The 40,900-nt window shown below is 73.4% G+C and carries 33 protein-coding genes (1 of these 33 running past the window's edge); 15 read left to right on the forward strand and 18 right to left on the reverse strand.

Features of this window, described 5'->3' with window-relative positions:
* Nucleotides 1-812 carry the start of an MMPL family transporter gene (locus tag ACFVN3_RS02125; RefSeq protein ID WP_378230070.1) on the reverse strand. The gene continues 1,474 nt to the left of window position 1, outside the view, so 812 of the gene's 2,286 nt are visible here — the first part of the coding sequence; it begins with the start codon at nucleotides 810-812; the stop codon falls past the left edge of the window.
* Between the two features lie 279 nt (nucleotides 813-1,091).
* A complete protein-coding gene (locus tag ACFVN3_RS02130; RefSeq protein ID WP_378230072.1) occupies nucleotides 1,092-4,415 on the reverse strand; it encodes a family 16 glycoside hydrolase in 3,324 nt (1,107 codons plus the stop codon).
* Between the two features lie 167 nt (nucleotides 4,416-4,582).
* Between ACFVN3_RS02130 and ACFVN3_RS02135 the strand changes: the two genes are divergently transcribed.
* The 3 genes from ACFVN3_RS02135 (at nucleotide 4,583) to ACFVN3_RS02145 (ending at nucleotide 7,825) form a co-directional block, all read left to right on the forward strand.
* Nucleotides 4,583-5,536, forward strand: coding sequence for a PhzF family phenazine biosynthesis protein (locus ACFVN3_RS02135; RefSeq protein ID WP_378230074.1), 954 nt, complete (start codon nucleotides 4,583-4,585; stop codon nucleotides 5,534-5,536).
* A 119-nt stretch (nucleotides 5,537-5,655) separates the two neighbouring features.
* Complete coding sequence (locus ACFVN3_RS02140) at nucleotides 5,656-6,981, forward strand: MFS transporter (protein WP_378230076.1); 1,326 nt, start codon at nucleotides 5,656-5,658, stop codon at nucleotides 6,979-6,981.
* Between the two features lie 46 nt (nucleotides 6,982-7,027).
* Nucleotides 7,028-7,825 (forward strand): alpha/beta hydrolase fold domain-containing protein, encoded by a 798-nt coding sequence (locus ACFVN3_RS02145; RefSeq protein ID WP_378230078.1) that lies wholly within the window; start codon nucleotides 7,028-7,030, stop codon nucleotides 7,823-7,825.
* Nucleotides 7,826-7,886: 61 nt separating this feature from the next.
* On the opposite strand, the gene ACFVN3_RS02150 is transcribed toward ACFVN3_RS02145, so the two are convergent.
* From ACFVN3_RS02150 to ACFVN3_RS02170, 5 genes are all read right to left on the reverse strand, one after another.
* Nucleotides 7,887-8,873: a sugar phosphate isomerase/epimerase family protein gene (locus ACFVN3_RS02150; protein ID WP_378230080.1), complete on the reverse strand. Its 987-nt coding sequence runs from the start codon at nucleotides 8,871-8,873 to the stop codon at nucleotides 7,887-7,889.
* Nucleotides 8,874-9,247: 374 nt separating this feature from the next.
* Nucleotides 9,248-9,640 (reverse strand): nuclear transport factor 2 family protein, encoded by a 393-nt coding sequence (locus ACFVN3_RS02155; protein WP_378230082.1) that lies wholly within the window; start codon nucleotides 9,638-9,640, stop codon nucleotides 9,248-9,250.
* Between the two features lie 29 nt (nucleotides 9,641-9,669).
* Entirely contained in the window at nucleotides 9,670-10,365 is a 696-nt protein-coding gene (locus ACFVN3_RS02160; protein ID WP_378230084.1) for a DNA alkylation repair protein, read from the reverse strand.
* A gap of 75 nt (nucleotides 10,366-10,440) precedes the next feature.
* On the reverse strand, nucleotides 10,441-11,235 hold the full coding sequence (locus ACFVN3_RS02165; protein ID WP_378230086.1) for an SDR family NAD(P)-dependent oxidoreductase: 795 nt from the start codon (nucleotides 11,233-11,235) through the stop codon (nucleotides 10,441-10,443).
* A gap of 142 nt (nucleotides 11,236-11,377) precedes the next feature.
* Nucleotides 11,378-11,944 (reverse strand): DUF6993 domain-containing protein, encoded by a 567-nt coding sequence (locus ACFVN3_RS02170; RefSeq protein WP_378230088.1) that lies wholly within the window; start codon nucleotides 11,942-11,944, stop codon nucleotides 11,378-11,380.
* Nucleotides 11,945-12,080: 136 nt separating this feature from the next.
* Here ACFVN3_RS02170 and ACFVN3_RS02175 point away from each other — a divergent pair, with 136 nt between their 5' ends.
* Nucleotides 12,081-12,563, forward strand: coding sequence for a glutathione peroxidase (locus ACFVN3_RS02175; protein WP_378230090.1), 483 nt, complete (start codon nucleotides 12,081-12,083; stop codon nucleotides 12,561-12,563).
* A gap of 49 nt (nucleotides 12,564-12,612) precedes the next feature.
* Here the strand turns inward: ACFVN3_RS02175 and ACFVN3_RS02180 are convergent, their stop codons facing one another.
* Nucleotides 12,613-13,260, reverse strand: a complete 648-nt coding sequence (locus tag ACFVN3_RS02180) for a uridine kinase (RefSeq protein WP_378230092.1) — start codon at nucleotides 13,258-13,260, stop codon at nucleotides 12,613-12,615.
* 5 nt (nucleotides 13,261-13,265) lie between these two features.
* The gene (locus ACFVN3_RS02185) at nucleotides 13,266-13,871 is read right to left on the reverse strand and encodes a TetR/AcrR family transcriptional regulator (protein ID WP_378230094.1); all 606 of its coding nucleotides are present in this window, start codon (nucleotides 13,869-13,871) and stop codon (nucleotides 13,266-13,268) included.
* Nucleotides 13,872-13,987: 116 nt separating this feature from the next.
* Here ACFVN3_RS02185 and ACFVN3_RS02190 point away from each other — a divergent pair, with 116 nt between their 5' ends.
* The 3 genes from ACFVN3_RS02190 (at nucleotide 13,988) to ACFVN3_RS02200 (ending at nucleotide 16,632) form a co-directional block, all read left to right on the forward strand.
* Entirely contained in the window at nucleotides 13,988-14,851 is an 864-nt protein-coding gene (locus ACFVN3_RS02190) for an SDR family NAD(P)-dependent oxidoreductase (protein ID WP_378230096.1), read from the forward strand.
* A 65-nt stretch (nucleotides 14,852-14,916) separates the two neighbouring features.
* The gene (locus tag ACFVN3_RS02195) at nucleotides 14,917-16,185 is read left to right on the forward strand and encodes an MFS transporter (RefSeq protein WP_378230098.1); all 1,269 of its coding nucleotides are present in this window, start codon (nucleotides 14,917-14,919) and stop codon (nucleotides 16,183-16,185) included.
* A 9-nt stretch (nucleotides 16,186-16,194) separates the two neighbouring features.
* Nucleotides 16,195-16,632 (forward strand): VOC family protein, encoded by a 438-nt coding sequence (locus ACFVN3_RS02200; protein WP_378230100.1) that lies wholly within the window; start codon nucleotides 16,195-16,197, stop codon nucleotides 16,630-16,632.
* A gap of 27 nt (nucleotides 16,633-16,659) precedes the next feature.
* Here the strand turns inward: ACFVN3_RS02200 and ACFVN3_RS02205 are convergent, their stop codons facing one another.
* The gene (locus ACFVN3_RS02205; RefSeq protein WP_264029069.1) at nucleotides 16,660-17,340 is read right to left on the reverse strand and encodes a FadR/GntR family transcriptional regulator; all 681 of its coding nucleotides are present in this window, start codon (nucleotides 17,338-17,340) and stop codon (nucleotides 16,660-16,662) included.
* 42 nt (nucleotides 17,341-17,382) lie between these two features.
* On the opposite strand from ACFVN3_RS02205, the gene ACFVN3_RS02210 reads away from it, so the two are divergent.
* Nucleotides 17,383-18,639, forward strand: a complete 1,257-nt coding sequence (locus ACFVN3_RS02210) for a CynX/NimT family MFS transporter (protein ID WP_378230102.1) — start codon at nucleotides 17,383-17,385, stop codon at nucleotides 18,637-18,639.
* 198 nt (nucleotides 18,640-18,837) lie between these two features.
* Here the strand turns inward: ACFVN3_RS02210 and ACFVN3_RS02215 are convergent, their stop codons facing one another.
* A complete protein-coding gene (locus ACFVN3_RS02215; RefSeq protein ID WP_378230104.1) occupies nucleotides 18,838-22,230 on the reverse strand; it encodes a CARDB domain-containing protein in 3,393 nt (1,130 codons plus the stop codon).
* A 387-nt stretch (nucleotides 22,231-22,617) separates the two neighbouring features.
* On the opposite strand from ACFVN3_RS02215, the gene ACFVN3_RS02220 reads away from it, so the two are divergent.
* Nucleotides 22,618-22,959 carry a YciI family protein gene (locus ACFVN3_RS02220; RefSeq protein WP_378230106.1) on the forward strand — a complete coding sequence of 114 codons (342 nt, stop codon included), beginning with the start codon at nucleotides 22,618-22,620 and terminating at the stop codon, nucleotides 22,957-22,959.
* Nucleotides 22,960-23,011: 52 nt separating this feature from the next.
* Here ACFVN3_RS02220 and ACFVN3_RS02225 read toward each other — a convergent pair whose 3' ends face one another.
* Nucleotides 23,012-23,902, reverse strand: coding sequence for a LysR family transcriptional regulator (locus ACFVN3_RS02225; protein WP_378230108.1), 891 nt, complete (start codon nucleotides 23,900-23,902; stop codon nucleotides 23,012-23,014).
* A gap of 72 nt (nucleotides 23,903-23,974) precedes the next feature.
* Between ACFVN3_RS02225 and dapA the strand changes: the two genes are divergently transcribed.
* Entirely contained in the window at nucleotides 23,975-24,865 is an 891-nt protein-coding gene (gene dapA, locus ACFVN3_RS02230; protein ID WP_378230110.1) for a 4-hydroxy-tetrahydrodipicolinate synthase, read from the forward strand.
* A gap of 126 nt (nucleotides 24,866-24,991) precedes the next feature.
* Here dapA and ACFVN3_RS02235 read toward each other — a convergent pair whose 3' ends face one another.
* The 5 genes from ACFVN3_RS02235 to ACFVN3_RS02255 all read right to left on the reverse strand — a co-directional run bounded on the left by ACFVN3_RS02235 (nucleotide 24,992) and on the right by ACFVN3_RS02255 (nucleotide 30,193).
* On the reverse strand, nucleotides 24,992-25,657 hold the full coding sequence (locus ACFVN3_RS02235; RefSeq protein ID WP_378230112.1) for a hypothetical protein: 666 nt from the start codon (nucleotides 25,655-25,657) through the stop codon (nucleotides 24,992-24,994).
* Nucleotides 25,658-25,854: 197 nt separating this feature from the next.
* Nucleotides 25,855-27,564 (reverse strand): DUF5979 domain-containing protein, encoded by a 1,710-nt coding sequence (locus ACFVN3_RS02240; RefSeq protein ID WP_378230114.1) that lies wholly within the window; start codon nucleotides 27,562-27,564, stop codon nucleotides 25,855-25,857.
* 346 nt (nucleotides 27,565-27,910) lie between these two features.
* The gene (locus tag ACFVN3_RS02245; protein ID WP_378230116.1) at nucleotides 27,911-29,095 is read right to left on the reverse strand and encodes an SLC13 family permease; all 1,185 of its coding nucleotides are present in this window, start codon (nucleotides 29,093-29,095) and stop codon (nucleotides 27,911-27,913) included.
* A gap of 37 nt (nucleotides 29,096-29,132) precedes the next feature.
* Nucleotides 29,133-29,861, reverse strand: coding sequence for a cation diffusion facilitator family transporter (locus ACFVN3_RS02250; protein WP_378230321.1), 729 nt, complete (start codon nucleotides 29,859-29,861; stop codon nucleotides 29,133-29,135).
* Nucleotides 29,858-30,193, reverse strand: a complete 336-nt coding sequence (locus ACFVN3_RS02255) for a helix-turn-helix transcriptional regulator (protein WP_047230949.1) — start codon at nucleotides 30,191-30,193, stop codon at nucleotides 29,858-29,860. Before ACFVN3_RS02255 ends, ACFVN3_RS02250 begins: the two co-directional genes overlap by 4 nt.
* Before the next feature lie 188 nt (nucleotides 30,194-30,381).
* On the opposite strand from ACFVN3_RS02255, the gene ACFVN3_RS02260 reads away from it, so the two are divergent.
* The 4 genes from ACFVN3_RS02260 (at nucleotide 30,382) to ACFVN3_RS02275 (ending at nucleotide 34,443) form a co-directional block, all read left to right on the forward strand.
* On the forward strand, nucleotides 30,382-30,798 hold the full coding sequence (locus ACFVN3_RS02260) for an ArsR/SmtB family transcription factor (RefSeq protein ID WP_378230118.1): 417 nt from the start codon (nucleotides 30,382-30,384) through the stop codon (nucleotides 30,796-30,798).
* Nucleotides 30,795-31,814: a cation diffusion facilitator family transporter gene (locus ACFVN3_RS02265; protein ID WP_378230121.1), complete on the forward strand. Its 1,020-nt coding sequence runs from the start codon at nucleotides 30,795-30,797 to the stop codon at nucleotides 31,812-31,814. Before ACFVN3_RS02260 ends, ACFVN3_RS02265 begins: the two co-directional genes overlap by 4 nt.
* A 176-nt stretch (nucleotides 31,815-31,990) precedes the next feature.
* A complete protein-coding gene (locus tag ACFVN3_RS02270) occupies nucleotides 31,991-33,667 on the forward strand; it encodes an ATP-dependent DNA ligase (RefSeq protein ID WP_378230123.1) in 1,677 nt (558 codons plus the stop codon).
* Between the two features lie 125 nt (nucleotides 33,668-33,792).
* Nucleotides 33,793-34,443, forward strand: coding sequence for a fasciclin domain-containing protein (locus ACFVN3_RS02275; RefSeq protein WP_378230125.1), 651 nt, complete (start codon nucleotides 33,793-33,795; stop codon nucleotides 34,441-34,443).
* A gap of 57 nt (nucleotides 34,444-34,500) precedes the next feature.
* Here the strand turns inward: ACFVN3_RS02275 and ACFVN3_RS02280 are convergent, their stop codons facing one another.
* Nucleotides 34,501-39,633 carry a glycoside hydrolase domain-containing protein gene (locus ACFVN3_RS02280; protein ID WP_378230127.1) on the reverse strand — a complete coding sequence of 1,711 codons (5,133 nt, stop codon included), beginning with the start codon at nucleotides 39,631-39,633 and terminating at the stop codon, nucleotides 34,501-34,503.
* Between the two features lie 268 nt (nucleotides 39,634-39,901).
* Between ACFVN3_RS02280 and ACFVN3_RS02285 the strand changes: the two genes are divergently transcribed.
* Nucleotides 39,902-40,756, forward strand: coding sequence for a DUF4397 domain-containing protein (locus tag ACFVN3_RS02285; RefSeq protein ID WP_378230129.1), 855 nt, complete (start codon nucleotides 39,902-39,904; stop codon nucleotides 40,754-40,756).
* The last annotated feature ends 144 nt before the right edge of the window (nucleotides 40,757-40,900 follow it).

The raw sequence follows: 40,900 nt of genomic DNA on the forward strand, positions 1-40,900 counted from the left end.
AGCTCGTCGAGGGGGAGGCCCGGGTTCTCGGCGCGCTCCTCGCGGAAGCGCGCCAGGACGAGCAGGGAGTAGTCGACCGTGAGCCCGAGGCCGAGCAGCGTCACGACGTTCACGGCGAACTCGTTGACGGGGACGATCCCCAGCAGCCCGCTGAGCACGAGCAGCGCGACCGCGATCGCGGCGAGCGCGGACAGCAGCGGCACCAGGCCGGCGCGCAGGCCGCCGAGGACGACGACGAGCACGACGAGCAGCACGACGATCGCGGCGCCCTCCCCCACGGCGGCATCGGTGATCGCCTGGTCGACGAACGCCTCCTCGGCGAGCAGGGCGCCGCCGACGAGCACCTCGGGGGTGTCGATGGTGTGGAGCGCGTCGGCGACCTGGTGCGCGAGCGCCAGCGCCTCGTCGTCGGACAGCGCGGGGTCGAGCTCGACGATGACGAGGGAGCCCTGGCCGTCGTCGGCGATGAGGCCGCCGCCGGTGTAGGCGTCGAACAGCTCGACGACGCCGGGCATCGCGCGGATGCCGTGCATCACCTCGCTGGCCTGGGTGATCAGCTCCGTGGAGAAGTAGTCGCGCCCGGACAGGACGGCGACGACGGTCTCGCCCTCGGGCTTGAGCTCGTCGAGGCGCTCGGCCGCGAGGGCGGAGGCGCTGCCGGGCGGTGCGGGCTCGACGTCGGTCGTCTTGTCGAAGACGGCTCCGCCGAGCACCGCGCCGAGGACGAGGAGGACGGCCCAGACGCCGAGGACGACGGCGCGACGGCGCGCGGCGAACCGTCCGGTCCGGTGCAGGAGGCGTCCGAGCGCCATGGGCTGTCCTCCTCGTCGAGGAACGTCGTGCGGGAGTCGTGCGAGAGGTCGTGCACGGGGGGTCGTGCGAGGCCCCGCGGGGAGCGAGGCGTGAGGTGAGCACCCTACGCGAGGGTGGGAGCGCCGTCGGACCACGCTCCGCCCGTGCGAAGGGCGCCTCGGGTTTCACTGAGGTGGAGAAAGGGGTGAGACGGGACGGGCGGGGACGGCTCGTGCTGCCGCCCCCGCCCGGTCCGTCCCGGGGCGGACGGCTCACGCCGCCCGCCCCGGGGTCTCACGTCAGCCGCAGCTCGCGGCCTCGTAGGCGACGTCCGCCTGGAACGTCAGGTCGCCGCCCGTCGCCGCCACCTGGGCGGTGCCCGCCTCGACCGAGGCCGAGCGCGTCGCGAACGACTGGTACGCGGAGGCACCCGGCTGGACGCCGGTCACCGTCTTCGTCCCGAACGGCGTCGTCAGCGTGATGTCGGCCGGCACCGTGTCGTCGTTCGTGGCACGGACCGCGACGTAGACCTTGCCCGCCATGCAGCGGGTCTGGACCGTCGTCGAGATCGCGAGCTCCTCGACCGGCTCGTCGGTCAGCTCCTTGAACCGGATGTTCCGGTAGTTGACCATCTCGCCGTTGCCGTGGTTCTGGATCCCGATGAAGCTGTTCACCAGTCGCGCGGGGTCGGTGCTCGTGAAGTCGTTGACGAGCACGTCGTTGAGGTAGATGCGGATGCGGTCTCCCTCGACCCGGATGTCGTACGCGTTCCACTGCCCGACCGGCTTGAGGGCGGCGTCCCGGGCTGCCTCGTCGGCGCCCTGGAACGTGTAGACCGCGCCGGTGGTGCGGTCGTCGGCGTCGGTCGCGTCGATCTGGATCTCGTAGCCCTTGTTGACGGCCACCCACGGGTCGTCGCCCGGGTTCGGGAACCCGACGAACACGCCGCCGTTGTCGTCCTTCGTGAGCTTCCAGTCGAGCTTCAGGCTGTAGTTCTCGCCGAGCTCCTGGTCGTACCAGAGCAGGCCCATGCCACCCGCACCGCGGATCGAGCAGTCCTCCTGGCGGCCGAAGCCGCCCGGACCGGCCATGCGCCAGCCCTCCTGGAGGCTCGCGAGGGTGCCGTCGTAGATCGCGGTGTAGCCGTCCTCGACCTCACCCGGCGAGCAGATGTCCGGGTTCTCGCCGAGCGACAGGACGTCGATGTTGATGTTGCCCTCGTCGCCCGCCTCGTACGCGAGCGTGATCGTGTTGACGCCGGCCTGGAGCTCGAGGTTCCGCGTCAGGACGCCCCAGTCCTTCCAGCTGCCCGTCGTGGGGAAGTTCCACTGACCGAGGTCCGCGCCGTTCACGTGGAGCGACACGTTCTTCGCCCGCAGCGTGGTGTACGGGTGGATGCCGTTGGCGTAGCGCACGTTGACCGGGTAGGTGCCCGCCTCGGGGACGGTCACGGAGAACGTGCGGCCCGCGCCGACCGTGGTCATGCCCGCGGCGAAGCCGGAGCCCGAGTAGTTGCTGTGGTCCGAGCCGATACTCGAGCTGCCGAGCGGCTGCGCGAGCTCCGCCTCGTACCAGCCGCGGTCGGCCGGGGCGACGTAGCCGGGCAGCGAGTTGAGCGTGTACCAGGCCTCGGTGCTGAGGAGCTCCGTGCCCTCCGCCGACGCGAACGGGCGCGGCGAGCGGATGTAGACGACGTGGCCGGGCTTGAGGCCGTCGATCTGCAGCGTGACGGTCGTGCGGTCCTCGGACACCGTGGCGTCCGTGACGAAGAGGGGCTCCTCGTCGACCTTCGGGCCGCCGTACTGCTGGGTCGGCACGTAGCGCCACTGCTTGACCTGGTACGCGTCGGCGAGCTTCTCGACGACCTCGTCGGACACCGGGTCGGTGTACTCGATCTCGAAGCCGCCCTCGACCACGCGCATCTCCTTCATGTCGAAGGAGTCCTCGTTCACGGGGACGAGCTTCTGGAGGCCGAACCGGAGCTTGCCGGACTCGCCCCAGTTGCCGCCCTCACCGGTGCCGCCGACGTAGATCGCGCCGTCGGGGCCGTAGATGGTGCGGTTGGCGCCGACCTCGAGCCCCGCGGTGTGGCGGAAGACCGCACCCTGGAACTCGCCGTCGACCTTCTCGAGGAACGCGCGCTGGATGCCGCCGTACGTGACGTCGCCGAGCAGCATCTGGCCGGCGAACTCGCCGTCCTGGACGAGGACCGGGTTGCCCGGGGAGTTGGCGATCTCGTTCTGCGGGAGCCACACGGCCGGCGGGGCGACGGGGTTCGAGTCGAACGGGCCGGCCGGGTTCGTGTAGTGGTTGTAGAAGTGGTCCTGCTGGACGTGGATCAGCTTGTTCGACGGGAGCCAGGCGCCCTGGTTGTCCGTCGCGAAGATCTCGCCCTCGGGGCCGAAGCCGATGCCGTTCGGCGTGCGGAGACCGCCGGCGACGTAGGAGACCTCGCCCGTCTCGCGGTCGATCTTGATCGACGTGCCGCGGTTGGCCGCCGGCTGCGGGTTGGTCGTCGCACCGCCGTTGTTGATGGCGACGGAGAGGTTGACGTAGAAGTAGTCCTCGTCGTGGATCAGGCCGAACGCGAACTCGTGGAAGTTGCCGCCGTCGGGCCACTCCGCGATCTTCGTGTGCTGGTCGTAGAACCCGTCGCCGTCGGGGTCGGTGAGCTGGGTGAGCTGGTAGCGCTCGGAGACGAAGATCGAGTCCTCGACGACCTCGATGCCCATCGGGTTGAGCAGCTCGTCCGCGACCAGGGTCGCCGTGACGTCCTCGGGGCCGTCCGCACCGACGACGCCGTCGAGGAAGTACACCTCGCCGGACACCGGGTCGGGGCGCCAGCCGCCGGAGCTGACCTCGCCCGTCGTCACGACGGCGAGCTTCTCGTCCGGCGTGAACGCCAGGCCCGAGACCTTGGGCTCGAAGCCCGCGGGGCGCAGGTCGACGAGGTCGTAGTTGGGGTTGACCGTGTCGAGGCGCAGGCCGTCGCCGGCCGTGTCGGTGGCGCCCTCGCAGTACTTGTAGCCGGGCGCGGTCACGCGCACGACGCCTGCCTCGGTGCTGAGCGCCGACGTCGGGATGACCTCGAACGTCGAGCTGCCCGGCGTCTTCCACGCGAGCGTGAGGCGCTGCTTGTCGCCGCCCTCGTAGTAGTCGACCCGCAGGTCGTGCACGCCCGCGGTGAGCGTCGCGCTGCCCTCGACGGACGTCGAGTCGTTCGGGCCGTCGTTCTCGACGACGAGCTGGCCGTCGATGTAGACGAGCGCGCCGTCGTCGTTGGTCACGCGGAACTGGTACTGGCCGTCGGCGGGGACGTGCAGGTTCGCGCTCACCTGCGAGATGAAGTTGTCCTCCGCGCCGAACTGCTCGGCCGTCGACCAGTCGATGGTCGGCATGAGCTTGTCGACGTTGGGGGTCTGGCCGGACTTCAGGGTGCAGACGGCCCCGGGGTTCTGCGCGAGCTGGAAGGTCCGCAGCGTGACGCCGGGCTCCTGCTCGGGGAGATCTGCCGCGGCGGGGACGGCCCAGCCCGCGACGACCACGGCGCCGAGGGTGAGGGCGGCCGCGCCGCGTCGGTACCTGATCCGGCGGGATACCGGCAGGCTGGTGCGTTCGAGCATCGTTGCTCCTTACTCGGTCGGACTTCGAGTCCACGGAGCGTAACCCCTGCCTGGCTCCGTCGATGACAACGCTGGACAGGCTAGCCCTCGTTCTATCGATGTGTCTACAACTTCCGTCTTACGATCGACAAAAGTGCTCTGGCCTGCCCGGACGTACGCTCAGAGGCATGAACGCACGCCACGGCGACATCGCCGACAGCACCGCGTCCCGGCCGTTCGCGCAGGTCGACGTGTTCACCGAGGTCCCGACCCTCGGCAACCCCGTCGCGGTCGTGCTCGACGGCGACGGCCTCACCGACGAGGAGATGGCCGCGTTCGCCCGCTGGACGAACCTCTCGGAGACGACATTCCTCCTCCCGCCGACCGCGGAGGGGGCCGCGGGTGGCGCCGACTACCGCCTGCGAATCTTCACCCCCGGCGGCGAGCTCCCCTTCGCCGGGCACCCGACGCTCGGCTCGTGCCACGCGTGGCTCGAGGCGGGCGGCGCGCCCCGGGCGGGCGACGCCGTCGTGCAGGAGTGCGGCGTCGGCCTGGTGACGATCCGCCGCGAGGCGCGCGCCGCCGTCGCGCCGGACGCGCCGCAGGAAGAGCCGGCCGGGCCCGGACGGCTCGCGTTCGCCGCGCCCGACCTGCTCGCGGACGAGCCGGTCCCCGCCGACGACCTCGCCGCGATCGTCGCCGCGCTCGGCGTCCCCGACGACGCCGTGCTCGACCACCGCGTGCTCGACAACGGACCCGGGTGGCGCGTCGTGCTGCTCGACTCCGCCGACCGCGTCGCCGGGCTCGCACCCGACTGGTCGCGCCTGCGTGTCGAGCACCCCGACCTGTCCGTCGGGGTCGCCGGGCTGTACGGCGACGACGACGGCCCCGACGGCGCGGCGGTCGAGGTCCGCGGGTTCGCGCTCGCGATGGGCATCCCGGAGGACCCGGTCACCGGGAGCCTCAACGCCGTCGTCGGGCAGTGGCTCGTGCGCGACGGCCGTCTCCCAGACCGCTACGTCGCCGCCCAGGGCGCGGCCCTCGGCCGGGCCGGTCGCGTGCACGTCGAGCGGGACGGCTCGGGGACGGTCTGGGTCGGCGGCGCGAGCGTCACGTGCGTCGCGGGGACCGTCCGCCTCTGAGCCACGCCGGGTGACGGCCGGCGCCCCGGTGCCGAACCCGGGGACGCGGCCGGGTTCGGCACCCGATCCCGGCGATATTCCCGGGCTCGGCGTGTCCCGGGCTCCGTAGACTGGGGCAAGTGTCAAGAACCCCACCTGTTTCCGGGTCCGGTCGCGCCCTGACGGAGCGACCGGTCGTCGCGCGCGCCCGCTGGGCGCTCATGGTGCAGTTCGGGCTGTTCGGGGTCATCGGCGCGTCGTGGATGAGCCGCCTGCCCTCGGTCCGCGAGGCGCTCGGGATCAGCGCGAGCCAGCTCGGCCTGCTGCTCGTCGTGGGCGGTCTGGGCTCGCTCGTGTCCGTGGTGTCCGCGGGCGCGGTCGTGGCACGGTTCGGCAGCCGCACGACGCTCGTCGTCGCGACCGTGGGGAACGTCGTCGGGTTCGGGCTGGTCGCGCTCGGCACCGGGACGGGCGGCGTCGCCCTCTTCGCGGTCGGCGCGTTCCTCAACGGCGTGTGCGGCGCACTGACCAACGTGCCGATCAACATCTGTGCGGCGTCCGTCGAGCAGCACGTCGGGCGGGCGATCCTCCCCCACTTCCACGCCGCGTTCTCGATCGGCGCGGCGGGCGGCGCGCTCGTCGCGGCCGCGTTCTCGTGGGCGCACGTCGGCATCACCGTGCAGATCGTCGTCGTGACGCTCGCCGTCACCGTGGCACGCGCCGTGCTCATCGCCCCCGCGACCGCGCTCGCGCCCGACCAGGTCGCGCCGTCGGGCACCACGGACCTGGTCGACGACGGCCCCGCGCCCTCGGCCGCGACCGCGCCCCGCCGCGGGGCCGGGGTGCGCGCCGCGCTCGCCGCGTGGCGCGAGCCGCGCACGCTCCTCATCGGGCTCGTGCTCCTCGCGTCGTCGCTGTCCGAGGGGTCGGCGGGCAACTGGCTCTCCATCGCGGTCGTCGACGGGTTCGAGGTGCGCGAGGCGCTCGGCGCGGTCGCGTACGGGACGTTCGTGGGAGCGATGACGGTGTTCCGGTTCGCCGGGACGGGCCTCATCGACCGGTTCGGGCGCGTGTCGGTGCTGCGCGCGTCGGGCGTCTCCGCGCTCGTCGGGCTGCTCGTCTTCGGCCTCGCGCCGAGCCTGCCGCTCGCGTGGGTCGGCATCGTGCTGTGGGGCTGCGGCGCGGCGCTCGCGAACCCCGTCGCCATCGCCGCGGCGTCCGACGACCCCGCCCACGCCGCACCGCGCGTCGCCGTCGCGACGTCGTTCTCGACCGTCGCCATGCTCACCGCGCCGCCGCTGCTCGGCCTGCTCGTCGACCAGGTCGGGGCGCGCCACATGCTCCTGGTCATCTGCGCCGCGACCGTCCTGTCGCTCGCCGTCGCCGGCCAGGTGCGCCCGCTCCCCCGCCCGGCACCGCACCCTGCGGCCGCGGTGCCCGCCGAGGACCCCGAGCCCACGAGGTAGGACCCTGGCCCCACCGCCGGCGAGCGCGACGACCGAGAATCGACCCGTGGAGCTCACCGAGAAGTTCACGACGCTGCGACGCGAGGCCCGCGAGCGCGCCCTGGCCCGGCCCCGGCAGCCGTTCGCCGGAACGGTACGGGACGAGGCCCGGGACGGCGTCGCGATGCGCCGCTACGTCCCAGGGGTGCACGACGCCGGCTCGGGGGTCGTGTTCCTGCACGGCGGGTACGGGCTGTTCGGGGACCTGGAGCTCCAGGACGCCTCGTGCCGGCGCATCGCGACCGCGCTCGCGTCCGTCGTCGTCTCGGTCGACTATCGGCTCGCGCCCGAGGGCACGCTCGCCGAGGCCGCCGGGGACGCGACCGTCGCGCTGGCGCTGCTCGCCGCGGAGGGCGTCGAGCGGCGCGCCCTGTTCGGCGACTCCGCGGGCGGGGCGGTCGCCGTCGTGGCCGCCCGCCTCGCCCACGGGACACCGCTCGCCCCGGCGTGGCTGGCGCTGACGAACCCCAACCTCGACCTCACGCTCGGGTCGTTCGACCGGGACCGACCGGGCGGGCCCGACGCCGCGCTGTCCGCCGAGTCCTTCCGCGCGTGGGCGCGCGTGGAGCACCTCGCGGACGCGCCGCGGCTCGACCTCGACGCGTCGCCGCTCCCGCCGACGTTCGTCGCGGTCGGCGACCAGGACGCGCTGCTGCCCGAGGCCCGGACGCTCGCCGCGTCGTGCGCGCGCGACGGCGTCCGCTGCGAGCTCGTCGAGGTGCCCGGCGCCAGCCACGGGTTCCTCGGCGGCGACGACGGGCCCGCTGTGCTCGCGGGTCTCCGGGCGTTCGTGCGCGACGTCTGACCGCGCACGCACGAGGGCCCCGCCCGCGCAGCCGCGGACGGGGCCCTCGAGGCCGGGTGCCTCAGCCGCGCAGGCCGAGGATCGACGTGTAGCTGCGTCGGGCGTTGCCGAACGAGTCGACCGGGTTCGGCGGGACGGCCGTCGTGGGGGCGTTGTCCTGCTCCCAGATGCCCCAGCGCGTGCCGCGTGCCTTCGTCGCACGGAGGAACTCGCGGTAGGGCAGGTCGCCCGCGTCGAACTCGATGATGTCGAACCCGTTCGGGTTCGCCTCGTTGCGCGCGCCGTCCTTGAGGTGCAGGAGCGGGTAGCGGTGCGGGTTGTTGCGCACGTAGTCGATGGGCTCGAAGCCGGGGAAGCGGTACTGACCCACGAAGGCCCAGTAGACGTCCATCTCGAGGAACACGTGGCGGGGGTCGGTGTTGTCGAAGAAGACGTCGTACAGGCGCACCTCGGGCTGGTCCGTCGCGAACGCGAACTCGCCCGCGTGGTTGTGCTGGTAGAGCTTGAGCCCTGCGGCGCTCGCCTGCGCACCCCACGCGTTGAACTCGTCCGCGGCCGCGCGGTACCCGTCGACCGTGTTGACGTTCGTCGGGGCGTTCGCCGTGCCGACGTGCGGCATGCCGAGGATGTTGGCGATCTCGAGCTGGCGCGCGAGGTCGTTGCGCAGCGCGTTGAGGCTGACGTGGGAGCCGACGGCCCGCAGCCCGTTGTCGTCGAGGAGCTGGCGGATCTCCTCCGGGGTGATCGTGCCGACCTGGCCCTGGGTGTAGCCGGCGAACTCGATCTCGGAGTAGCCGATGTCGGCGAGCTGCTCGAACACCGTCCGGAACCCGAGGCTCGAGACCTTGTCACGGATCGAGTAGAGCTGGATGCCGATCTTGCCCGGGGGGACCAGGCGACCGTTGCCCGCGGCCGCGAGCGGCCCGGCCGCGGTGGGAGCGGGGGCGGCGTTGGCCACCGGGGCGACGGCGGCACCGAGACCGACGGCCACGGTCGACGTCGCGAGCGCCTTGATCAGGCTGCGGCGCGTCATCTGAGACTTGCTCATCGTCTCTCCTTCGAGGGATGTGACGGTGCGGCTCGGGCGAGCCGCACCGCGGTGGTACAGGTCGGCAGCGAGTCAGCGGCACACGGCGCTCCTCGTCACCGACGACAGGTCCTCGGGCGGTCCGCTTCGTCGTCCGTCCTCGTCAGGGCCGAACAGCACCCCGCGTCTGGTCCTCCTCGTCTCGTCCTCGAGCGAGTCCTCCGCACGTCGTCGTGCCGGAGGAGCGCGTTCCTCGGGTGAACTTTCACCTACCACCCGGTCGTCATCCTACGAGGCTTCTGTCGGGTGTCAATCAAAAGTCGAAAGTTCGTCGATGGGCGGTCGTCGGCGAGCCCGTGCACGCCGCACCCGGGCTGGGTCGCGGGCTCCCTCGGTCACGACCCGCCCGACCTGGCGGGGACGATCGCGGTGTGGACGCAGCGCCACGCGTCGCCGCGACGGACGAAGGTGTCGACCGACCACTCCTCGTCGCGGAACGGCGTCCCCCGCCACGTGCCCGCGGAGACGCCGCGCGCGAGGGTGACCGCGACGTCGTCGTGCACGCTCACCGTGACGAGGTCCGACGACATCTCGGTGTGCACGAGCTCGCCCGACGCGACGACCGCGAGGAAGCCGTCGCGCGGCTGGGCGTTCCCGTCCGTCCCCACGACGACCCAGCCCGGGTCGACGAACGTGTCGATCGCGGCGGGGTCGTTCGCGACGAGCGCGTCGCCCCACGCGCGCAGCAGCGCGGCGAAGGCCGCACGGGTCCCCTGGTCCTCCGTCATGACGTCGCTCCCCCGCTCGTCCGGGTCCGTCAGCGCGCGAGCCACTCCTTGCGCTCCGCGGGCGGCAGCTTCTCCACCGCGGCGCGCAGCACGTCGCGCGGCATGGTCGCGGCGTGGACCTCGAGGAACGCGCGCAGCCGCTCGGGCTCGACGTCGCCCGCGTGGCGCAGCATCCAGCCCACGCCCTTCTGCACGTAGGGCTCGGGGTCGTCGACGAGGACCTCGGAGAGCCGGAACGTGTCGTCGACCTGACCGCGGCGCAGGAACGCGGCCGTCGCGACGATCGCGGAGCGCCGCCGCGGCCAGTCCGGCGCCCGGGCGAGGCTGTCGAGGACGTCGCGCGGCCGGTCGAGGAGCCACGACCCGAGCACCTGGTACGCGGTGAGGTCCACGAGGTCCCACGTGTCGATCCTGTCGTGACGGCGCAGGAAGAGCTCGACGAGCTCCGCGTGCCGCTCGACGGTGACGCGCCGGGCCGTCGCCGACTTGCCCATGATCGAGCAGCCGCCCGCACGGACCTCGTGGACCCGGTCCTCGAGCAGCAGCTCGATCTGGTCCACCGGCAGGTCCAACGCGCTCTTCGCGAGCGTGAACACGTCCCCCATCCTCACCCCGGCGAGCGTGTCGTCACCGGGGAAGTACCGGGTGTAGGCGCGGCGCTGGGCCGCGCTCGCGCGCGCGAGCAGGTCGGCGCGGAAGTCGGTCGCCGTCGTGTACGGCGGCATCGTCCTCCTCCTCTCGTGCGGGCGGTCGCCCGCGGTCCCGTGGTCCGCGCCGCGGCGCGCCCGTGGTCCGTGCGCTCAGCGCGGCGCCATGCGGATCGCGCCGTCGAGGCGGATCACCTCGCCGTTGAGCATCGGGTTCTCGACGATCGCGCGCACCAGGTGCGCGTACTCCTCCGGGCGGCCGAGCCGGCTCGGGTGCGGCACCTGCGCGCCGAGCGACTCCTGCGCCGCCTCGGGCAGCGACGCCATCATCGGGGTACGGAAGATGCCGGGCGCGATCGTCATGACGCGGATGCGGTGCTGCGCGAGGTCGCGCGCGAGCGGCAGGGTGAGGCCCGCGACGCCCGCCTTGGAGGCCGCGTAGGCGGCCTGGCCGACCTGCCCGTCGAACGCCGCGACCGACGCGGTCTGCACGACGACGCCGCGCTCCTCCCCCGCAGAGTCCTCACCGTCAGACCCGTCCGACCCCAGCGGGGCGAGCGCGAGCATGCGCTCGGCCGCGAGCCGGACGACGTTGAACGTCCCGACCAGGTTGACGTCCACGATCCGCCGGAACGCGTCGAGGGCGTGCACCCCCGACCTGCCGAGCACGCGCTGCGCGAGCACGATCCCGGCGCAGCTCACCACGACGCGCGCCCCGCCGAGGGCGTCCGCCGCGTCGAGCGCCCGCGCGACGTCGGCCTCGCTCGTCACGTCCGTGGGGACGAACCGCGCCGCGTCGCCCAGCGCAGCGGCGACCGCGGCTCCGTCGGACGACGCGAGGTCCGCGAGGACCACCCGCGCCCCCGCCGCGACCAGGCCCTCCGCCGTCGCGCGCCCGAGGCCCGAGGCCCCTCCCGTCACCAGGGCGACCCTGCCCTCGATCCGCATGTCTCACCCTCCGTCACCTGCGCGGGCGCCGTCGCCCACCCCCGCTGACCGTACCCAGGTCGACCCGCAGGTCGCGAGATCGACCCACCGAAGGTCGATCTCGGACGCACGGGCCGATCTCGCCGAAGCGTCCGCGAGGACGTCAGTGCGATGGCATCTCCAGGCACCCGCCGTCGGCGATCGGTCCCCCGGCGTCGAGCGTGACGGCGTCGGGCGCGACCGCCCCGTACACGCAGCCGCCGGGCACCCCGACGCCCACGCCGACGACCGGGACGAGATCACCGCTCGCGTTCTTGTCCGAGACCTGCACGTGCTCGTAGCCCGCCGCGACGAGCGTGTCCCAGACCTCGTCACCCGTGACGGCGGACCCGTCGGCGAGCGGCTCCAGAGCTGCCTGGACCGCGGGCACGGAGAGCGCCGCCTCGGCGTGGTCCTCGGGCGTGCCCATCCGCTGCCGGTACGCCTCGTTGGACGCGTCGAGCCCGGTCCCGTGCTCGACGGCGTTCGTGTCCTCGGCCGTGACCGTGACCTGGGGCTGCGAGGAGTCGTACGAGTTCGCCCACTGCTGCATGGCGTACGACATGAAGAGGAAGTACCCCACGACGCCGACGAACGCGAAGATCGCGATCCCCACGACCACGCCGACGACCGCGCGCCCGAGGCGCGAGGTGCCGTCTGGGCCGAGGTCGTCCGGGTCCGGGGTGGCCATGAGGCGAGTCTTGCGGGCGGGGTGCTCCGCGGCGACCGCGGGCGCGACCTCGACCCGGGATCTTCACATCTCGGGCGTCGTCGGGGTGCAGGATGGGAGGCGAACCACCTCCGTCCGACCGTCAGGAGATCCCCGCATGAGCCTGTACGACATCCCGTTCGACGCCATGGACGGGACGACGCACACCCTGCGCGAGCACGCGGACGACGTCGTGCTCGTCGTGAACGTCGCGTCGCGGTGCGGCCTCGCGCCGCAGTACGCGACGCTCGAGGCGATGCAGGAGAAGTACCGCGACCGTGGGTTCACCGTCATCGGGTTCCCGAGCAACCAGTTCCTCCAGGAGCTCGGCACGAACGAGGCGATCCAGGAGTTCTGCTCGCTCACGTACGGCGTGACGTTCCCCGTGGTCGACCGTGTGCGCGTCAACGGACGTCACGCCCACCCGCTCTACCAGGAGCTGAAGAAGGCCGAGGACGCCGAGGGCAAGGCCGGCCGGGTCACGTGGAACTTCGAGAAGTTCGTCGTCGTGCCCGGCGGCGAGGTGCACCGCTTCCGCCCCCGCACCCTGCCCGACGACCCCGCGATCGTCGACCTCGTCGAGACGCACCTGCCCCGCTGAGCGCACCACCCGACTGGGGGTGTCGGCGCGCGGTGCCCGAGGACGCGCGTCAGCGCACGACGAGCGCGGGGTGCCGCGCGTCGTCGACCCGCGCGACGACGTCGGCCACCTCCGCGGGGCGCACCTCCCGCTCGTAGCGCGCGTACGCGTCGAGCGTCCAGGCGTCCTCCGCCGGGGTGCGGCGCGCGAGCGTCGGTGCGTGCAGCGCCAGGTGGACGGAGAGGTCGACGGCGAGCCCGCGGCCGAGGGCCAGCGCGCCGTCGAGCACGACGACGAGCCCGGGCTCCGCGGCCACGTACGCCGCGCGCGTGGACCGGCTCGTCGCGGGGTCGCGCAGGCTCGGCACGTAGCGCCCGGGCCCGCCCGGGCCGACGGCGTCGAGCACCTCGCGGTTGAGGCCCGCGACGTCGATCCACGCGTCGAGCAGCGCGTCCGGGTCCTCCCGGCCGTGCTCGAGCCGCAGCGACGCGGGACGCCAGAAGTCCTGCACGCGCACCCGCGCGACCGGTCGGCCGGCAGCCCGCAGAGGTGCGACCAGCAGGTCCGCGAGCGCCTCGGGCCGTGCGGACGGGTGGCCGTCGACGAGGAGCCGCACCGCGTCGTCGGGCACCGTCGCCCGGTCCCCGCGCCGGAACCCGAGGACGAGGTCCACGACCCGGTCCGCGAGGACGCCCTCGGTCACCGGTTCGACGCGCACGGCCGTCAGGAGGCCTCGGCGCGCCGCAGCATTCCGCGGAGCGCGATGTCGAGGAGCGCGTCGACGTACTCGTCGGTCAGGGGACCGCTGCGCTGGAGCCACCGGTTCAGCACGGGGCCCCAGATGATGTCGGCCGCGACGTCGAGGTCGAGGTCGTCGGCCAGCTCCCCGGCCTCCTGCGCGCTGCGCAACCTCGCCCGCTTGGCCTCGCGGAGCGGGGCGTCGAGGCGCTCGTGGTACGCCGCGGCGAGCGCCTCGTCGTGCGCGGCCTCGGTGGCGAGCGCGCGCATCGGCTCGGCGAGGCGGGGGTCGTTCAGCTCGGCGACGGTCGCCCGGAGCACGAGGGTGAGGTCGGCCCGGAGGTCTCCGGTGTCGGGGAGCTGCGGCGCCTCGCCCTCCCCCGCCTCGCTGAGGAGGAGGAACGCGTCGAAGAGGACGGCGGCCTTCGAGGGCCACCAGCGGTAGATCGTCTGCTTGCCGACGCCGGCGCGCGTGGCGATGCCCTCGATGCTCAGGCGCGCGTAGGGCACCTCCTGGAGGAGGTCGAGCGTGGCCGTGAGGACGGCGCGGCGTGAGCTCTCGTTGCGGCGTGCGGGGTCGGGGGTCGACATGCGGTCAGCCTAGTCCGGCCCGAGACGAGACGTTGCGTATTGCCAAACGCGCAGACGTGCCCTACGGTCAACTTCTCAACGAGACGCAACGTCTCGTCTCATCAGAGGAGCATCCCTTGCGCCACACCTCCCCCTCTCCCCGCACGTGGTTCATCACCGGCGCGAGCCGCGGCCTGGGGCACGCGCTCGCCGTCGCCGCGCTCGAGCGCGGCGACCGGGTGGTCGCCGCGGCGCGGACCGCGGCCGCAGACACGTTCGACGCCCAGCACCACGACCGCGTCCTCGCGCTGGCCCTGGACGTCACCGACAAGAGCGCGGTCGACGCCGCGGTGGCGACCGCGGTCGACCGCTTCGGCCGCCTCGACGTCGTCGTGAACAACGCCGGCACCCTGTCCATGGGCATGGTCGAGGAGTTCACCGAGGCCCAGGCCCGCGCCCAGCTCGAGGTCAACTTCTTCGGCGCCCTGTGGGTCAGCCAGGCGGTGCTGCCGCACCTGCGGGCGCAGGGCTCGGGGCACCTGCTCCAGGTCTCGAGCATCGCCGCGCTCGGCGGCTTCCCGAGCACGGGGCTGTACAGCGCGAGCAAGTTCGCGCTCGAGGGCATGAGCGAGGCCCTCGCGGCGGAGGCCGCGTCGTTCGGCGTGAAGGTCACCGTCGTGCAGCCCGGCGGCTACTGGACCGACCTGTACACGAGCATGGCCTCGACCACCCCCGCCGAGCCGTACGCGCCCCTGCGCGCCGAGCTCGAGCGCCAGTGGGCCGACGGGTCCGTGGACAGCGACCCGCGGCTCGCCGCCGAGGCGATGCTCACGCTCGTCGACAGCGACGACCCGCCGCTGCGCCTGCTCCTGGGCAGCATGGTCTTCGACGTCGCGCAGCACGTCACGGCCCAGCGCCTCGAGACCTGGGCCGCGTGGGAGCACGTCAGCCGCGCCGCCGAGCAGGCCGTGGCCCAGCCCGCGGCGGCGCCGTCCTCCTAGGGTGGGAGCATGCTGCGCGCTGTCGCCCTCGACCACCCCGCTCCCCTGCAGGCCGAGACGGACGCATGACCGCCCCCTTCCGGCCCGGCACGGTCCGCGAGGCGATGGGCGGCATCGTCGCCCTCGGCCTCGCGACGTTCGTCGCCATCACGACCGAGCTCGTGCCCGTCGGGCTGCTGCCGCTGCTCAGCGCGGACCTGGACGTCACGGAATCCGTCGCAGGGCTGCTCGTCACGGCGTACGCGGTCATGGTCGCGGCGCTCGCCGTACCGCTGACGCTCGGCACCGCGCGCCTCCCGCGCAAGGGCCTGCTCCTGACGACGCTCGGGCTCTACACGGTGAGCAACGTGCTCGTCGCCGTCGCGCCGACGTTCGCCGTCGTCGCGGCGGCGCGGGCCCTGGGCGGCGCGTCGCACGCGGTGTTCTTCTCCGTGAGCATCGGGTACGCGTCGCGGCTCGTGCTGCCGCACCTCACGGGGCGCGCGCTCTCGCTCGTCACCGCGGGCGCGGCGGTCGGGTTCGTGCTCGGCGTCCCGCTGACGACGACGCTCGGGACGGCGATCGGCTGGCGTCCCGCGTTCGGCGTCCTCGCGGGCACGTGCGCGCTGGCCACCGTGCTCATCGCGTTCCTGCTGCCGCCCGTCCCCGGGGGCGGCGCTCCGCCGTCGGACGCGTCGAGCGCGAGCCGGCGCTCCGCGCTCGCGGTGGCCACGACCACCAACGCGCTCACCTACCTCGGCCAGTACACCGTCTACACCTTCGTGTCGCTCCTGCTCCTCGGGGCTGGCCTGAAGGAGACGGCGCTCGGCCCGGCGCTCCTGGTGCTCGGGGCGCTCGGGCTCGTCGGGACGGCGTTCGCCGCCGCGCGCCTCGACCACCGGCCGCGCCGGACGACGGTCGTGACGCTCGTCGCGGTCGTGGCCGGCATGCTCGCCGTGGGGCTGGCGTTCCCCGGGACCGTCGGGGTGCTCGTCGCCATCGGGGTGTGGAGCGCGGGGTTCGGCGCGGTCGCGCCGGTGTTCCAGGCGGCGGCGATCCGCGCGCACGGGGCGTCACCCGATCTCACGGGCGCGCTCGTCAACGCGACGTCGAACGTCGGCATCGGCGGGGGCGCCGCGCTCGGCGCGCTCGTCCTCGCGCGCTCCGGGCTCGACGTCGTCCCGTTCGTCGGGGCGGGGATCGTCGCCGTCGCGCTCGTCGTGGTCCTCGTCGCGCGACGCACGTTCCCTGCGACGCCGACCGCACCGGCGCCGACCACGCCGGTGACGGACGCACCGGTGACGGATCCGTCACGGCCGGAAATGCCCTCCGACCAGGAGCCCCCGCGCGCCTAGGGTGACGGGATGACGACGACGGTCAGGCAGGTCCAGGTCACGTTCGACTGCGCGCGGCCGGAGCGCGTCGCCCGGTTCTGGTGCGAGGTGCTGGGCTACGTCCCGCCGTCGCCCCCGGACGGCTTCGCCACGTGGGACGACGCGAACGCCGCGCTCGCGCCCGAGCAGCGCGACACCTGGTTCGCGTGCAGCGACCCGACCGGCGCGGGTCCGCGCCTGTACTTCCAGCGGGTCCCCGAGGGCAAGGTCGTGAAGAACCGGGTGCACCTCGACGTGCGCGTCGGCACCGGGCTCGTCGGGGCCGAGCGCCTCGCGACGCTCGAGGCCGAGCGCGACCGCCTCGTCACCCTGGGCGCGACGTGCGTGCGCGTCATGGTCGCGGACGAGGAGAACGAGTCGTGCATCGTCATGCTGGACGTCGAGGGCAACGAGTTCTGCCTGGACTGACCGCGAGCCCCGCTGCCGCGCCGCGGCTCAGCGCAGGAACGGGTCCATGATGGCGGCCACCGCCGCGGCGGCACGGTCGGCGTCCGCGTCGGCGATCGCCTCGACCAGCTCGTGGTGGTGCCGGTGCGCCGCGTCCTCGTCCTCGTTCTCCTCGTCGCGCATGTGGACGGCGAACACGTCGAGCATGCTCGAATACAGCGTGACGTACAGGGGGTTGTGCGTCGCCTCCACGATCGCGCGGTGCAGGTCGAGGTCCGCGCTCGCGCGCGCGTCGGGGTCGTCGGTCGACCACGTCTCCTCCCGCCGGTCGCGCAGCTCGCGCAGCAGCACGACGTCGGCGTCCGTGCGGCTCGCGGCGGCGAGCGACGCCGCGGTGCTGTCGAGGGCGAGGCGCAGCTCCAGGTAGTGACGGCGGCTCCCCCCGGCGAGCTGGCGCTCGAGGGTGCCGGTCAGCTCGGAGCGGGAGATGACGAACGTGCCGCGCCCCTGCTCGCGGCGCAGCAAGCCGGCGTGCACCAGCGACTGGAGCGCCTCGCGGACCGTGTTCCGCCCGATGCCGAACTCCGCCACCAGGGCGACCTCGGTCGGGATGCGCTCGCCGACCGGCCAGCGCCCGGAGACCACCTCGTCACGGAACCGTGCCGCCGCCTGGTCGATGAGTCCTACTCGACGCAGCGGCTCGCGCGTGTCAGACTGCTCAGGATTCATCCCATGATCCTATCGTCGGCCGACCTCACAGCGGAGCTTTTCATGGCCACACTCTCCCCCACCTGCGTCCCCGCAGGGCGAGTCCGCCTCACCCTGTGGGCCGGCCTCGCCGTCGCGCTCACGGCGATCAACCTCCGGACGGCCGTCACGGGGTTCACCCCGCTCCTGGAGACCATCGGCGCCGACCTCGGCTACGGCGTGGCCGTGGCCGGGCTGCTCGGCACCGTGCCCGCGGTGTCGTTCGGCCTCTTCGGCTTCCTCGCCCCCGTTGTCACGCGCAGGTTCGGGCTCGAGCGCACGGCCACGGTCGCGCTGGGCCTCACGGCCCTGTCGCTCGTGCTGCGCGCCGTCTCCCCGTCGACCACCTGGCTGGTGGTGTCGACCGTGCTGGCCCTCGCCGGGATCGGCGCGGCGAACGTCGTGATCGTCCCCCTGGTCAAGGCGTGGTTCCCGGACCGGATCGCCCTGTGGACGTCGCTCTACCTGATCCTCATGCAGACCGGTCAGTTCGTCGCCCCACTGCTGGCCGTCCCGGTCGCCGAGGCGACCAGCTGGCGGTTCTCCGTCGGGATCTGGGCGGGACCCGCGGCGCTGGCCGCCGTCGTCTGGCTCGTCCTGGCGACCCGCCTGCCCGCCGACCACCACGCGCCCTCGGCAGCCGCCGCGTCCGGGGCGAGGCCGCGGATCGGCCGGTCGTCGACCGTGTGGGGCCTCGTCGTCCTGTTCGCGGCGATCTCGTGGTCGAACTACGGGATCATCACCTGGGTCCCGGCCGTCCTCACCGACGCGGGCGGGAGCGCCGCGCTCGGCGGCACCATGGTCGCCCTCTACTCCGCCTGGGGCATGGTCGCCGCGCTGGTCGTCCCGCACCTCGCGACGCGCCTGGCGAACCCGTTCGTCGTGGTCGTCGTGTGCGCCGTCGTGCTCGTGACCGGGTACCTCGGCCTGCTCCTGTCCCCGCTCGACGGCACCGTGCTGTGGATGTGCGCGCTCGGCATCGGGGTGAGCACGTTCCCCCTGTGCATGACCCTCATCAACCGGCGGACCCGGACGCCGCAGTCCGCGTCGGCCGTCTCGGGCTTCGTCCAGGGCCTCGGGTACGCGCTCGCATGCTTCGGCCCGATCGGCCTGGGCCTGCTGCGCGAGGCGACCGGGTCGTGGTCCGTCCCGCTCCTGGTGCTCGCCGCGACCGCCGTCCCCGGGGTGGTCGGCGGCTGGTTCGCCTGCCGCCCGCGCTTCGTGGAGGACACCGTGCCCCCGGCCCCGGAGCCCGTCGCCGACCGCCTGCCGCCGCGCTGATCTCGCCGCGGCGAGCCCGGTCGCCACATCACCGGCACGTGGCGACCCCGGTGTGACCGTGGCTGATGACCAGACCCGACCGCCCGCCGTCGAGCACAAGGTTCCCCGCCCTCCAGAACGACGTGGGGGCCGTCATCCGGCGGATGACGACCCCCACGTCGTGTTCGGCACCGCGAGGGTGGTCCGGGTCGGCCCCGGTTACTGGCCCGTGAAGACGAACTGCGAGCCGGGCTCCTTCGCGACGTCGCCGTCACGCGAGTTCGTGACGGTCACGTTCGACAGGATCGCGTTGCCGCGGGCGCCGCCCATCGCGAGGATGCCGGAACCGTTGTTGGACTGGTCGATCCGCACGTTCGTGATCTTCACGTCCGGCATGTTCCCGCCGCCGTTCTTGAACTGGATGCCGTCGTACGTGGAGTCGACGATGTCCGTGTCGCGGATGGTGACGCCGACGATGTCGTGCGTCTGCGGGAAGATCGTGATCGCGCCGAACTCCTGGTCCTCGTTCCAGAACGCCCCGCCGGTGCGGTAGAGGCCGTTGTTGGCGATGAGCGTCGTCCCCGAGAACGGCAGGGGGTCGTGGTCGGTCGCCAGCATGATGCCGGGGTAGTTCATGGTGTCGTAGACGAGGTTGTTCTCGATCGAGTTGTCGTACCCGCCGTAGATCGCGATGCCGTTGGCACGCCACGGGAGCTGGACGGTGTTGTTGCGGAACGTGTTGGAGTGGCCGATGTCGACGGCCCGGTCCTTGACGTACGGGTTGGCCCAGACGGCGAGCGCGTCGTCGCCGGTGTTGCGGAACGTCGAGTTCACCACCGTCGAGTTGCGCGTCCCGTTGCTGAAGTTGATGCCGTCCGCGTAGGTGTTGCGGATCCGCATGCCGGAGAAGACCAGCCCGTCACCCGGGTTCCACAGCTCCGGGATGTTGGAGTAGTCGCGCCCGACCCACACGCCGACGTTCGCGTGCTCGATCCACACGTTGGTGATCTTCGTGTTCTTGCCGAAGCGGCCGTTGAGCCCGACTCCGCCCTCCTCCTGGCCGTTGTTGCCGCGGATCGTGCCGGAGCCGAAGATCGCGAGGTCGGAGATCTGGGTGTTGTCGTCGACGTCGAACCCGAAGTTGCCCTCGTGCGGGTGGTTGATGACGCCCGGGGCGAGGTGCGGCGGGATGAGGCTGTAGAGCTGCGAGTGCCACATGCCCGCGCCACGGATCGTCACGTCGCTGATGCCCACCTGGTTGTGCATGCCGCGGTTGAGCGGGTCGTCGGTGAGGATCTTCTTCTCCTGGCGCCACTGCCCTACCGGGATCCAGACGCAGTCGATGTCGCCGTTCTGGTTCGCGGTGACGGCGGCCTGGATGGCCGCGGTGTCCTCGAGCCCGTCGTTCGGCACGGCGCCGTACTCGGTGATCGACGTGCACTGCGCGGGCTTGGCCAGCGGCGGGGCGACCTGCTCGAGCTCGACGAGGTCGATGACGTAGAACGCGGCGTCGTCGCCCGCGTCGCGCTGGAGCTTGAACACCGTGCCCGCGGGGAAGGACCGGCCGAGCAGCGCGTGCGACTCGTCGAAGAGCCGGCGCGCGTCGCCGCCCGGCGTGTTGACCAGGCCCTCGGGCTGGTCGGTCGTGCCGTAGAGCCAGGCGTGCTTCGACGACAGCGTCAGCTTCTGCACGAACTGGCCGTCCGCGTAGAGGCTGATCGTCTTCTCCTGGCCGCCACCGCCGGGGGCGTCGGGGATCGAGTTGCGCACGACGATCGAGTTCGTCGGATTGGTGGACGTGAGCTGGACGTACTGACCCGTGCTGGTCAGGCGCACGGACTCACGGCCCGACGACTCGGTCGCGAAGTTCGTGTGGCCGAACGTGCGCAGCGCGTCGGTCTGGAGCAGCGTGCCCGTGTACTGGCCGTCCTCCGCCTCGTACGTCGTGTACGGGACGGCGGCGCCGCGCCCGACGGTCACGGCGAGCGTGCCGGTGTTGTTGCCCTCGTTCGTCTCGGCGACGACGCCCGTCGCGTCGGCCGTCGCGGTCACGGTGGCCCCGCCGTTGGTCGCGGTCCACGTCCCGCTCGGCGTGACGGTGACGGTCGCGCCCGCGGCGACGGCCGGCGTCGTGCCGTTGAGCGTGGTGGACCCGGCGACGACGCGCGTCACCGACCCGGCCGCGACCGGCTGGTTGCCGCGGTTCCGCACCTGCACCGAGAACGTCACGGCCGTGCCGACGGCCGGGTTGGCCGGGTTGGACGTCACCGAGACGACCTCGAGGTCCGGACCGGGCGCCTCGCCCACGACGAGCTTCGCCGTCGCCGTGAACGCGTTGTCGGTCTCGTTCTGCTCGACGACGGTGTTCGCCGGGTCGACGACCGCACCCACCGTGTACTCGCCCGCGGGCCGGGTGCCCGCCGCGACCTGGACCTGCGCGCTCGCGCCGGGCTGGAGCGCGGCGACCGCGGCAGAGCCCGCGGTCGAACCGCCGAGCCTCCCGTCGAGCGTGGTGGCCGACGACGCGCGGTCGCCCGTGTTCTTCACCGTCGCCGTGAGCGTCACGGGGGTCGTCGCCGTGGGCGACGCCGGGGACGCGGTCACCGCGGTGACGGTGAGGTTGGGGTTCGGCGCCGGGGCGCCGTAGACCTCGAGCTCGGCGACCTGGCCGTTGCCCGCGCCGGTGTTGCCCGTGAAGCGCAGGCGCACGTCGGTGGCGGTGCCGGTCACGGGGACGTCGACGAGGTTGCCGCTGCCCGGCGCGAACGCATACCCGGCGGACGCCTTGAGCTCCTGCCAGGCGCCCGTGCCGGTGCGGCCCCACACGGAGAAGGTCTGCGTGCGCGGGCCCCACGCGGCGTCGGGGTTGAGCCGGACGCGCACGCTGCTGAGCTGCGTGGGCGCGGCGAGCGCGACGTCGAGCGTCGACGGGTACTGCCCGCCCGCGCCCTCCCAGTAGGTGGTCGCGCTGCCGTCGACCGCGTTGCCGGCGACGAACTGCCACTCCGTCGACGACGCCGTGGCGGGACGGCTCTTCGCGTAGTTGGTGCCGGTCGGGTCCGTCGGCCCGGTCGGGTCCGTCGGGTCGGTGCCGCCCGTGGGTGTGCCCCACACCTGGAGCTCGGACACCTGGCCGTTGCCCGCGCCCGTGTTGGCGGTGAAGGCGAGGCGCACCTCGTCGACCTCGGCGTCGAGGGGGATCTCGACCTTGTTGCCGCTCGCGGGGTCGAACCCGTACGCCGCCGACGCCTTGAGCGTCCGGAACGACGACTCGCCGTCGGAGCGGCCGAGCACGCTGAACGTCTGCGTGCGTGACGACCACACGGAGGGCGGGGGCAGCGTGACGACGACGCGGTCGACGTCGGCCTCCGCCCCGAGGTCGACGGTCAGGTGCGACGGGTACTGACTGCCCGCGCCCTCCCAGTAGGAGCTCGCGTTCCCGTCGTTCGCGTTGCCCGCGACGTAGTTCTGCGTCACCGACGACGCGGCGATCGGCTTGCCGAGCGCCAGGTTGGTGGCGTCCGCGGCGTGCGCCGCGGCGACGACGCCGAGCGGCGCGACGAGCGCGAGCGCGGCGCCCGCCACGACCGTGTGCTTCCAGGGGGTTCTCATGAACGTCCTCGTTCTCCCGCCGGGGCGGGCTCGTCCACCCGCGGGCAACGGTGCCCGACGGCGCGCGCGACCGTGCTGGTGCCGCGCCACCGTCACGGGTGGGTCGGGTCAGGTCTGGTTCAGGGTCGTGACCGGGATCGACCCGAGGTCGAGACCGGTCAGCCGGGAGTGCCACGAACGACCCGTCAGGGATGGTCACCGGTCGGACCCGTGGCGGAATTCGAGAGTTGCAGCGTGTGCACTGCTTTGTGCTGGGCTTCTGTCAACTTCTTGCGTCGTGCAGTACGGACGTTACGAGACGGACATCCGGGGCGTCAAGGGTGGGCGTGGCGCGGGTGTCTGGCGTGACGATGGACCGGGATCCCCCGGAGACGAAGGAGACGCGCGATGGCGAAGTACCTGATCTCGTTCCCCAGCGGCGAGATGGACCTCGGTCCCGGCGGCCTCGCGGCGGCCGCGGCCGCGGCGCACGCGGTCGTGCGCGAGGCCAAGGAGGCCGGGGTCTGGGTGTTCGGCGGCGGGATCGACGAGAGCGTCCCGCCCGTCCTGGTCGCCGGTGACGGCACCGTCACCGAGGGCACCTACCCGCAGACGGCCCGGCTCGAGGGCGGCTACACCGTGCTGGAGGTGCCGTCCCGCCAGGAGGCCCTCGTGTGGGCGGCGAAGATCGCCGTCGCGTGCCGGTGCGCGCAGGAGGTCCGGGTGTTTCAGGACGACCCGGAGAGCTGAGGCCGGGAGCGGCGGCCGTGTGGTCGGGAGGGTGTCGACGCGCCCGGTGTCGCTACGAGGGGCGGGGCGAGAGGTCCGCCGCCTCCACCGCGGAGCGCAGCGCCTGACGCGCGGCGGCGACCCCCGGGTGCGTCCGAGACCCGCGGCGGTAGGCGAGCGACGTCCTGCGCCGGACCGCGAGCGGGGTGAGGACCACGTCGCCGGGCGCGTTCCCGGTCGCGAGGTCCGGGACGAGGGCGACGCCCTGCCCGGCCGCGACCAGCGCGAGGACGGCGCCGAAGTCGTCGGCGTGGTGGCGGATCTTCGGCGTATAGCCCGCGGCCTCGCAGGCCCGGACGGTCAGGACGTGGCACAGGGTGCCGGGTGTGCCGGCGATCCAGGTCGCCTCGCGACGGTCGGCGAGCGCCCCGGAGTCCCGGGCGGCCAGGTGGACGGTCTCCTCCATCAAGGGCTCCACGTCGAGGCCGATCCCGACGGTGAGCGGGACGTGGTCGTACTCCTGGACCAGCGCGACGTCGACCACGTCGCTCCGCAGCGCGTCGGGCATCGAGGCGGGGTCGAGCTCGGAGACCTGGATGCCGAGACCCGGGTGGTCCGTGCTCAGGCGCACGGCGGCGGGCGTGAGAAGGGTCGGCACGGCCGTCGGGAAGACGCCGATGCGCAGCGTCCCGCCGACCGTGGTGGCCGCCGACGCGAGGTCGGCGTCCGCCTCTCGGAGGATCTCCAAGATCCTCTCCGTGTGCGCGACGAGCGTCTCCGCGGCCGCGGTGAGCCGGACCCGGCGACCCGACCGCTCGAGGAGCGGCACCCCGGCGTCGCGCTCGAGCGCGGAGAGCTGCTGCGACACGGCCGAGGGCGTGTAGGTGAGCGCCTCCGCCACGGCCGCGATGGTCCCGCGGTGCGAGAGCTCGCGGAGCAGCCGGAGCCTGCGGACGTCGAGCATAAGGAGAACTTACGGCATGCAGCACGAACCTGAACTGGACCCGACGGTCGCCACGACTCGAGAGTTGCGGCCATGGAGCTCTCCGGCCTTTACGTCCCCCTCGTCACGCCGTTCACCGACGACGACCGCCTCGATCTCGACGCGCTCGCGACGCTCGCCGCAGCGGTCCTCGACGACGGCGCGGCCGGCGTCGTCGCGCTGGGCACGACCGGTGAGCCAGCGACGCTGACCCGCGCCGAGGCGCGCCAGGTCGTCGACGTCTGCGCCGCGGTCTGCGCGGGACGCGACCGGCAGCTCGTCGTCGGCACGGGGACGAGCAGCACCGCCGCGTCGGTCGACCTGATCGCCGACCTCGACCCCGGGGCGACGGCGGCGCTCGCCGCCGTCCCGTCGTACACACGCCCCACCCAGGAGGGCGTCGTCGAGCACTTCCGGCGCCTCGCCGCGGCGTCCCCCGTCCCGCTGGTCGTCTACAACGTCCCGTACCGGACGGGCCTCGGGCTGACGACGGACACGCTCCACCGGCTCGCCGACCTGCCCGGCGTGGCCGGGTTCAAGCACACGGTGGGCTCGATCGACGACACCACGGTCGCGTTTCTGAGCACCCTCCGACCGGACGTGTCCGTGCTGGCCGGCGACGACCTGTACATCGGCCCGCTGATCTCCCTCGGCGCCCGCGGCGCGATCACGGCGAGCGCCAACGTCTCCCCGCGCGCCTACGCGGAGCTGGTCAGCGCGTGGAGGCACGGGCCGGCGGACCGCGCCCTGGCGGTGCACGACGCGCTGGTCCCGCTCGCGCGCACCCTCTTCGCCGAACCCAACCCCGCCGTGATCAAGGCCGTCCTCGCCGCCGAGGGCCGCATCGCCAGCCCGCGCGTGCGGCTCCCGCTGCTCCCGGCGACCCCCGCCGCCGTGTCAGCGGCCCTCGCGTGCCGTGACGCTCTGTCGGCTTCCCCGCGGTGACGGGACCGACGGCCCGCCGAGCGTCCCTCTGCACGACGACGGCGCCGTACCCGCCCGAGGTACGGCGCCGCCGTCGTGCGGGAGCGAGGGTCAGCCGTCCTGCCGGGAACGGTGGCAGGGGGTCGTTCACCCATCGCCGCGGAGGCGGGCCCACAGCGGGTCACGCTCGCCGATCCCCGACACGAGGCGCACGACCCCGCCGAGCTGGCCACAGCCGCACGCCAGCGAGAGCAGCCCTGCTGCGACGAAGGCCGTGGCGAGGGCGGGCATGTCCCAGATCCCCGTCGGCGCGAAGGCCATCGAGACACCCATCACCCCGCCCAGGAGGGCGAGAGCCGACGTGGCGATCCGCGCGAACACCGGCGGCTCGAAGTTCACCGTGCGGGCCTCGAGCCACCCCGACGCTCGGCGCGTACGCCCGGCGGCCCGGTAGGGCAGACGAAGCCACCAGGCCGCACCTCGGACCAGGGCACGTCCGGTGCGCCACAACCGGAACAGCACGACGCCGCACACGACCACGAGACCGAGTCCCGCCACGCCGAGAACGACACCGAGCATCAGGCCGACCGGGTCCGGCGCGAGCGCGACGATCATGTCCATCGCCGCCCCGCCCAGGAAGACCCCCACCGATGTGCCGACGAAGGCGCCCAGTCCGCACCACCACCGCCCCCATCGCTCGTAGTCGGCACGCAGCTCGGCCGCGGCGCCGTCGGCACGCGCCGGCGATCCCTGGCCGGCTCGTGCCGCGTCGACGAGCGGACGCGACGACGGTCGCATGAGCACGAAGGGCATGGCCTGAGGCTACCGACGGGTCAGGCGACGAGCGGGTCGACCCGAGGGAGGGAACTGCGCCACGTCGTCGGGTGCCGGGCCCATGCACCAGTCTGCAGCGATCCACTCGGGCGCCGCGCTCGCCGCGACGGACGTCTTCGGTGCGGCGCTCGCTCTGGCCAGAGCGGTCGGTCAGGCTCGGAACCCGTGCCGGAGGGCTACGCCTTGCGACGCATGAGGACGACGGTGGCAGTGCCACCGAGGGCGAGCAGGAACGCGAGCACGAGGAATGATGCCGCGTCCGCGCCGGTGGACGCGAGGCCGCCCGGTCCGGAGTCCGCGCCACCCGATGCGGTCGGCATCGGGGTCGGGGTGGGTTCTGGGGTCGGCGCGATGTCGTAGGCGTTGGCCACGACGACCTCGGCGGTCTCGTCCTCGGCGATCGTCACGCTCTCGGGGGTCACGGTGGTCTGCGTCAGGAGCGTGCTCTGGGTCGCGCCCGTGGCGGTCTCCTCCACGGTGCACGTCGTCCCGGCCGGGATGTCCTCGACCTCGAGGGCGACGTGGTCGCCGTCCGCGAGACCGGCCGGGAGCTCGACCTGCTGGTCGAAGGCCCCTTCCGGGTCGTCGCAGGTCAGCACGAGCGTGATGGGGCCCTGCGTCCCTGCTGCGGGCCCCGTGACGGCCTTGGTGATGCGGAGCGCCCCGGTCGCGACGTCGTAGGTGTTGGTCACCGTGACCTCGACGGTGTCGCCGTTGCTGATGAGCACCGACTCGGGCACGGTGCTCGTGCTCGTGACGACGACGCTGCCGTTGTCACCGTCGTCGGTCTCGGTGACGACGCACGACCACTCCGCCGGCAGCCCCCCGATGGTCTGCGGGTGCTCCCCGGCCACGGCACCCGCGGGGACCGTGAGGGTGTGCTCGACGCTGTCCTCCCCGTTCGGGGACGTGCACACGACGTCGACGACAACGTCGGACTGCAGGCCCGCACCGTCCCCGGTGACGACCTTCGTCACCTCGAGCGAACCGGCGGCGAACGGCTCGAGGAGCGCCCCGGCACGCCGGGTCAGCTCGCTCTCCTGGGCGAGGATGAGCTTCTGCGCGGCGTCCCGTCCGACGTTCGTCCCGTCGTACAGGTACACGGTGCTCTCGAGGACGGTCACTTGTCTCTCGAGCACGAAGCCGTGCGGGCCGGTCGGCGACGCGACGCGCGCCCACAGGGTGGCGCCTGGTTCGACGGTGGCGCCGTCGGCGAGGAGGTTCGTCCCGTCGGGGTCGGTGAACACCTCGACCGCGAAGGACCGGATGGTGGCCGGTCCGTCGGCCTCGACGGTGAACGGGCCGACGATCTCGCCCGTCTGCGGTGCGGCGAGCAGCTCCGGTGTCACCTCGAGCGTCGGCGGCGTGGGCTCGGGGGCGGGGCCGTTCGCGATCGCGTCGGCGACGATCTGCGCGACGTACGGGCGCACGGCATCGCCCGTCGCAAGGACGTAGTCGTCCGAGAAGAACCAGATCGCTGCCTGGACCGCGGCCGCCCGGGCGTTCGCCGAGGGCGCGGCCGCGGGTTCGCCCGTGACCGGGTAGTAGTTGTCGAGGATGTAGCCGATGTACCCGAGGTTCGGCACGTTCGCCTCGTCCCAGGTGCCGAGCTCGTAGTTGACGCCCACCTCGGTGTCGGTGAGCAGGTCGATGCAGTACGTCAACGCCGTCTGGCCCGACACCGTGTCCGTGACCTGGATCGTCCCGGCGAACGACGCGTCGTTCGCCGTCGAGCCGGCCGGGACTCCCGCCGGGTAGCCGGCCAGGGGATCGAACCCGTCGGGGGCGGTGAAGCCGGCGACGGCCTGGCCGGCGCCCAGCGCAGTGATGGAGAGCTCGGTGAAGATTCCCCGTGGCCCGGCCGCCCCACCGTCCGGGTTCGGCATGGCCCTCGCCTCCGGTGACCGCACCACGATCATCATCGCCAGCAACGCGAGCGCGAACAGGCAGGCGGACCAGCGCAGCACCGTGGTCCCGGACGTTCTCGTGCCTCGTACCAGCATCTGTTTCCCCCGTGCGAGCCGTTCCGACGTCCCCAGGGTGCCCCCAGGCGTCACGAATCGCCATCGCTGGCGCGCCACGAATCGGGACGACGCCGCTGCACGGCCTGGTGCGAACTCCCAGGCGCGACCGCGCCGAGGACTGCCGCATCAGATGTACGGGACGTGACAGGCGGCAAGAAGTGCGCGCGGCACCGGGTGCGGTGCAGTGGCAGTCGAACGCCGTCGACAGCTAGCCGAGCGCGACGACCGCGACCCCTGCCGCGACGGCGAGGGGTGCGAGCACGAGACCTTGGCGGACCACGTGCCACGTGGGCGGAGGTCCGTGCTCGAACGCGTGACGGCGGTACTGCTGCCACCACAGCACGGTCGCGAGCGACGCCCACGGCGTGATCAGGGGCCCGGCGTTCACCGCGACGAGGAGCGTCGCGAGCCGGTCGACGCTCTCCCCCGCCGCGGGCAGCAGCGCGAGGAACGCGGGCAGGTTGTTCACCAGGTTGGCGGCGACGACGCCGGTCGCGGCGAGCTGCGCGAGGTCACCCGGCCCGTCGCCCGTGCCCGCGACGGCGGCGAGGAGGTCGCCGAGCCCGTGCGCGTGCCAGGTCTCCACGAGCACGAAGAGCGCCGCCACGACGAGAACGGACCGCCACGGCAGCATCTCCCGCACCGGCACGAGGGGCCGCACGCGCCGCCACCACGTCGCGAGCGAGAGCACCGCGGCGCCCGCGAGCGCCGTCGGCGCGACGGGCAGCTCGAACGCGAACGCGACCGCGAGGAGCGCGACGACCGCCGCGGTGACGCGCAGGAGCAACCGGTCGGGCGGCGTCGGGCCGGCGCCCGCGAGGGTGAAGCGCCCGCGCAGGTCGCGGCCGTGCAGCACCAGCAGCACGACGACGGTCACGGCCAGGACCGCGAGCGCCGGGGCCCACATCACCCCGACGTACCCGGAGCCGAACCGGTGCGACGCGAGCAGGTTCGTGAGGTTCGAGACCGGCAGGAGCAGTGACGCCGTGTTGGCGAGCGCGAGGACCGTGAGCGCGAGCGGCAGGGGCCGCGTGCCCGTGCGGCGCGCGAGGGCGAGCACGACCGGCGTGACGAGCACCGCCGTCGTGTCGAGCGAGAGCACGACGGTGCTCGCCGTCGCGAGGACGACGACGAGCCCCCACAGGGCGATCCGCCTGCCCCGGGCGAGCCGCGCCGCGCGGGCCGCGACGGCGTCGAACAGGCCCGCGCCCGCGCACAGCTCCGCGACCACGGTGATGGCGAGGAGGAAGATCAGCACGGGCCCGGTGCGCGCGAGCAGGTCGCGCGCGTCGGCAGCCGGGAGCAGCCCCGTCGCGGGCAGCACGACGACCACCACCGCCGCGACGAGCCACAGCGGCACACGGCGGCGCGCCGGTGCTCCCGAGGCGTTCACGTCGCGATCGTAGGGCCCGGGGCACGACCACGAGCGCTCAGGGGCGCGACGGCGGCCCGTTGTCCCGGGGCGCGCAGCACCCGTCGGCGCAGTTGTCTGCCTCGCGCTCGCTGACGAGCGCCGCGACGGGAGCGCAGCACGCGTCCCCGCGCCAGGCCTCGACGCCCTCCTTGACGGCGACGCCAGCGATGACGAGCGCGGCGACCGGGTCCGCCCAGGACCACCCGAGGGTCGCGTTGAGCACGAGCCCGACGAGCAGCACCGCGGACAGGTAGGTGCACAGGAGCGTCTGCTTGGAGTCCGCGACGGCGGACGCCGACCCGAGCTCGCGGCCCGTGCGGCGCTCGAACCACGACAGGAACGGCATGACGGCGAGGCTCACGGCGGCGAGCCAGATGGCCACGGCGGAGTGCTCGGGCTCCGCGGCGCCGAGCAGCGACCGGACCGCGTCCACGGAGACGAAGACGGCGAGGCCGAAGAACGACACCGCGATGAGGCGCAGCGCGACCCGCTCGCGCCGGTGCGGGTCGGGCGCGGCGAACTGCCAGGCCACCGCGGCGGCGGACAGCACCTCGACGAGCGAGTCGAGCCCGAACCCGACGAGCGCGGCCGACGACGCGACGCGGCCCGCGGTGATCGCGACGGCCGCCTCGACGACGTTCCACGCGATCGTCGCCGCGACGACCCACCGGACTCTCCGCTCGAGGACCGCACGACGCGCGGCGGACAGTGCGGCAGGTGTGGGGCCGATCGAGACCGACGTCATGAGCACGTGCACCCGTCGGGGCCGCAGCACGTGGGGTCGACCTGGACGACGAGCCGCAGCAGGTCGTCGAGAGCAGGAGCGAGGTGGGGGTCGGCGAGGCGGTACCAGGTGCGACGGCCGTCGGGGATCGCCTCGACGAGCCCGCACCCGCGCAGGCACGCGAGCTGGTTCGACATGACCTGACGCGAGACGCCGAGCGCGTCGGCGAGGTCGGACGGGTAGGCGGGTGCCTCCCGCAGCGCGAGCAGGACGCGCGTGCGCGTCTCGTCCGACAGGGCGTGCCCCAGCCGCGCGAGCGCCGCGGTGTGGGTGAGCGTGACCGTCTCGACCATGCGCTCGACAGTACAGGAAAACATGTATTCATAAAATGGTGTATCGACGCGCAGCGCGGGACCCGCCGAACCCGGGGTTGTCGCCCGTCAGGTCGCCGAACCCAGGTCTATGGCCGGGTTCGCGGCGGAGATGAGCCACAACCCCGGGTTCGGCACCATGGCACGGCGCGTTTCGTTAGTATCTGCGTATGCGTGAAGATACGAAGGCTTGCACGTTCGGGGTGGACAGCCAGTACGTCGAGCTCGCGGCGGAGGTGTTCTCGCTGCTCGCGGACGCGACGCGGGTCCGGATCGTCCTCGCCCTGCGCGACACCGAGCTGCCGGTCAACGCGCTCGCGGAGATCGTCGGCAAGTCCCCGACGGCGGTGTCGCAGCACCTCGCCAAGCTGCGGTGGGGCCGCATCGTCCGCGCCCGCCAGGAGGGCAACCGCGTCTTCTACTCGCTCGTCGACGAGCACGCGCGCACTCTCGTGACCCAGGCCGTCTTCCAGGCGCAGCACGCCGTCGACGACCATCCCGCGCACCACGCCGACGGCGCGCACGCCGCGCTCGACGGGTCCTCCCCCGCCCCTGGGGCCGCCGCGGACGCCGAGGTACGGCGGTGAGCACGACCCGCCCGGCCGCCGTCGACCACGACCACGACCACGACCACGACCACGACCACGACCACGACCATCGTCACCCGACCGGGCTGCGCGGCTGGCTGCACGAGGTGTTCGTGCCGCACTCGCACGACGCGGCCGACTCCATCGACGACGAGCTCGTCGCGAGCGGCCAGGGCATCCGGGCGGTCAAGGTGTCCCTCGTCGTGCTCGGCGCGACGGCGCTCGCGCAGCTCGGCATCGTCGCGATCAGCGGGTCCGTGGCCCTGCTCGCGGACACCGTGCACAACCTCTCCGACGCGCTCACGGCCGTGCCGCTGTGGTTCGCGTTCGTGCTCGGCCGTCGTGCCGCGACGCGCCGGTACACCCACGGCTACGGCCGGGCCGAGGACCTCGCGGGGCTGTTCATCGTCGCGATGATCGCGCTCTCGGCGGTCGTGGCGGGCGTCGAGTCGGTGCGGCGCCTCGCGGATCCCCAGCCTGTGGACAACCTCGGTTGGGTGATCGCGGCGGGCATCGTCGGCTTCGCGGGCAACGAGGCCGTCGCCGTGTACCGCATCCGCGTGGGGCGCCGCATCGGCTCCGCCGCGCTCGTCGCGGACGGCGTGCACGCGCGCACCGACGGCTTCACGTCCCTCGCGGTCGTGCTCGGTGCGCTCGGCGTCCTCGCGGGACTCCCCCTCGCGGACCCGCTCGTCGGGCTGCTCATCACCGGCGCGATCCTCGTGCTCCTGTGGGGCACCGCGCGCGACGTCGGGCGCCGGCTCCTCGACGGCGTCGACCCGGAGCTCACGGACCGCGCGCGCCACGCGCTCGACGGCGTGGACGGGCTGGAGGGCGTGGACGACGTCCGCTTGCGCTGGTCGGGACACCGCCTGGCCGTCCAGGCGCGCGTCCTCATGCCGCCCGAGACGCCGGTCGCCGCCGCCGACCAGGTCACGGCCGCGGCCGACAGGGCGCTGCGCCGCGCACTGCCGTCGGTCGGGACGGTCGACGTCGCGGTGGCACCCGCCCGCTGACCGGCCGCCCCGCCACGGCTCCCCGCTGCCGAACCTGGGGCACCCTGGGCGCCGGGCTCTCCCGGGTCGGCGAACCCGGGGTCGCTCCCCACGCGACCTCGACCGTGGGGAGAGAGCCCGGGTTCGGCACCGGAGGGAGCGCGGGCGGGCGTGGGTGGTCGGCGTGAGGATGGAGCATGCTGCTCGCCGAGGTCGCCGCCACGTCCGACGCCGTCGCCGCCACGCGCTCGCGCCTCGCCAAGCGCGCGGCCATCGCGGACCTGCTGCGCCGCGTCGCCGACGACGCCGGCCCGGCCGGCGTGGCTGACGACACCGACGACGTGGACGCCCGCGACGAGGTCGAGATCGCCGTCGCGTACCTCGCGGGCGAGCTGCGCCAGCGCCGCACGGGTCTCGGGTGGCGTTCCCTGCGCGACCTGCCCACCCCGGCCGAGGAGCCGACCCTCACGCTGACGGCCGTCGACGCCGCGTTCGCGCGCATGGCCGACCTCTCCGGCCCGGGCTCGGCGACGGCCCGCCAGGCCGAGGCCGCCGCGCTGTTCGGCGCCGCGACGGAGCGCGAGCAGTCGCTCCTCGCGGGACTCGTCTCGGGCGAGCTGCGGCAGGGCGCGCTCGACTCCGTGGTGGTCGACGCCGTCGCCGAGGCAACCGGCGTCCCAGCCGACGCGGTGCGCCGCGCAGTCATGCTCGCGGGAGCCACGGGACCGGTCGCGCGCGCCGCGCTCACGGCCGGGAGCCCCGAGGCCGCGACCGACGCCCTGGCGGCGTTCCGGCTCACGGTCGGCCGCCCCGTCCGGCCGATGCTCGCGCAGTCGGCGCCCGACGTCGGCGCAGCGCTCGAGAAGCTCGGCGCCACCATCCCCGGGGAGGACAAGGACGACGCCGGGGCGCCGTCGTCGGGCACCGCCGTGGCCGTGGACGTGAAGCTCGACGGGATCCGCATCCAGGTGCACCGAGACGGCGACGACGTGCGCGTGTTCACGCGCTCGCTCGACGACATCACGGAGCGCGTTCCGGAGATCGTCACCGCGGCGCGCGCCCTGACCGCGCGGGCGCTCGTGCTCGACGGCGAGGCGCTCGTCGTCGGGCCCGACGGCGTCCCGCGCCCGTTCCAGGAGACCGCCGCCCGCTCCGCGACCCAGGGCGAGCGCAGCGCCGCCGAGGAGGCCGAGCTCGCGGCGTCGCTCGAGCTGTCGCCGTTCTTCTTCGACGTGCTGCACGTCGACGGGCGCGACCTGCTCGACGAGCCGCTGCGCGACCGGCTCGCGGTGCTCGACGACCTTCTCGCCGACGCTGCCGGGACGCACGCCGTGCGGCGCCTCGTCACCGACGACCCCACCGCCGCGACCGCGTTCTTCGAGGGCGCCGTGGCCGAGGGCCAGGAGGGCGTCGTCGTGAAGTCGCTCGACACGCCCTACGCGGCCGGGCGGCGCGGCGCCGGCTGGGTCAAGGTCAAGCCGCGGCACACGCTCGACCTCGTCGTCCTGGCGGTCGAGCAGGGGTCGGGCCGCCGACGCGGGTGGCTGTCGAACATCTGGCTCGGTGCGCGCGACCCCGACGGCGGGTTCGTCATGCTCGGCAAGACGTTCAAGGGGATGACGGACGAGATGCTGGAGTGGCAGACCCGGCGCTTCCGCGAGCTGGAGACCTCCGACGACGGGTACGTCGTGCACGTGCGCCCCGAGCAGGTCGTCGAGATCGCGTTCGACGGGCTCCAGCGCTCCACCCGCTACCCCGGCGGCCTCGCGCTCCGGTTCGCGCGCGTGCTGCGCTACCGCGACGACAAGACCGCCGCCGAGGCCGACACGATCGACACGGTCCGGGCACTCGCACGCCAGGGAGGTGGTGCGTAGCGCGAGCCCCGGGTTCTCGGCGTGCGGGTGCATCCGCGCGCGGCCGGGCACCGGAAGGAGGGGTGGACACCGTCCGGCGTCCGACGGCGAATCCGCCGTCCCGTGCACGACGAAGGGACTCGACGATGAACCTCCGACGCACGCTCACCGCGGCAGGAGCGGCGATCCTCGCCCTCGCCGCCGCGGCCGCACCCGCGACCGCCGCACCGGCTCCCACGACGACGCCCACGGGGACCACGAGCCTGGCCAGCGTGCTCGCGGCCGACGGGGACAGGTTCGACCGCAACTGGTACGACTTCGACCTCGTCGACCAGGCGGTCGCCGCCGTGCTGGCGGCCAAGCCCTCCAGCCCCGTGGCGGTGCTCGCCGACGGCACGGTGCCGCTCACCGCGTTCCTCCCGAACGACCGGGCGTTCCAGCTCCTGGCCTTCGACCTGACCCACCGGTGGCAGCCCACCGAGGAGCGCGTGCTCACGACGCTCGCCAGCACCGTCGGCATCGACACGATCGAGCAGGTGCTGCTGTACCACGTGGTCCCCGGCGCGACGATCGACGCGCGCACCGCGCTGCGGTCCGACGACGCCGTCCTCACGACGGCCCAGGGCGCGACGTTCCGGGTCGACGTGCTCAGCAAGCGCCTGGGTCTGGTCCGCCTCGTCGACCAGGACCGCAACGACCTCGACCCGTTCCTCGTCACGAGCAGGCTGGACCTGAACAAGGGCAACGTCCAGATCGCCCACGGCATCAGTGCCGTGCTGCGGCCCCAGAACATCTGACCCACGCACCTGGAGCCCGGCCCCGCGGGGCCGGGCTCCAGGTGCGCGTCGGAGCGGTCAGCAGGTCGGCACGGTGACCGTCTGCTCGACCGTCTGCTCGCCGTCCGCCCCGGTGGCGGTCACGGTGACCACGAGGTCACCGGTCACGCCGCGGGCCGCGAACGACTGGTAGGCGTTCGCCCCCGGCGCGACGGCCGCGAACGTCTTCGCCCCGAGCGCCGAGGCGATCTCGACGTCCACAACTCCACCCGAGACGTTGTCCGCGCGGACCGCCACGTAGGGCTTGCCGGCGAGGCAGCGCGGGGTGAGCGTGACCTCGACGAGCTCGACGTCGGCCGGCTCCTCCAGGGCGTCGATCGCTCCCTGGAGCGCGAGGCGTGCGTCGCGCAGCGCCGCGTCGGACGCCGCGGCGTCGTCCCGCGTCTCGGTCGCCGCGGCGAGCGCCGTGCGGAACGCCTGCCACGACTCGGGGCTGTACCCCTCGTCGGTCAGGGCCTCCGCGCTCGTCACGAGGTTCTCGAGACGACGGCGCTCGGCGGGCACGAGCTGGTCGGTCGCCAGCCCGAGACGGCGCGCCCGCTCGTCGACCTGCGCCTGGGTGGCGCCGTCGGTGCCGAGCAGCGTGCGCGCAGCCGCGAGCTCGCGCGAGAAGACTCCCGCGTCGATCCGGCCGTACCGCTCGATCTCCGCCTCGAACGCCTCGGCGTCCTCGACCGTCGCGGCGAGCGCGGCGGTGTCGGTCGTCGGCGCCTCGACGTCGTACGCGTCGGTGAAGAACCGCATGCTGTCGAGGTTCGCGACGTACGGGTGGTCGGCGTACGCCTCGGTCGACAGGCGCACCCACACCTGGTGCTTGCCGCGCACCGTGCTCGGCAGGTCGACGACGGCGGTCCCGTCCGTGGTCCAGCTCGACCCGGTGTTCGCCAGCGGGACGGTGACGAACGGCTCGCCCGGGTTCGCCGGGTCGAACGCGTCGAGGTACACCGACAGCGCCGAGTTCCGCCCGGACCGGTTGGAGTTGTGCACGTAGTGCACGGAGAGCTGGTCGAGCGCGGCGGAGCCGAGGTCGATCTCGCCGTACGCGAGCCAGTCGCCGTCCGCGGTGCCGCCGACGTTCGTCACCGGCCCGCTCGTCCACGTCGAGGACTCGTTCTTGAGACCGCGGCCGGAGTTCGACGTCCAGGCCTCGGACTCGACGACGACCGACGTCGGACCGCCCGGAGCGAACGTCAGGCTGTCGAGGTTCGCGACGAACGGGTGGTCGGCGTAGGCCTCGGTCGACAGGCGCACGAAGACCTCGTGCGTCCCCTGCACCGTCTCCGGCAGGACCACGGTCGCCGTCCCGTCCGCGGTCCAGTTGGGCCCCGTCGTCGGCAGCGGCACGGTGACGAACGGCTCGCCCGGGTTCGCCGGGTCGAACGCGTCGAGGTACACCGACAGCGCCGAGTTGTTCCCAGAGCGGTTGGAGTTGTGCACGTAGTGGACCGACAGCTCGCCGAGCGGGAGCTCACCGAGGTCGACCTCGCCGTACGCGATCCAGTCGCCGTCCGCGGTGCCGCCGACGTTCGTCACCGGCCCGCTCGTCCACGTCGAGGACTCCTTCTTGAGCCCGCGACCGGAGTTCGCGGTCCAGTCCTCGGCCTGGACGGTCACCGTCGGGGACTCGCCCGGCTGGCCCGGGGTCGCCGGGTCCTCGGCGCTGAACCGGAACCAGTCGAAGTTGCCGACCCAGCTCCGGCCCGACGGAGCGAGCAGCTCGAACGTGACGGCCTTCGCGTCGACGAGCGCCTGCACGTCGCCGAGCTCCGCCGTCACCTCGGCGTACTTGCCCCAGCCGCTCGTGCCCTTGAGGTCGACGGTCGCGACCACGGGGCCGCTCACGTCGCCCGCGTGCACGCGCACGGTGCTCGGCGTGTCCGTCGGGGCGAAGCTCGTGTCGTACCGGACCGTGAGGAAGCGCGGCGGGGTGGTGTTCCCGGCGGCGGTCTCGAAGGTCATGTCGCGGTACTGCACCCACGACCCGGAGCGCACGCCACCGAGGTTGCCGGACGAGCTGTTCGCCTCGTTCTTCAGCTCCCCGCCCGACCACGCCTCGGACTGCTCGGCCTCGAGCGTGCGGTAGCCGCCGCCCGTGAGGTCGAGCGCGTCGATCGCCGCGCCGAGCCGATCGGCCGCGAACCGCAGCGCGATGCTCGTCGCGGCCTCGTCCGAGAGCGCCTCCTGCGCCTGGGTCAGCGCGGTGGAGAACCGGTCGAACGTCACCGAGGAGTAGTTCCCGTGGCGCACGAGCACCGCGTCGTCGACGAGCCCGGCGAGCGCGTCGCGCTCGGCGGACGCCACGGACAGCCGCAGCGGGGAGAGCACCGAGACGCCCTGGCCGCGCAGCGACGACGCCGCGACGCCGTCGGCGAGCGCGCCGTCGCCCAGGTGGACGTAGAAGCGCGCGTCGGCGGACGCCGTTCCCGTCAGCGAGACGGTGAGCGCGGTCGGCGACGCGACCGTCACGGCCGCCGTGACGCCGTCGGGCAGCCCGACGACGCTCGCCGCCCCGCTCGCGACGAGGTCCGTTCCGGCGGACGCGGCGAACCGCGCGCCGTCGAGCGTGAGCGTCACGGTCGCGTCGAGCGCGCCGCCGTCGCCGGTCTGCACGGTCGTGGGGTCGGCGCTGACGCGCGGCCCCTCGGCGGGCTCGTCGGTGGCGGTGCTCATCGAGAACGCGGGCTCGGTGTCCGTGCCCCAGTCGCTCGGCTGCTCGCCCATGCGGAACGCGAGGTCCGCGCCCCCGATCACGGTCTGGTAGTCGACCCACGTGTTACCGAACGGCGCGCCGTCGAGCGTCGCGGACTGGACGTAGAACGCGTCCTCGGAGACGCCGTCGGCCGTGACGGTGAAGGCGCTGCCGTCGTCGTAGGTGATGGTCGTGGCGTCGAAGAACGGCGACCCGATCTGGAACTCGGAGGACCCGGCGGTCACCGGGAACAGCCCGACGGCCGCGGCGACGAACATCGTCGACATCGTGCCCGCGTCGTTGTCCATCGTGGGGAGCATGCCGCGCGGGTCGAGCTGGTAGACCTTCGTCTTCACCGGGGGCGTGAACTCGCCGCCGCCGCTCGGGACCGCGCTGGAGGAGCCGGTCGCGATGTACCGGTTCCAGGTCTCCTTCGTGTAGATCGCGCGCGTCCACTTCTGGGTGAGGCTCGGCTCGCCCGTGTAGTTGAAGAGGTACGGCGCCTGGAGGTCGATCTCGTTGGCGTTCGAGTGGAGCATGGCCTTGCCGTCGTCCGGTGCGTGCTCGCCGAACATGTGGCGCATCGCGAGCCGCGCCGCCTCGGTGCCGCCCATCGCCTCGACGAGCGCGTCCATGTCGTACGCGTCGTACCAGTGGTACTGCCAGAGCGTGCCCTGGTAGAGGCTCGCGGCCTCGAACTTCGCGTAGTCGGCGGTCTGCCACGAGCCGTCGGCGGCCCGCGGGGTGAGGAGGCCGACCTGCGTGCCGTCCGCCGCGGTCCACGCACCGGGCTTGGTGAGCTTCTCGATCGGCCACGACGCCTGCTCACGCATCGTCTGTGCCTCGTCCGTCATGCCGAGCTCGTCCGCGATCACGGACAGGCCGTACTGGTCGTAGCCGCGCTGGACGGACGCACCGGGGTTGCCCGCCACGTAGCCGCGCTGGAGCTCGTCCGCGCTGTACTGCCCCACGAGGCGCTTCAGCGCCGGGTACGCCTCGTCGAGGCGGTCGAACCCGTCGAAGCCCTTGGCGATCGCGTCCGCGACCACGACGGACGACCGCTCCCAGCGGACGGTCGGGACCGAGTGCACGAACCCGCCGAGGCCGCTGCCCGTGCCGGTCGCCTCGGCGTCCGCGAACAGGTAGACGAGCGACTGCACCATGTCGCGGTACAGCGCCGGGTCGATGTACGCGATGACGGAGAACTTGCGGAAGTCGTCCCACGTGGCCCAAGAGTCGTAGTACGTGAAGCCCTGCGCGGCGTGCACCGCGCCGTCGACGCCGCGGTACGTGCCCGACGTGCTCGTCGCGTTCATCGGCATCGCGAACATGCGGTACAGGTGCGTGTAGAAGAGCTTCTGGAGATCGCCCGTCGGGTCCGTCGCCGTCGAGGCGTCGATCGCGACCCGCCCGAGCGTCGCGTTCCACTCGGCCCGCGTGCGGTCCCGGATCGCGTCGAACGAGAGCTCGCCGAGCTCGACCTGCTGGTCGACCCGCGCCTGCTCGACGCTCACCGGCGACAGCGTGACCTGCAGGCCGACGTCCCCCGCGTCGGCCGGGTCGAACGTGAGGATCGCGCCGGTGTCGACGCCGTCCTGGGCCGTCGCGTCGACGAGCTTGTCGTCGTCGCCCCAGGTCTGCACCGTCGCGGGCTGGAGGGTGCGCGCGGTGTAGTACAGCGTGTACGCGGCGTTGTAGAAGTAGCCCGTGACCTGCCCGGACAGCTCCACGGTGCCGTCCGCGCGCGTCTCGACCTCCACCGAGGACGACCGGCGGCTCGTGTTGTTCGTCTCGAGGTCGACGACGAGGCTCGGCGTCGAGCCCTCGGGGAACGCGTAGCGGTGCACGCCCGAGCGCGTGGTCGCGGCGACCTCGGCCTCGATCGTGCCCGGCGCGGCCGCGATGGTGCCGTCCTTGCCGGCGACGTTGCCGAGGCCCACGGAGTAGAACCCCGGGCCGGCCTGCTCGTCGTCGTGCGAGAACGGGTGCGCGTACGTGCCCGTGCTGGGCCGAGCCGTGTACGACCCCGACGTCGGGACCACGAGGATGTCACCACCGCCGCCGGAGCCCCCCACCCCGTCGAGGTTGGTGTGCGTGAAGCCCGAGATCTTCGACTGCGCGTAGTCGTAGCCGGTGTTGTTGCGGCCCGGCGTCGTGCGCGGGTTCACCTTGGCCAGACCGTTGGGCGCCTGCGCCGCCGGCATGTCGTTGCCGTAGTCGCCCTCCGTGCCGACGAACACGTCGACGAGCGACGCGAGGTCGCTCTCGGCGGCGTTCGCCGCGGGGGCCGCGACGGCCGCGGCTGGCGGCAGGACGCCGACGGCGAGCGCGGCGGCGAGAGCCCCGGCGAGGGCTCCGCCGAGCCGGCTGCGGCGGCCTCGTCGGGGGTGGGGGTCGGACGTCGGGCTGGCCCCGCGTCGTCCGACAGCGCTGTCAAGACGCGCGGCAGATGTTCTGGCCACGAAAGCTCTCCTTGGGGGGTCGTGCCGAGGCTGCTCCGCCTCGCCGCGCCCACGGTACGTGGCGGACCGGGCCTCCTCAAGACCCCGTCCGCGAAGTTCACCTGCCCGACGGGCGCGGTTCCCTGCCCCGACACCGGTCTGCCGGCACTCTGCGGCCCTCCGGGAACTCGTGTCGAGACGCTGCATCCGCGCGGGCCTCCGCACCGGAAGAGGGGGTGTCAGCAGCCCGAGCGCCCGGCACCGACCGGGCCGAGAACCGGAGGACACCATGCACCGCACCGCACGACGCAGCGCCGCGCTCGCGGGCGCAGCGACCCTCGTCACCACCTTCGCCGGGATCGGGGCCCTCGCGCTCCCCGCCCACGCCGCCACCGCCGACGGCGCCTCCCTGTCCGTCCTGCACGGCGTGCCCGACACCCCCGTCGACGTCTGGGTCGACGACGAGCTCACTCTCGACGACTTCCAGCCGGGCGACCTCGCCGGCCCGCTCGACCTCCCGGCCGGGTCGTACAGCGTCGCGATCACCGCGCCGGACGCGACCGACACGAGCTCGCCGGTCATCGGCCCGGTCGACCTCGAGCTCGCGGCCGGGACGAGCTACACGGCCGTCGCGCACCTCGACGCGGGTGGCGAGCCGACCGCGACCCTCTTCACCAACTCGACCGAGCCGACGGCGGCCGGCCAGGGCCGCCTGACCGTGCGCCACGTCGCGGCGGCGCCCGCGGTCGACGTGCTCGCGGGCGGCACCGCGGTCGTCACCGGGCTGGAGAACCCGAAGGAGGCCGTGCTCGACCTGCCGGCCGGCACGGTGTCGGCGTCGATCGCCGCCGCGGGCACGACCGACCCGGTGCTCGGGCCGGCCGACCTCACGGTCGCCGAGGGCGTCAACACGATCGCCTACGCGTGGGGCAGCCTCGAGGCGGGCAACCTCGCGCTCGCCACGCAGACGGTCGAGGGGCTGCACTCGTCACCGTCCGGCGTGCCCGCGGGCCTCTCCGGCCTCGCGGCCGAGGCCCCGAGCAGCACCGCCACGGGCGTCGCGATCGCGTTCGGCGCGTCCCTGTTCGGGCTGCTGCTCGTCGCGTCGGTCGTCATGCTCGCGCGCGCGTGGCGCGAGCAGTAAGCGCACACCACGCACCCCGTCCGGAGCGACCGGGACGCATGACGCAGCGCACGAACCCCGGTCGACGTGCTCGCGGGCGGCACCGCGGTCGTCACCGGGCTGGAGAACCCGAAGGAGGCCGTGCTCGACCTGCCGGCCGGCACG

The organism is Cellulosimicrobium sp. NPDC057862, assembly GCF_042797035.1.
GTDB lineage: Bacteria > Actinomycetota > Actinomycetes > Actinomycetales > Cellulomonadaceae > Cellulosimicrobium.

Coding starts and splice junctions, on each gene's coding strand:
- ACFVN3_RS02210 (WP_378230102.1), top strand. CDS start 17,383: ATGGCCACACTCTCCCCCACCTGCGTCCCCGCAGGGCGAGTCCGCCTC.
- ACFVN3_RS02285 (WP_378230129.1), top strand. CDS start 39,902: ATGCACCGCACCGCACGACGCAGCGCCGCGCTCGCGGGCGCAGCGACC.
- dapA (WP_378230110.1), top strand. CDS start 23,975: ATGGAGCTCTCCGGCCTTTACGTCCCCCTCGTCACGCCGTTCACCGAC.
- ACFVN3_RS02255 (WP_047230949.1), bottom strand. CDS start 30,193: ATGGTCGAGACGGTCACGCTCACCCACACCGCGGCGCTCGCGCGGCTG.
- ACFVN3_RS02275 (WP_378230125.1), top strand. CDS start 33,793: ATGAACCTCCGACGCACGCTCACCGCGGCAGGAGCGGCGATCCTCGCC.
- ACFVN3_RS02150 (WP_378230080.1), bottom strand. CDS start 8,873: ATGAGCAAGTCTCAGATGACGCGCCGCAGCCTGATCAAGGCGCTCGCG.
- ACFVN3_RS02195 (WP_378230098.1), top strand. CDS start 14,917: ATGACCGCCCCCTTCCGGCCCGGCACGGTCCGCGAGGCGATGGGCGGC.
- ACFVN3_RS02260 (WP_378230118.1), top strand. CDS start 30,382: ATGCGTGAAGATACGAAGGCTTGCACGTTCGGGGTGGACAGCCAGTAC.
- ACFVN3_RS02135 (WP_378230074.1), top strand. CDS start 4,583: ATGAACGCACGCCACGGCGACATCGCCGACAGCACCGCGTCCCGGCCG.
- ACFVN3_RS02270 (WP_378230123.1), top strand. CDS start 31,991: ATGCTGCTCGCCGAGGTCGCCGCCACGTCCGACGCCGTCGCCGCCACG.
- ACFVN3_RS02220 (WP_378230106.1), top strand. CDS start 22,618: ATGGCGAAGTACCTGATCTCGTTCCCCAGCGGCGAGATGGACCTCGGT.
- ACFVN3_RS02185 (WP_378230094.1), bottom strand. CDS start 13,871: ATGTCGACCCCCGACCCCGCACGCCGCAACGAGAGCTCACGCCGCGCC.
- ACFVN3_RS02130 (WP_378230072.1), bottom strand. CDS start 4,415: ATGCTCGAACGCACCAGCCTGCCGGTATCCCGCCGGATCAGGTACCGA.
- ACFVN3_RS02200 (WP_378230100.1), top strand. CDS start 16,195: ATGACGACGACGGTCAGGCAGGTCCAGGTCACGTTCGACTGCGCGCGG.
- ACFVN3_RS02225 (WP_378230108.1), bottom strand. CDS start 23,902: ATGCTCGACGTCCGCAGGCTCCGGCTGCTCCGCGAGCTCTCGCACCGC.
- ACFVN3_RS02240 (WP_378230114.1), bottom strand. CDS start 27,564: ATGCCGAACCCGGACGGTGGGGCGGCCGGGCCACGGGGAATCTTCACC.
- ACFVN3_RS02165 (WP_378230086.1), bottom strand. CDS start 11,235: ATGCGGATCGAGGGCAGGGTCGCCCTGGTGACGGGAGGGGCCTCGGGC.
- ACFVN3_RS02175 (WP_378230090.1), top strand. CDS start 12,081: ATGAGCCTGTACGACATCCCGTTCGACGCCATGGACGGGACGACGCAC.
- ACFVN3_RS02235 (WP_378230112.1), bottom strand. CDS start 25,657: ATGCCCTTCGTGCTCATGCGACCGTCGTCGCGTCCGCTCGTCGACGCG.
- ACFVN3_RS02170 (WP_378230088.1), bottom strand. CDS start 11,944: ATGGCCACCCCGGACCCGGACGACCTCGGCCCAGACGGCACCTCGCGC.
- ACFVN3_RS02205 (WP_264029069.1), bottom strand. CDS start 17,340: ATGAATCCTGAGCAGTCTGACACGCGCGAGCCGCTGCGTCGAGTAGGA.
- ACFVN3_RS02160 (WP_378230084.1), bottom strand. CDS start 10,365: ATGCCGCCGTACACGACGGCGACCGACTTCCGCGCCGACCTGCTCGCG.
- ACFVN3_RS02155 (WP_378230082.1), bottom strand. CDS start 9,640: ATGACGGAGGACCAGGGGACCCGTGCGGCCTTCGCCGCGCTGCTGCGC.
- ACFVN3_RS02250 (WP_378230321.1), bottom strand. CDS start 29,861: ATGACGTCGGTCTCGATCGGCCCCACACCTGCCGCACTGTCCGCCGCG.
- ACFVN3_RS02215 (WP_378230104.1), bottom strand. CDS start 22,230: ATGAGAACCCCCTGGAAGCACACGGTCGTGGCGGGCGCCGCGCTCGCG.